The sequence below is a fragment of the Stenotrophomonas lacuserhaii genome (genome assembly GCF_039674585.1).
In the GTDB taxonomy this organism is placed as follows: domain Bacteria; phylum Pseudomonadota; class Gammaproteobacteria; order Xanthomonadales; family Xanthomonadaceae; genus Stenotrophomonas; species Stenotrophomonas pennii_A.
In genome coordinates this window covers 113,384-169,535 of record NZ_JBDJNU010000002.1, presented here as the reverse complement: position 1 = coordinate 169,535, position 56,152 = coordinate 113,384, and the positions used below count along the sequence as shown (strand labels likewise).

Genomic DNA, 56,152 nt, shown 5'->3' with positions numbered 1-56,152 from the left:
CGAGGCCAGCGCGGCCATCGGATGGTCGGCCAGCGGGTTGCGCAGCGCGAGCATGGCCTGGTGCACGGCCAGGTCGATCCTCAGCGGTTCGCCATGGGCCACCACCACCATCAACAGCGCGAACCAGCACCAGCCCAGCACCAGCAGCATCAGCGCCAGCATCGCCAGCGGCACCGACTCGCGCCGTTGCGGATCGAACACCGACACCGAATAGCGGCCCAGCGTGGGGTGGCGCTGCGACCAGTCCAGCAACCGGGCCAGCCAGGTATCCATGCGGGCGGCCGACCAGCGATAGCCGTACAGCACGATGGCCCACACCAGCCCCAGGATCACGCACAGCAGGCCGACCACCACCACCAGCCGTCCGGCGACCGCTGCGACGGCATCGTAGGCACCACCCAGCACCCAGCCGGGCAACAGGAACAACACCGCCCAGGACACGCTGGCGATGCCGCTGGCCTGCACGTAACGGCTGGCCTGCATCTTCATCATGCCGGCGATGGCCGGCACGAACGGACGGATGGCGCCTACGTAACGGGCGACCAGGATGCTCTTGAAGGCATTGCGACGGAACATCGTTTCGCCGCGGTCCAGCAGCTGCGGGTAACGGCTGAACGGGAACACGCCGCGCAGCCGATCGCCCCAGCGGCGGCCGATCCAGTAACTGATGCCATCGCCGGCGAACGCGCCCAGCGCCGCACAGACCACCGCATACGGGCCGGAGACCTGGCCCAGGCCGATGAACACGCCCACAGCGAACAGCAACGGCAGCGCGGGCACGATGGCGCCCAGGATGATGACCGCATCGCAGAAGGCGATGAGGAAGATGGCTGCACCGGCAAGCACCGGATTGGCGGCGATCCAGGCAAGGGTGGCGTCGATCCATGAAGAGTCCATCGCCTGATTATAAAGGCGCGCAGGTGACTGGTTGCCTGCTTGATGCCGGCTGATCGGGACAACGGGGATCGCCTGGAGGGATCGCCTAGAATGGGCCATGGCAGATAACCGCACGATCGCGCAGCACGCGCTCAAGTCCGACAGCTTCGGCCGCATCCTGCTGGTGCAGCAGGCCGAAGGCCGCTTCGTGCGTCGCGACCTCGGCGCCACGCCGTGGTGGCTGCGGATGCCGGCCTGGTGGTTGGCGCGACGCGAAGCGCGCGCGCTGCGGCACATCGATGGCATGCAGGCGGTGCCGAAGCTGTTGGCATGGGACGGCCGCTGGCTGGACCGCAGCTTCATGGCCGGCGATGCGATGTACCAGCGTCCACCACGCGGCGACGTGGCCTGGTTCCATGATGCGCGCCGGCTGCTGCAGGAACTGCACCGGCGCGGGGTGGCGCACAACGACCTGGCCAAGGAAGCCAACTGGCTGGTGACCGAAGCAGGGCATCCGGCGTTGATCGATTTCCAGCTGGCGGTGATCGGCAACCCGCGCTCGCGCTGGATGCGCCTGCTGGCGCGCGAAGACCTGCGCCACCTGCTCAAGCACAAACGGATGTACTGCCGCGGATCGCTGACGCCGGTGGAAAAGCGCGTGCTCAAGCGCACCTCGTGGGTGCGTGAGCTGTGGTTCGCCACCGGCAAGCCGGTCTATCGTTTCGTCACCCGGCGCATCCTGCACTGGGAAGACAACGAGGGACAGGGGCCCAAGCCCTGAGCCGGCACTGCGGCCGGGCGCCCTGGGCGCGCGCATAATGCAGCCTCGGCGTTGGCCGGTGACCAGGAGAAACGTGGTGTCCAACCTGCAGGGCAAGACTCTATTCATCACCGGCGCATCGCGCGGTATCGGGCTGGCGATCGCGCTGCGCGCGGCACGCGACGGTGCCAACGTGGCCATCGCGGCCAAGTCCTCGGTGGCCAATCCGAAGCTGCCCGGCACCATCCACAGTGCCGCCGAAGCGGTCACCGCCGCGGGCGGCCAAGCGCTGGCGCTGAAGTGCGACATCCGCGAGGAAGACCAGGTGCAGGCGGCGGTTGCCGCGGCCGTGGACACCTTCGGCGGCATCGACATCCTGGTCAACAATGCCAGCGCGATCTGGCTGCGCGGCACCCTGGAGACGCCGATGAAGCGCTTCGACCTGATGCAGCAGGTCAACGCGCGTGGCAGTTTCCTGTGCGCGCAGGCCTGCCTGCCGTACCTGCTGCAGGCGCCCAACCCGCACATCCTGAGCCTGGCGCCGCCGCCCAGCCTGGACCCGAAGTGGTGGGGGCCGCATACCGGCTATACGTTGGCCAAGATGGGCATGAGCCTGGTCACGCTGGGGCTGGCGGCGGAGTTCGGTCCACGCGGCGTGGCGGTCAATGCGCTGTGGCCGCGCACGGTGATCGCCACCGATGCGATCAACATGATCCCGGGCGTGGACGTGCAGGGCTGCCGCACGCCGCAGATCGTGGCCGATGCCGCGCACGCGGTGCTGGTGCGCGAAGCGGCCGGCTTCCACGGCCAGTTCCTGCTCGATGACGAAGTGCTCGCTGCGGCCGGGGTGACCGATCTTTCCGGTTACGCGGTGGATCCCGCGCATCCGTTGCTGCCGGATCTTTTCCTGGACTGATTCGACGGCGCGTTGACGGCGGCGTCTGCTAAGGTGCGCGGCTGTAATCGTTTCCAACAGGGAAGTACCCCATGCATCCGACCTTCCGCACGGCCATCCTGGCCGCGTCCGTTGCACTGTGCCTGGCCGCCTGCCAGAAGGGCGCGTCCACCGCCAGCGCCGTCGAGGGCGCGGACAAGATCAACGCCTACATCGCCTGCTTCAACGGTGTGCAGCAGCCGATCCAGGAGAGCTTCCAGCGCTACGTTTCGTGGATCGCCGATCCGGCGGCCGGCCCCACCGGCAAGGAAGAAACCGTGCGTGCGCCGGGCACGGTGCTGTCCCACCGCGTCGAATCCTGCGCTGCGCCGATGACCGCCGCCCTGGCGGAGCAGCCGGCCAACGCGGCGCTGGATCCGGCCGCGCGCCGTTACCAGGAAACCTTCACCGCGCTCAACGAGAAGATCGGCGATGCCGTGCGTTACTACGATCGCGAGGATTACAAGCGCGATGGCGGGGAGGGCATGCGCCAGCGGCACGCGCCGCTGATGCAGGCCTATTCGGCGTTCTTCGACGCCGGTGATGCGATGGATGCCGCGCTGGAAGCGAACGAAGACCAGCGCCGGAAAGAACAGATCGCGGCGATCGAGAAGGAAGAAGGGCGCAGTGCGGCGTTCTACCACCTGAGCATCATCGGCGAGGGCAAGCAGCTGGTGAAGGTGCTGGACGGCGACGCGCCGGACCTCGCCGCCGGCCGTGCACAACTGGCGCGCTACCAGGCCGTGCTGGAAGAGGCGGCCAAGGCGAAGATCGGCCAGGGCGATCCGATGTGGGGCCACATGGAGCGTTCGGCGGACAAGCTGGCCAGCGAGGGCGGGCGCCGCATCGAACGCCTGCAGGCCAACCAGCCGTTGAGCCGCAGCGACCAGATCCTGCTGGAAAGCGGTGGCATGCCGCCCTCCGGCACCGCGCCGGCGCTGCTGGCCAGCTACAACGACCTGGTCGACATGAGCAACCGCATGGCGCGTTGACGCCGGTCACACCTGGTTGAACAGTTCCGGCAGGGGCTCGGCGCACTGCCGGCAGTAGCGTGCGTCGGCCTCGTGGCCTTCCAGCCCGCAGCGCGGGCAGCCGCGCCCGTCGCGCTTTTCGTGCTCGGCTTCGCGCAGGGTGCTGGCCAGTTCGGCGGTGTAGATGCCGGTCGGCACCGCGATGATGCTGTAGCCGATCAGGATCAGGATGGAGGTGACGAAGCGGCCGAGCATGGTCTGCGGCACGATGTCGCCGAAGCCGACCGTGGCCATGGTCACCACCGCCCAGTACATGCTGCTGGGGATGCTGGTGAAGCCGTTGTGCGGCCCTTCGATCAGGTACATCAGCGCACCGGCGATGATGGTGATGGTGATGACCGTGAACAGGAACACCAGGACTTTGCGCCGGCTGCGCCACAGCGCCAGCATCAGCACGCCGCTTTCTTCGATGTAACGGGTCAGCTTGAGGATGCGGAACACCCGCAGGATGCGCAGCGCACGCACTACCAGCAGGCTCTGCGCGCCGGGGATGAACAGCGACAGGTAGGTCGGCAGGATCGACAGCAGGTCGATGATTCCCCAGATGCTGACCGCGTAGCGCAGCGGGCGCTTCACCACCGCCAGCCGCAGCAGGTACTCCAGCGTGAACATCGCGGTGAACGCCCATTCCAGCACGTACAGGCCCGCGGCCCAGCGCAGGTGCAGGTGCTGCACGCTGTCGACCATCACCACGATGACGCTGGCGGTGATCGCCAGCACCAGCAGCAGGTCGAAGTTGCGCGACGGCCGGGTGTCGTGGCGGTAGATGATGTCGAACCAGTACCGGCGCCATCCGGTGGCGCTGGCGGGATTGAGCTGTGGAGCGGAGAAAGGGCGCATGGGCGCATTGTGCCGCACCGGCTGCAGGGCGAGAATGGGCGCTTCCCGAAGCTCGCCGGACCGCCATGACCGCCGCCACCGATCCCCTGATCTCCCTGTCGCACTACTACCTGCCGGTGTACAAGCCGCGCCAGGTCGTGCTCGAACGCGGGCAGGGCGCGCGCGTCTGGGATTCGCAGGGCCGCGAGTACATCGACCTGGCCGCGGGGATCGCCGTGTGCGGCCTGGGCCACAACGATCCGGACCTGACCGCGGCGCTGCTGGAACAGGCCGGCAAGCTGTGGCACACCAGCAATGTGTTCTACAGCGCCCCGCCGCTGCGCCTGGCCGAGGAACTGGTCAAGGCCAGCCGTTTCGCAGAGCGCGTGTTCCTGTGCAACTCCGGTGCCGAAGCCAACGAAGTGGCGATCAAGATGGTGCGCAAGTGGGCTTCATCGCAGGGGCGCCCGGCGGATCGGCGGGTCATCGTCACCTTCCGCGGCAGCTTCCACGGTCGCACCCTGGCGGCAGTGACCGCCACGGCCCAGCCGAAGTACCAGGAAGGCTACGAGCCGCTGCCGCAGGGCTTCCGCTACGTGGATTTCAACGATGAAGTGCAACTGGAAACCGCGATGGCCGCCGGTGACGTGGCCGCGGTGATGCTGGAGCCGGTGCAGGGCGAGGGCGGGGTGATGCCGGCCAAACCGGGCTTCCTCAAGCGCGTGCGTGAACTGTGCGACCAGCACGGTGCGCTGCTGGTGCTGGATGAGATCCAGGCCGGCATGGGCCGCACCGGTACCCTGTTCGCGCACTGGCAGGATGGCGTGGTGCCGGACATGGTGACCCTGGCCAAGGCGCTCGGCGGCGGCTTCCCGATCGGTGCGATGCTGGCCGGCCCGAAGGTCGCCGAGACCATGCAGTTCGGGGCCCATGGCACCACTTTCGGCGGCAATCCGCTGGCCGCTGCGGTGGCACGGGTCGCGCTGCGCAAGCTGGCTTCCGATGAAATCGCCGCCAACGTCGACCGCCAGTCGCGCGCGCTGCGCGAGGGCTTCGAGCGCATCAACGCCGAGTTCGGCGTGTTCGGGCAGGTGCGTGGACGCGGGCTGATGCTCGGTGCGGTGCTGTCCCAGGACCACCTGGGCCAGGCTGGCGTGATCCTGGACCACGCCGCCGAACACGGCCTGCTGACCCTGCAGGCCGGTCCGGACGTGCTGCGTTTCGTGCCGTCGCTGAACATCACCGACGAGGAAATCGCCGAAGGCCTCAAGCGCCTGCGCGCGGCCGTGGCCAGCTACATCGCCGCGCGCTGAGCGCTGTGGGCGGAGTGACGACCGCCGGTCGTCACTGCAGCAGGCCGTGGCGCTTCAGCACGCGGCCCACGCTGCGCCCATCGCGCACGGTTTCGGCCTGCAGGCCCGCCTGCCGCGCACCGCGCACGTTGGTGAACAGGTCATCGATGAACAGCGTGCGCGATGGCGTGGCCTGCAGTCGCTGCAGCGCGCGTTGGTACAGCGCCGGATCAGGTTTGCGCCCACCGAGCGCGCCGCTGCACAGCAGGCCGTCACCCACGCGCTGGCACAGCGTCGGCAGCAGGGCGCGAAGCACCTCGGCCATCAGCGGGCCGTTGTTGGTCAGCACGCCGATGCGCACGGAAGCGGGGACGGCGACGATCCGCTGCAGCACGTCGGCGCGCGGCCGCGATGCCGCCAGCCGTGCCTGGATCCACAGCGTCTCGCTGACTTCGGCCTGCAGGCCCTCGCTCAACGCACGCAGGTAAGCCGCGGTATCGGCCACGCCGCTGTCGTAGCGCGTTTCCAGGCCAGTTTCGAACAGCACCTGCTGCACCCGTGCGCTGTCCACGCACAGGCCGTGGGCGAGATGCCGCACACGCACGCTGCGCTGGTAGTCCAGCAGCACGCCATCCACGTCCAGCAGCAACAGTTCGATTCCCGGCTTCATGACCGAAGCATGCCCGATATGCCGGCACGGCTGCGACAGCCGGTCGCAGCTGCGCGCTGCCCCGCTTTCCTACAATGGAGCACACCAACAATCGGGAGCAGCCAGTGATGAAGCAATGGGCATGGGGGGCAGGGCTGGGCGCGCTGCTGTTGGCACCGTCGGCGATGGCGCGCGTCTGCGCGGTGAACATCGACAGCACCGACCAGATGACCTTCAGTGCGCGCGAGATCAAGCTCGCCGCCGACTGCACCGAAGTGTCGCTGACATTGCGCCACACCGGCCGCATGGCGGCCACCGCGATGGGCCACAACTGGGTGCTGACGCGCACCGCCGATTACCAGCCGGTGGCGATGGCCGGCATGCGCGGCACGCTCGCCGACAGCTACCTGCCCAAGGGCGATGCACGCGTGCTGGCGCATACCAGGGTGATCGGTGGCGGGCAGAGCACCAGCGTGCGGTTCTCCACCCGCGCCCTGCAGAAGGGCGGGGACTACACCTTCTTCTGCTCGTTCCCCGGCCACTTCGCGATGATGAAAGGCAAGCTGGTGTTCGGCTAGGCCTTGAACGCGACGCGGGCGGCGGCGAGGGTGGCGTCGATCACGGCATCGTCGTGTGCGCTGGACAGGAAGCCGGCCTCATAGGCCGAAGGGGCCAGGAACACGCCCTGTTCCAGCATCGCGTGGAAGAATCGGTTGAAAGCCGGAATGTCACAGGCGGTGGCCTGGGCATAGGTCTCCACCTTCTGGTCGGTGAAGAACAGGCCGAACATGCCGCCGACCTGGGTCGTGGTGACGCTCACGCCAGCCTCGGCGGCGGCCTGTTCCAGGCCCTCGCACAGGCGCGCGGCGCGCGCCGACAACTGCGCGTGGAAGCCCGGCTGCTGCACCAGTTCCAGCATCGCCAGGCCGGCGGCCATCGCCACCGGATTGCCGCTCAGGGTGCCGGCCTGGTAGATCGGGCCGGCCGGTGAGATCTGCTGCATCAGCTCGCGCTTGCCGCCGTAGGCGCCCACCGGCATGCCGCCGCCGATGATCTTGCCGAAGGTGGTCAGGTCCGGGGTGACGCCGTAATGCGCCTGTGCCCCGCCCAGCGCAACCCGGAACCCGGTCATCACTTCATCGAAGATCAGCACGGTGCCGAAGCGCGTGCACAGCGCGCGCAGGTGCTGCAGGTAGCCCTCGCGCGGCGGGATGCAGTTGGCATTGCCGACCACCGGTTCGATGATCAGGCCGGCGATCTGCTCGCCCTGTGCTTCGAACAGCGCGGTGGCGGCATCGAAATCATTGTAGGGCAGGGTCAGGGTCAGTTCGCTCAGGCCGGCCGGCACGCCCGGTGAGGTCGGCACGCCGAGGGTCAGCATGCCGCTGCCCGCCTTCACCAGGAAGGAGTCGCCATGGCCGTGGTAGCAGCCTTCGAACTTGACGATGCGGCTGCGGCCGGTGGCACCGCGTGCCAGGCGGATCGCCGACAGCGTGGCTTCGGTACCGGAGTTGACCATCCGCACCATCTCGCAGGACGGCACCAGCCGGGTCAGCGTCTCGGCCATGGTGACTTCCGCCGCGCACGGCGCGCCGAAGGACAGGCCACTGTCAGCGGCCTTCTTGACGGCCTGGCGCACGGCCGGATGGTTGTGGCCGACGATCATCGGACCCCACGACCCAACGTAGTCGATGTAACGGTTGCCATCCACGTCGTGCAGGTAGGCACCATCGGCGCGTTCGACGAAGAACGGCTCGCCACCCACCGACTTGAACGCGCGCACCGGCGAATTGACGCCACCGGGCAGCAGCGCCTGGGCGCGGGTGAACAGGGCGTGGGACTGGTCGTGGTTCATGCGGGATCCTTGAAGCAGGCGAGATAGGCATGCAGGGCGGAGACCGGGTCGGCGGCCTCGAACACGCTGCTGATCACTGCCACCAGGTCTGCACCGGCGGCGATGACGGGACCGACATTGTCCGGCGTCAGCCCGCCGATCGCCACCCGCGGCACGCCCAGTGCGGCGCTTTGCCGCAGCAGCTCCGGCGTGGCGCGGCGGGTGGTCGCCTTGCTGCGGCTGGGGAAGAAGGCACCGAAGGCCACGTAGCTGGCGCCCGCGGCGACCGCCTGCTGCGCCAGCACCTGTTCGTCATAGCAGGACGCGCCGATCAGTGCCGAAGGCCCCAGCAGCGCACGGGCCGCCGCAACGCCGCCATCGTCTTCACCGATATGCACGCCGGCCGCGCCGACCGCGTGGGCCAGCGCTGCGTCGTCATTGATCAGCAGCGGCACGCCGTGACGTTCGCACAGCGCCTGCAGCGCGGTCGCCTGCTCGTGGCGCAGGGCCGCGGTGGCGGTCTTGTTGCGGTACTGCAGCCACGTGGTGCCGGCGGCGAGCAGGGGCGCGACGCCGGCCAGCAGGCGCGCGGTGTCGGCTTCGTCGGGCGTGATCAGGTACACGCCGCGAGGCGTGGCAGGTGCTGGGGACATGGATGGCTACCGGTTGTGTGGCCACGATGGGACAATGGCCGGGAAGTGCATAGAAGGACGTCATTTTGAAGGGGAACATCCGATGAGCGACACCCCCCGGGCCCGGTTCCGCACCTGGATGTGCGTGGTCTGCGGATTCCTGTACCACGAAGCGGACGGGCTGCCAGAGGAGGGCATCGCACCGGGCACGTCCTGGGAAGATGTCCCCGCAACCTGGACCTGCCCGGATTGCGGTGTGACCAAGGATGACTTCGAGATGGTCGAGCTGGACTGAGGCGCGCGCCGCCGCGGCGCGGCTCAATGCAGCCGCGTGCGCGGCCCGCCCAGGTCCACCAGTTTCTCGCGCAGGGCCTGCGCGTCGCCCGCATCGGGATTGCGCTGCACGTAGCGCCCCAGGTCGCGACGCGCACCGGCCAGGTACTCCAGCTTCAGGTAGGCCAGGCCGCGATCGCGCAGCGCATCGTCGTTTTCCGGCGCCAGTTTCAGCAGGCGGTCGGCACTGCGCGCCGCACGGTCCCACTGGTGGTTTTCCGCATAGACGCCCTGCAGGTTGCGCAGCATGCGCATCAGGATCGCGCGGCTGGGCGCCGCGTCGAGGATCTGCGCCAGCACCTGGTCGTCCGGTCGCTGGCCACCCAGGTGCGAGCTTGCGCGCTCGCGCAGTTCTTCCACGCCCAGCGGCCGGCCGCCGTTGAACGGGTCCATCACCAGCATTCCTTCTTCCATCGGCAGGCGCACCAGGAAGTGGCCGGGGAAGGACACCCCGTCCAGCGCGATGCCCAACCGCCGCGCGACCTCCATCTGCACCAGGGCCAACGAGATCGGATTGCCCAGGCGGCGTTCGAAGACTTCGTTGAGGTAGCTGTTGCGCGGATCGTAGTATTCGTCGTGGTCGCCGCTGTAACCCAGCTCATCGAACAGATGGCGGTTGATCGCGGCCATCTTCAGCGGCGGCGACGGGATGATCTCGACTTCCGCGCGCAGGTGGTCGACATGGGCCTGCACCGTCGCGTCATACACCGTCGGGTCCAATGCGGGATATTCGTCGCGCGCGATCAGCAACGCAGTGGGCAGCAGTGGCAGCGACTCGTCGTCGAGTTCGGCCAGGGTGTCCCAGTCGGGCAATGTGATGCGCTCCTGCATGCCTACAGACTGGCGGCAATGCCGCAAGGTTTCAAGCTGCAGCAGGTGAAAGAATGCCGGCCGACGACCGGCATCCTGGTCCTTGCGGTCAGAGCGGCGGGATGCCCGGGCCGAGCTTCAGTTCGGTGCCGTCCTTCAACTTGATCTTCTCCGCCTGGCCGGCGTTGAGCTCCAGCACGTAGCGTGCCGGCCCACTGCTGGGATACGGCGGGCAACGGTCGCCTGCCGAGCACGGCGGCACATCGCGCTGCTGGCTGACCAGCCTGCGTGCACTGTCGAAGTAGAGGATGTCCAGGCCGATCCGGGTGTTCTTCATCCAATAGGCGAGGGGTTCCTCGCGGTCGTGGATGAAGAGCATGCCGTGGTCTTCGGGCAGGCTGTCGCGGAACATCAGTCCGCGCGCGCGGGTTTCATCGTTCTGCGCAAGTTCCACCTTGTAGCGGGCGCCATCGAGCTCCACCCAGTGCTGGGACGCACCGGTGGCGCAGCCGGCCAGCGCGAGCAGCGGCAGCAGGAGCAGGGAACGGATCGACATGGGGTTTTCCTTGATAGGGCAAACGGTCAGGCGGGCGTATGCTGCATGGCAGGGATCAGAGCACCACCGGCGGTTCGCCGCCGACGATCACCACGTCGGCGCGGCGGCGCGCGAACAGCCCCACGCAGACCACGCCGGGCAGCTGGTTGAGCTCGCGCTCGAGCTTTTCCGGATCGGTGATCTGCAGGTGGTGGATGTCCAGGATCTGGTTGCCGTTGTCGGTCACCACGCCTTCGCGCCAGGTCGGCTGGCCGCCGGTCATGTCGCGGATCTGGCGGGCGACCAGGCTGCGTGCCATCGGGATCACTTCCACCGGCAGCGGGAACCGCCCCAGCACCGGCACCTGCTTGGACGGGTCCACGATGCAGATGAAGCGCCCGCTGGCCTCGGCGATGATCTTCTCGCGGGTCAGCGCAGCGCCGCCGCCCTTGATCAGGCACTTGCCGGGATCACACTCGTCGGCGCCATCGACATACAGCGACAGCGTGCCGGTGTGGTTGAGCTCCAGCACGTCGATGCCGAGCTGCTTCAGGCGCGCGGTGCTCTGTTCGGAACTGGACACCGCGCCCTTGATGCGGTGCTGGATGCGGCCCAGCGCATCGATGAAGTAGGCGACCGTGGAGCCGGTGCCGACCCCGACGATCATGCCGTCTTCGACGTATTCGATGGCTTTTTCAGCGGCCAGGCGCTTGGCTTCGGACATGCGGGCGGTCTCGATGGAGGATCAGGATTTGCGTTCCAGTGACAGCAGCAGCTTCCACTGCGCCGCAGTCACCGGGAACACGGAAAGACGGTTGCCCTTGGCGGTGAGCGGGAAACCCTCGCCCAGCGCATCGGCGTGCAGCTTGATTTCATCCAGCGCGATGACGCGCTCCAGCTTGCGCTCGAAGCCCACGTCCACCAGCATCCAGCGCGGCTCTTCGCGGGTGGCCCTGGGGTCGTGGTAGTCCGATTGCGGATCGAACTGGGTGTCATCGGGATAGGCGGGACTGGCCACCGTGGCGATGCCGACGATGCCAGGCACCTTGGTGTTGGAGTGGTAGAACAGGATGCCGTCGCCGACGTGCATCCCGTCGCGCATGAAGTTGCGCGCCTGGTAATTGCGGACGCCGTTCCAGGGTTCGGTGCCGACGCGTTGCAGGTCGTCGATGGAAAAGGCGTCCGGTTCGGACTTCATCAGCCAGTAGCGCTTGCGGGCGGTCATGCGGTCACGTGCGAGGCGAAAAGGGTGTCTGCTTCGGTGCAGATGGCGTCCACCGCCACGTCCCAGGACGCGACCGGCAACGCATCGACCTGCTGCACGGCAAATGCCGCGCCGACCAGCCACGGCGGAGCAGGGCGGTCGTGCCGGAAGGCGAAGCTGCGATCATACCAGCCCCCTCCCATGCCCAGCCGGCCGCCCTGTGCGTCGAAGCCGACCAGCGGGGTGACCACCAGGTCCATCGCGCCGGCATCCAGCGTATCGGCAGGGTCCAGGTCGGGTTCGGGAATGCCGAAACGGTTCTGCCGCAGTGCCTGTCCCGGACGCCAGGGCGCGAAGCGAAGCACGTCCTGGTGCAGGACCGGCAGGCAGTAGCTGACCGCGTCGGGCAAGCTCAGCTGCCAGCGATGCAGGGCGATTTCGCCATCCATCGCCCAGTAACCGGCCACATGCCCGCGTTGCGGGGCGAACGGCAGCGCCAGCAGGCGTGCAGCGAGGCGGTCGGCGGCGTCGATCCGGGTCGCAGCGGGCAGGTCGCGGCGACGCTGCCTGAGTTCGGCGCGCAGCGCGTTGCGGGGGTCGGGTATCGAGGGGGGCGAGGAAGGCATGGCGCTATTGTGCCGCGCCGCCGACCGGAAAAAACAAAGGCGACATCCGAAGACGCCGCCCTTGTCGAATATTGCATTCTCCGCGATGACGATGCATGCGAAACGACCTTGAACCCAGGGGCTCAAGTGGGAACGCTGGGGAACCATCGGGCTTCCCGCTGCAAGGCGGACATGCACTCCCGGCGCCGTCGCGCTCCCGGTGTCGTTCTTAAGGGACAAGGCGAATGTTTGCACATGCCGTCGTGTACCGCAGAGAACGCAGGAACAGTATAACCAGCTCGCCGCGCAGGGGGAGTCCGTTCGTCGGCAACAGTGCGTGCCAATTCAGACTCCACGGTGTCAGACGTCGATCGCGCGGTCCAGGCGACGGTTCATGTCGGCCAACGTCTGCTGCAGGGCGACGGCCTGGCGGGCGTTTTCATCACGCAGCTGCTGCAGCTCGTGGGCCAGGTTCAATGCCGCCAGCACGGCGACGCGGTCGACGGCGGCCATGCGGTTGCTGCCGCGGATTTCGCGCATCTTCGCGTCCAGAAGGCGCGAGGCGGCCACCAGGCTGTCGCGTTCCTCGGCGGTGACCCCGACCGTGTAATCGCGATCAAGCAGGCGGACGTTTACCGGTTCGGCACCGCTCATGTGTGCTGCTCCAGGGATTTGAGCCGGGTGATCATCGCTTCCACGCGCGAGCGGGCCTGTTCGTTCTTGGCCAGCAGGGTGGAGCGTTCGCTGACCAGCTGTTCCTGCTGGTGGCGCAGGCTGCGGTTCTCCTCGGCCAGCCGCTGGTTGCGCTCAAGCAGCGCCTCCACCCGGGCGGCGAAGGCCTGCAACTGGTCGAGCGGGCTGGGATGGTCCATGGCGCAAGAGTCTCAGGGCCGTTGATGACGGTCAAGCGTCAGCGGCGCGGGCTGCGGGGCGGCGCGCCACGTTCTAAACTAGCCCATCGGCGACACCGGCAGCAATGCGTGGGTCGCCCCCATTACAAACGAGCCTGCAGATGACCGAACTTCCTTCCATCGACGACGTTTCCCGTGCCAGCGAGGCGCTCGGGCTGGGCGCCACCCCGGCCGAGCTGCACGGTGGCCTGTGCGGCTGGCTGGCGGCCGGCGGCGCGCCGGGCAATGACTGGCCGGCCCGGGTGCTGGCCGACGATGCGCTGCAGCCGGTGGCCGAGGGCAGCACGCTGGCGCAGTTGCTGGAAGTGACCATCAAGCAGCTGGAAGACCGTGATTTCGGCTTCGAGCTGCTGCTCAGCGACAGCACCCAGACCGAGCCGCAGGTGGATGCCCTGTTCACCTGGGCACGGGCGTTCCTGGGCGGCTTCGGGCTGGGCTCCGGGCACAAGCGCCCGGCGCTGTCCGAGGAGGGCGAGGAGGCCCTGAACGACCTGGCCAAGCTGGCCCAGGCCTCCAGCGAAGACTTCGACAGCGATGGCGAGGATGACGACGAAGCGCTGGCCGAGATCGAGGAATTCATCCGCATTGCCGTGCTGCTGCTGCACGGTGACTGCGTGATGGCCGCGCGCCACCGCCAGCGCCTCAACTGATGGCGGGCGATCGCATGGACCTGCGCCAGCGCACCGGGATCGGCGCGGCCGAGTACAAGCGGCGCCGACGCCAGTTGATGGAGATGGCCGGCGATGAGGCGATCCTGGTGCTGCCGGCCGCCTCGGAGAAAGTGCGCAGCCTGGATACGCATTACCCGTACCGCCAGGATTCGGATTTCCAGTACCTCTGCGGGTTCCCGGAACCGGAAGCGGTGCTGGTGCTGATTCCCGGGCGCCGGCACGGCGAGGTCATCCTGTTCTGCCGCGAGCGCGATGCCGAGCGTGAAGCCTGGGATGGCAGCCGTGCCGGCCAGGAGGGCGCGGTGGCGGATTTCGGCATGGACGATGCGTATCCCATCGAGGACCTGGACGACATCCTGCCGGGGATGCTGGAAGGGCGCTCGCGGGTGTATTACCACTTCGGGCGCGATGCCGACTTCGACCTGAAGCTGATCGGCTGGGTCAACCGCGTCCGTTCGCAGGTGCGCCATGGCGCGCAGCCCCCGCATGAATTCCTGGAGCTGGGCCACCTGCTGCACGAGCAGCGCCTGTTCAAGTCCGGCGCGGAAATCGCGCTGATGGAACAGGCCGCGCAGATCAGCGTGCAGGCACACCGCGCGGCGATGCGGGCCGCGCGCGCGGGCATCCAGGAGTATGAGCTGCAGGCCGAGCTGGAGCGGGTGTTCCGCGCCCACGATGCGTGCCCGGCGTATTCGAGCATCGTCGGCGCCGGGCGCAATGGCTGCATCCTGCATTACCGTGACAACAACGCGCGCACGCGCGATGGTGAGCTGGTGCTGATCGATGCCGGCGCGGAGTACCGTGGCTATGCCAGTGACATCACCCGCACCTTCCCGGTCAACGGTCGCTTCACTGCCGAACAACGCGCGCTGCACGATCTGGTCGGCGCCGCACAGGCGGCCGCACTGGCGCAGGCACGGCCCGGGGTGGCGTATGAAGCGGGCCACCTGGCCGCAGTGCAGGTGCTGACCGAGGGGCTGCTGCGGCTGGGGCTGCTCAAGGGCAGCGTGGAGGACAACATCGCCCAGGAGCAGTACAAGCGCTTCTACCGGCACAAGACCGGGCACTGGATCGGAATGGACGTGCACGACGTGGGCGATTACCGCCTGGCGGGCGAGTCACGGCTGCTGGAGCCGGGCATGGTGTTCACCATCGAGCCGGGGCTGTATGTCGGTGCCGACGACACCAGCGTGGAGGCGCGCTGGCGCGGCATCGGCATCCGCACCGAGGATGACGTGTTGATCACCGCCGATGGGCATCGGGTGCTGACCGAGGGCCTGGCGCGCAGCGCCGACGAAATCGAAGCGTTCATGCAGGGGTGAGTGGGTTTGCCGGGCCTGCGCCCGGCACCTGCTCTTCAAGCGACGGCAACAGCAACGTCAAGAGCTGCAGGGCTGGGTGTTGGCGGGGCGGGGCGGCTGTGCAGGACACGCCGTGAACCCATCCATGGGGGCTCGCTTTTCGCATCCATGCGAAAAGACGGTCCTGCACAGCCACCTCGCCCCACCTTCGACAGGTCCACGGCAGCCATGGAACCTTCGGTAGCGCCGACCCATGGTCGGCGGACTGTTTCCGCCAACGGCCCGCTGCGCTCGCCGAGCATGGCTCGGCGCTACCGCTTTTCTTCTTCTTTCTTACGCGGCTGGCGGCCCGGAACCTGTCATGGGTCGGGTGGGGAGGCTATGCGGGGCCTTGAGCGGCAGGAGCCGCGAAGAGCTACATGGACGTACTTGCGCGTGCCCCGCATAGCCTCCCCGCCCGGCCCACTCAGCGCTGTGGCTTCAAACAACAGCCACCCGCGAGGGGGTCTCACCCGTTCGACCCGCTCATTTACAATGAGCGCCATGAACACCCCCCAGGATTCCAGCCTCGGTCGCGAGGTCAGTTACCCGTCGCAGTACGACCCCGGCCTGCTGTTTCCCATTCCTCGCGCCGCCGCGCGGGCCGAAATCGGGCTGGACGACAGCGCCCTGCCGTTCGTCGGGCATGACCGCTGGCATGCTTTCGAACTGGGCTGGCTGGACAACCGGGGCAAGCCCTGCGTCGCCGTGGCGACCGTGCAAGTGCCCTGCACCTCCCCGAACCTGGTGGAATCGAAGTCCTTCAAGCTGTACCTCAATTCGCTCAACAGTGCCCGCTTCGTCGATGCCGAGGCCCTGCGCGGCACGATCGCCAGCGATCTCTCCGCCTGTGCCGGTGCAGCGGTGCAGGTGACATTCGGACTGCCTGCCCTGCGCGATACCCCGCGTGGCGAATCGATCGACGGGCTGGACGTCGACATCGACTGCTATGGCCCGCCGCAGGCGGACTTTCTTTCGGCCGACCCGGCGGAGAAGGTCGAAGAGACCTTGGTGTCGGCGCTGCTGAAATCCAACTGTCCGGTCACCGGCCAGCCCGACTGGGCCACGGTCAGCGTGCGCTACCGCGGCGCACGCATCGATCGCGTCGGCTTGCTGCGCTACCTGGTCAGCTACCGCGAACATGCCGAATTCCACGAACAGTGCGTCGAACGCATCTTCAACGAGGTCAGCCAGCGCTGTGCACCGGACGTGCTGGAAGTGGAGGCGCGGTATACCCGCCGCGGTGGGCTGGACATCAATCCGTGGCGCGCCAGCCCGGGAATCGTTGCACCCGCAAGCATGGACCGTGAACTGCGACAGTAAATCCGGCTTCGGCTTCACATGAAAACCATCCCCATTTAACAACCTGTGTGAGAACGTGCCTGCCACGTAGTCACGCAGATGGGAGTGTGTGGATGAGTACCGAGAAGAAAGCCGATTTCTCCGGTGTCACCGGGAGCGTCGACAGCACCGCCCAACAGGTTCCCAAAGCCGATTTTTCCGGCGTGTCCGCTTCGGTGGACAGCACGGCGGAAGTGGTCGATGCGACCTACACGGTGGAGAAGGGTGACACGCTGTCGAAGATCGCCAAGCAGCACCTGGGCGATGCAAATGCCTGGCAGAAGATATTCGATGCCAACCGTGACCAGCTTGATGATCCCGACCGCATCCAGCCCGGCCAGGTGCTGAAGCTCCCCAACAAGTAATCCCCGCGGCACCACCCGCACACGCGTTCCGTTGTTGTAACCCTTGGAGGAAACCCGATGATCCATACCAATACGCTTCGCAATGGGCTGCTCGTTGCACTGCTCGGCAGCGTGGCGCTGGTCGGCTGCAAGAAGGACGAACCCGCCGTCGATACCACTGCCACCCCGACTGCGGATACCGCGCCGGCTGCTGCCCCCGCCCCGATGACGGGCGCACCGCCGCCGATGGCCGAAGCCGCCTCGGTCAACGTCGCATCGGTGACCGTCGGCAAGAGTGCAGCGGCAGACAAATCAGTCGCCACCACAGCGATGTTCGCTCCCAAGGACGACATCATCGTTTCGGTTCGTACCGATGGCGCGGCGAGCAATGCAAACGTGGGCGCCAAGCTGACCTTCCAGGATGGCCAGGTTGCCGGTGAGCAGAGCGCGACGCTCAACACGTCCGGTGCCGAGACCACCAACATCACGTTCAAGAATGCCAATGGTTGGCCGGCGGGCAAGTACCGCGCGGAAGTCATGGTAGATGGCAAGGCGGCCGGAACGCCGCAGGAGTTCGAGGTCAAGTAAGTCCACGCGCTACCGACTCTCTCCCGGTAGTGGACTCACGATGGACGCAGCCGCGAGGCTGCGTCTTTTTTTTGTTGATATGCCGCTGATGTCCACGGCAGGGCCAAGCGCGCCGCGAAGTTGCGCGATGGCTGGAAGTCGTTGGCCAGGCATTCCAATACCATCGCCGTCCGCTCCCGCCACACGGATCGTGATGCCATACGAAATCGGAAAAGTTGCAAGCCTGGCCCCGCCCTTTTCTGGCGTGAGGCACCGGGGCTCCGACGGCCCTGCCGCGCCGTGGCGTTCTTCTTTCGTTGCGCCCACACAGATAACCAATAGCGCCTATGCCCCGACTCGCGCCAGGGACGCTTTGCAGCTTCGCCTGAGGCTGGGCAACGCAATATCCGGATGGAAACGCAGCCAGCGCGACGAGAAGGCGCGGGATCTCCCCGCCGTGGCGGGGGTCACCCCACGACTGCTCGATGCGTGCTGCCGCGCAGCGCTCGCGGAAGAGCGGCTGGGCGTCCTCGAACCCGGCGCGCCCGCGGGACGCGCGCTGACCCGGCTTGCTGCCGGAACGTGGGCGAAAGGACTCATCGCACAGGGCACCTTTCCGCCGCATGCGCTTGAGCAGGCCGGCGTGGCATCCATCCCTGGCGTGTTGCACTGCGTGGCGGCAGTGACCTGGCGGTGCCTGAACGAAAAAACAGGCCCCGGATCGACACCTATATGGAAAGCCACCCGGGACACCCTCGAAGACACAAAGATCGGGGTGGCCATGCGGGCCATCGAGGAAGGGGGCTCCTTCCGTGAGGTCGTGGCGCTGCTGGCCCCGCGGGCCATCGGAGAACAGAGCCTGCTGCGCCGGACGCTGGAAGGAAAGGCCGCTGCTGCCGTGTGCGACGGCGTGGAATGGAGCGAGGTATGCACGAACCTGGGCCTTCCTGATCTAGCCCCGTACCACCGTGGCGTGGTCACCAAAGCCGTCGTGGTACGCCTGCTCCAGCGCGGCGTCCCTTGGCAGGATGTCGTTGGACAGCTGGCGCTGCGCGGCCTGCCATCGTCGTGGTCCTACTACCTCCAGGAAGCTGCCGCACGCGGGCCGTGCGTTGCACGCGTGCTGGAAGGAGAAGGGTGGGAGCAGGTGGCCGACGCGTTCGGGCTGGAGCGGCAGGCGCGCTATGAACTGCAGAAAGCGGTAGTGGATGCCGTGCTTCCGCTGCGCCCACGCCATGCCTGGTGGGACCTCTCAGATGAGCTGCGCCTGGATTCGGTGGGTCGGCAGCATCTTGAATCCTGCGTGGCCACCACGGTGGGCCTGCAACGTGTCACCGCAGGCGAGGACTACCGCACGGTAACCACCGATCTGCGACTGTCAGCGTGGGCTGCGCGGAGACTGGAGATTCTGGTGGTGGACACGCTGGCGACGTCCCGTCTGGCCACCGGACAAGCGCTGGACGAGGTCGTGGACGTGTTGCACCTGGCGCCATACGCCCAGCGCTATCTGATGCAGTCCCTCGAACTGTCGCGCGTCGCACGGTGGCTGTGCGAGGGCAGCACCCCCGCTGAGATCGCCGCCACGATGGTGGATGATGGCACCGATCTGCTGCGCGCCCATCTGCTGGAGGAAAACGCATTGCAGCTCCATGTGCCCCGATCCCGGTGGCAACGTCCTGTACTCCGCGAGCCCGCGCCCCGCTGAGCATGCATACCTTTGCGTATGGCGGCGCTTTGCCCCGCACGCTGGAAATGGGGACAATGCAGGGGTTTCCCCGCCAGGGCACCGCGCCCTGCGTGCGACACGGTTGAACGTGGTCCGGCGCTGGCGCCGGCCTTCCCCTGAGATCCGCAAAGAGTCCTGATCCCCCATGTCGAATACGCCCAAGATCCTCTACACGCTGACCGATGAAGCGCCGTTCCTGGCCACCCAGTCGCTGCTGCCGGTCGTCAGTGCGTTCACCGCAACCGCCGGTATCGCCGTGGAAACCCGCGATATTTCGCTGTCCGGCCGCATCCTGTCGCTGTTCCCGGAGCGCCTGAAGGACGAACAGAAGGTCAACGATGACCTGGCCGAGCTGGGCCAGCTGGCGACCACGCCGGAAGCCAACATCATCAAGCTGCCGAACATCTCGGCGTCGGTGCCGCAGCTGAAGGCGGCGATCACCGAACTGCAGCAGCAGGGCTACGCGCTGCCGGATTACCCGGAAAACCCGGCCGACGACGAACAGCGCGACATCAAGGCGCGCTACGACAAGGTCAAGGGCAGCGCGGTGAATCCGGTGCTGCGCGAAGGCAATTCCGACCGTCGCGCGCCGCTGTCGGTGAAGAACTACGCACGCAAGCACCCGCACCGCATGGGGGCCTGGGCCAACGACTCCACCTCGCACGTCGCGCACATGGCGTCGGGCGATTTCTATGGCAGCGAGAAGTCGGCGACGATCGCCAGCGCCGGCAGCCTGAAGATCACCCTGCACGGTGCCGATGGCACGGACGTGGTGCTGAAGGAAAAGACCGCGGTCAAGGCTGGTGAGATCGTCGATGCCGCGGTGATGAGCCGCAAGGCCCTGGCGGCGTTCATTGCCGAGCAGATCGAAGATGCCAAGGCGAAGAACGTGCTGTTCTCGCTGCACCTGAAGGCGACCATGATGAAGGTCTCCGACCCGATCATGTTCGGCGTGGCCGTCAATGAGTTCTACAAGGACGTGCTGGCAAAGCATGCGGACGTGCTGAAGCAGGCCGGCTTCGACGCCAACAATGGCATCGGCGATCTCGCCGCGCGCCTGCCGTCGCTGCCTGAGGCCACCCGTGCGGCCATCGAAGCCGACCTGAAGGCCGAGTACGCACATCGCCCGGGCGTGGCCATGGTGAACTCGGACAAGGGCATCACCAACCTGCACGTGCCGAGCGATGTGATCGTCGACGCCTCGATGCCAGCGATGATCCGCGACTCCGGCAAGATGTGGAATGCCGAAGGCAAGCTGCAGGACACCAAGGCGGTGATCCCGGACCGCTGCTACGCCGGCGTGTACCAGGCGGTGATCGACGATTGCCGCACGCACGGTGCCTTCGATCCGGCCAGGATGGGCTCGGTGCCGAACGTCGGCCTGATGGCGCAGAAGGCCGAAGAATACGGCTCGCACGACAAGACCTTCCAGATCGCCGCCGATGGCGTGGTCAAGGTCACCGACGAAGCCGGCGCGGTCGTGTTCGAGCACGCCGTGGAAGCCGGTGACATCTGGCGCATGTGCCAGACCAAGGATGCCCCGATCCAGGACTGGGTGAAGCTGGCGGTGGAGCGTTCGCGCCTGAGCGGCACCCCGGCCGTGTTCTGGCTGGACGGCGGGCGTGCCCACGACGCGCAGGTCATCGGCAAGGTCGAGACCTACCTGAAGGACCACGACACCAATGGACTGGATATCCGCATCCTGCCGCCGGTGGAAGCCACCGCGTTCTCGCTGGACCGCATCCGCAAGGGCGAAGACACCATCTCGGTGACCGGCAACGTGCTGCGCGATTACCTGACCGATCTTTTCCCGATCATGGAGCTGGGCACCAGCGCCAAGATGCTCTCCATCGTGCCGCTGATGGCCGGTGGTGGCCTGTTCGAGACCGGTGCCGGTGGTTCGGCCCCCAAGCATGTGCAGCAGTTCGTCGAAGAGGACTACCTGCGCTGGGATTCGCTCGGTGAGTTCCTGGCCTTGGCGGCGTCGCTGGAACACCTGGGCAACCGCTACGACAACGCCGCTGCGCGCGTGCTGGCCAAGGCGCTGGACGTGGCCAACGGTGAGTTCCTGGACAACGACAAGTCGCCCTCGCGCAAGCTGGGTGGCATCGACAACCGTGGCAGCCATTTCTACCTGACCCTGTACTGGGCGCAGGCGCTGGCCGCCCAGGACGATGATGCCGCACTGAAGGCCCGCTTCGCCCCGCTGGCCAAGGCACTTGCTGACAACGAAGCGAAGATCGTCGAAGAGCTGGTGGCGGTGCAGGGCAAGCCCGTGGACATCGGCGGCTACTACCGTCCGGACCTGGCCAAGGTGGCCGCGGCGATGCGTCCCAGCGCCACGCTGAACACCGCGCTGGAACTGATCGCCGGCTGATCATCGCCGCACGGTGCAGACCGGAGGGCCCGCGCACTGCGTGGGCCTTTCGCGTTCATGGCCCGTAGCCGGTGGCCGCCGGCGCTGCCCACCATCGGCCCAGGCTGGGCAACGCGCGCGCCGGCATCGTATGGTGGGCGCGACTCCGGCCATGGGCCCCACATGTCCCCCACCGACATCGATCCGCAGCTGGCCGAACAGATGGCGCTGGCCATCCGCGATGGCTTCGAGGACTACCACGCGCGCTTCGCGGCGATCACCGCCCGTGCCCGGGGGCGCTTCGAACAGCGCCAATGGGAGGCCGCCCAGCGCGACGCGGTCGAGCGCATCGGCCTGTATGACCAGTGCATCGCAGCGTGCGTGCATCGCCTGCGTCGGCTGGCCGGCGAGGCCATCGGCGAGCGTGCGTCGTGGCTGCAGGTGCACGCCCGTTACAGCCTGCTGCTGCACGGACTGATCGACGCCGAGCTGTACAAGACGTTCTACAACACGTTGGCGCGCCGCCTGTTCGGTACCCGCGGCGTGGATGCGCAGGTTGAATTCCTCGCCTTCGACGTGGAGCCCTCCGATGCGATCACCCATCCGGTGGCCCGGCATGCGTATGCGGTGTCGGCCACGCGCCCGGCCGATGCGCTGACGCGGGTGCTGGGCGACTACCGTTTCGACATTCCCTACGCGCACCAGCTGCGCTGCGCGGCGGCCATCGCGGTGCGCCTGCAGGACGATCTCGCGCATTGGGGCACGCACCCGGTGCGCGGCATCGAGCTGCTGGACACGGTGTTCTACCGGGAGCGGCGCGCCTACCTGGTCGGTCGCGTGTTCGGTGAACACCGCTTCTCTCCCTGCGTGATCGCACTGGTGAACGACGGCCAGGGACTGCGTGCCGATGCGGTGCTGACCCGGCGGCGCGACGTGGCGCATCTGTTCGGCGTATCGCGCAGTTATTTCCAGGCCAACCTGGCTACGGTCGGTGATGCGGTGGTGTTCCTGCGCAGCCTGCTGCCGGGTAAGCCGATCGATGAGATCTACACGGTGCTCGGCCGCGCCAAGCAGGGCAAGACCGAGCGCTACCGGGCCTTCTTCGGGCACTTCCTGGAACACCCGCAGGAGCAGCTGGTGCATGCCGAGGGCACGCCCGGGATGGTCATGGCGGTGTTCACCCTGCCCAGCTATCCGCTGGTGTTCAAGCTGATACGCGATCGTTTCGCCTGGCCGAAGGCGATGTCGCGCCAGCAGGTGGAAGACAAGTACGCGCTGGTGTTCACCCTGGACCGGGTGGGGCGCCTGCTGGATGCGCAGCCCTATCGGCACCTGCGCTTCCCCGCCGCGCGCTTCGCCCCGGCGCTGCTGCAGGAGCTGTTGCAGCAGTGCGCGCAGGGCGTGCGGCTGGACGGCGAAGAGGTGGAGATCGCGCTGTGCTACGTGCAGCGGCGCTTCCGCCCCTTGAACCTGTACCTGCGCGAGCAGGGACCCGAGGGGGTGCGCGCGGCGGTGCTGGACTACGCCCAGGCGATCACCGACATGGCCCGCAACAACATCTTTCCCGGCGACATGCTGCCGAAGAATTTCGGCGTCTCACGGCATGGCCGCGCCGTGTTCTACGACTATGACGAACTGTGCCTGGTCACCGAGTGCGTGTTCCGCGACTGGCCGGTGCCACGCAGCGCGGAAGAAGCGCTGGCCGACGAGCCGTGGTTCCACGTCGGGCCACGTGACGTCTTCCCCGAGCGCTTCGGCCCGTTCATGGGCCTGCCCGCTGCGGAACTGGCGGCGGTGCGAGAGCACTTCGGGCACCTGTTCCAACCGGCGTGGTGGCGCGCTCTGCAGGACCGTTTCGCCGCGGGCGAGCATCCCGACACGCCACCTTATGCGCGTGGGAACCGCTTGGCCTGAGTTGGACGTGGCACCGGCCTTTGCTACCCTCGGAGCACACATCGACACGGAGCAGTCAGCATGCGTACCTCGCTTTTCCTTGGAGTGGTCCTGGCACTGGGCGCCGGTGGCGCGCTGGTTCCCGTGGACGCCAGCGCGCAGAACGCGCGCGCGGCCCGTGCGCAGACCGAAGGCAGCATGGTCCTGAGCGGCAGCATCGACATCGCGCCGGACGGCTCGGTCGAAGGCTTCACGCTCAAGAACGAAGACAGGATCGAGCCCTACATCCAGGATTTCCTGAAGCAGAATGTCGCCAGGTGGCGGTTCGAGCCGGTGCTGCGCGAGGGCAGGGCGGTTGCAGCGAAGACCCCGGTGAACCTGCGCCTGGTGGCCCGGCGAGCGTCCGGTGAGGGAATGGACGTCGTGCTGAGCAGCGCCAATTTCCGTAATTTCGATCCCAAAGCGAGCGACGCGGTGGCCATCGACCGCATGCCGCCGCCCTCGTTCCCGCGCGAACTGATGGAGATGGGCGGTGCGGGCGAAGTCCAGCTGCTGCTGCGGGTGGCGCGCGACGGCACGGTCGACGATGTGATCGCCGAACAGGTCAACGCCTACGTGGCCGGATCGGCGCGGGCGATGCAGCGGATGCGTGACGTGATGGCGCGCAGTGCGGTCACTGCTGCGCGGAAGTGGGCCTTCATCGCGCCGACTACCGGCGCCAGCGTCGACGATCCGTTCTGGACGGTCCGCGTGCCGGTGCGTTTCTTCTACGGTGGCAACGGGGACCGCTACGGCAAATGGCAGGTCTACATTCCGGGACCGAAGCACAGCGCGCCCTGGAAGGTGAACGATGTTGCCGCCGATGATGCCCCCGATATGCTGCCCGACGGCGGGGTCTACATGGTCGGGGTCGACAACGGTCCGAAGCTGCTGACGCCGCTGCAGGGCTGATGGCGGCGGTAGCGCCGAGCCATGCTCGGTGGCTCTCCGTTTCCGGCAAACGCGCGGTCTCGTGCAGGCCGCGCGCTGCGCTCGCCGAGCATGGCTCGGCGTTACCGGGGTCAGCGGTAGGGGTAGGTGACGCTGCGGTTGCGGCCCTGTTCCTTGGCCATGTACAGCGCTTTGTCGGCCATGCGCAGGGCCTGTTCGGCATCGGCATCGAAGGTCGGGTAATGCGCCACGCCAACCGAGACACTGACATGGCCGACCGGGTCCAGCACCTGGTCCGCGATCCGCTGCCGCAGCCGCTCGGCGATCAGCAGGGCATCGTCGGCGTCGGTGGTCGGCAGCAGCATCAGGAACTCTTCGCCGCCGTTGCGGCACAGCACGTCCCCATCGCGTGAGTAGCGGCGCATCTGCTCGGCGATGTGGCTGATGACCTGATCGCCGACCGCATGCCCATGCTGGTCGTTGATGACCTTGAAACGGTCGATGTCCAACGCCAGGATCGCGAAGGACTGCCCCTGCGCCTTCCAGGTTTCCAGCGCCTGCTGCAGCCCACGGCGGTTGAGCAGGCCGGTCAGCGGATCAGTGCGGCTGGCCCGGTTGAGGGTGCCGATGCGGTCCTGCAGCGCCGTGAAGCTGTACAGCACGGCCTGCTTCAGCTGGGCTACTTCGAAGTACCACGCGCGTATGCCCCCCACGTCGGAGATCGCGCGGCCGGTGTCACCTTCCTGTACGTTGCGCGCCAACTGCCACAGCGGCAGCGAGATACGCCGCGCGAACCACCAGGTCACCAGCAGCGACAGTACCCCGAGCGGGATCGCGCGCCAGATGATCGATGACATCACCTGCGACAATGGCTGCAGGGTGGCCGCCGTCGGGCGCTGGGCTACCACGCCCCAGCCGGTGGCGGGTACCGGCGCGTACCCGGCAAGCATGGAAACCCCACGGCTGTTGTTGACCTGCGCTGAACCCCGTTGTCCCCGTGACACCGCATCGATCACCCGGTTGCCGGGCGCGTACCCGCCGACCCGTTCGGGATCGACGTGGTACAGCAGCCGGCCATTGCGATCGACCACGTACAGATAGGACCCGTCACGGTAGTAGTGCGTGCCCAGCAGACTCTGCAGGATGCTGCGCTGGCGCAGGTAGATGGTCCCGCTGACGTAACCGCGGTAGCGGCCCTGCACGTCGAACACCGGATGCGACATGGCGACCAGCAGCTTGCCGGTGGCCGAGTCGTAGGGATCGCTGACCATGGGCTGGCGGCGCTCCAGCGCGATGCGGTTGCCTTCGCTGCGCAGGGTATCGCCCTTCAGGTACAGCGTCTGTGGCGAGGTGGCCAGGACCAGGCCGGTGTGGTCGACGATCAGTATCGAGTTGAAGCTGTTGGTCTGCAGTTGCAGGCGCGTGGCTTCGTCCTGTCCGCGGCGGTCCTGCATGCCGTCCCGGCCCAGCAGCATCGCGGTATAGGCGAGCTGCTGCTGCGAGGACAGCACGAAGTTCTGGGTGGTTTCGGCCAGCTTGTTGGCGTACACCCGGTTCGCTTCCAGGGTACTGCTGACCAGCTGCTCACGTTGCACGCGATAGCTGGCCAGCAGGGTGTTGGCCAGCGCCACCACGGTGCTGAGCAGGGCCAGGGCAAGGATCAGCGAACCCAGGTTGAGGCGTTTGGAAAGCGAGCGCATGCGGGCAGGTCAGCCAGTTCTGATGCTGGCCCGACCGGTCTGTCCGGAGGGTTCGCCAGCGCGGGACGGCGCCCGCACGCAGCAGCCTGCGCACGGTTCGGTGGGGACTGCAGGGGCATTATCGCTGAAAGCGACAGGTCACGTGCGGACGCGGAGCAACGTCAACGTCAACGTCAACGTCAAGGGCTGCAGGGCTATGGGATGGCGGGGCGGGGCGGGTTTGCGGGGGACGCGGTCACGTCATCGCATTCGCGCTGCCGCTCCCACGCCTTGCTGCGCAAACCGTGGGCCCCCCTCACCAGCACCCACACCCCGCCGCTTCGCGGCCGCCCCTGACTCAGGGGCTCCCCACCAGACAGGTCCATGGAGGCCCTGGTAGCACCGACTCGAGGCCGGCGGATGGTGGGCGAATGGGATCTGATGGGTTCCGCCGACCATGGGTCGGCGCTACCGCTTTTCTCTTTTTTCATACGCGGGTGGCGGCCACCGGAACCTGTCATGGGCGGGGGGGGGTGGCTGTGGGGGGCCTTGAGCGGCAGGAGCCGCGAAGCGCTACATGGACGTACTTGCGCGTGCCCCGCATAGCCTCCCCACCCGGCCCACCCCCAGCTGCGGCTTCAAACAACAGCCACCCGCGAGGGGGTTCACCCGTTCGACCCACGCAGCAGCCGCGTGCGCAGCACCTCGCGCAGCCGTGCGGCGGATGCCTCGTCCAGTTCGCCCAGCACGCCGCGCGCATGCGCTGGCACATGCGCGGCAACCTGCTCATCGGCATCGAACACGTAATGCTGGAACATCGCCTGCCACGCCGCGCGCTGCGCCGGCGGCAGGTCGCGCACCGCCAGCAGGGCAAGCATCAAGGCGTTCATCGGCGCATCGCGCCATGCCTCGACCGGCCGCCACCAGTAATTGACCAGGATGTTGAACGCCTCGAGCCCTTCCATGTGGTGCCACCACAGGGCCGGAATGAAGACCGCGTCGCCCGGTTCCAGCACGGCGCTCTGCGCCTCCTGCATGGCCAGCGCGAAGCGCGGGAACCGCTGCAGGTCCGGTGCGGCGAAGTCGACCAGGCTGATCGCTTGCCCGGCGGGGGTGAAGTCCAGCGGGCCGACATACAGATTGCCGACCTGGCCGGGAGGAAACAGCATGACCCGTCGCCGTCCTGCCGCCACGCAGGCCAGATTGTCCGGCGCATCGTAGTGCGCGGCGATCCGCGAGCGGTTGCCGATCCAGATGCTGGCCAGTGGATCGGCCTGGCCCAGCGCCAGCGGATTCTCTTCGCGCAGTCCCGGCAGGTAGGTATCCAGCGTGGTGGATGCCACGTAGATGGTCGGTGCGTCCGGTTCGCTGCGGTATTTGAGCAGGGTGTCCAGCACCACGCGCAGCGGCACCTGTTCGCGACGGAAATTGAAGCCGGTGAGGTCGTCGTTGTAGAACACCCGGCCCTGTGTGTCGGGCGCCGCCGTGGTGGCGGTCACCGGCATGCCGCCGTGGTCGAACCGCTTCAGGTAGTCCACCGCGGCGGTGTCGGCCTGCCGGGCGGCCTGTACCAGCGGCCACCCGGCGGCCAACCCCCGCACCACCTTCGGCGTGGTCCAGCCACGCAGCGCGGCAGGCAGCGCCGCAGGATCCGCGAGCTGGACCTCGTCGATGGGGCGGGGCGGGGGCAGGGTCATCGCCACTCAGAACTTGTAGCGCACACCGAACATGTAGCGCGGGCCGGTCTGGGTGGCATACCGCAGCATGTTGCTGTGGCGTGCGTAGGTGCGCATCGTCTCGTCGGTCAGGTTGATCGCTTCCACGCTCAGCGTCAGCTGTTCGCTCACCGCGTAGCTGATGTTCAGATCAAGCTGCCCATAGGCTTCGGTGTAGTTCGGGTTCGGCCCCTGGCCGCCAATGCCGTTGAGGAATTTGTCGCGCCAGTTGTAGGCCGCCCGCACCTGCCATGCGTTCTTGTCATAGAACAGTACCGCGTTGGCCGAATCGCTCAGGCCGACCATCGGGTACTGGTCGCCCAGGCTCAGGTTGTCGAAGGTCAGCCCGGACTTCACCTTGGTGTAGTTCGCCGCCACACCGAAACCGGACTCGCCGAACAGGTGCTGCACCGCCACCTCCCAGCCTTCCAGATGGTCCGAACGCTGGTTCGCGGGGAGCGTGATGTCGAACCCGGCGATCGGATCACCCGGCTGGCCGACGATGCTGCCGGTCTGCTGGCCGGCCGAGTTGACCCCGGTGGAAACCACGCCCGGGTCGCCGGCATGGTTGGTGAAGATGTAATTGCGGATGCACACCGTGTCGGTGGTGACGCAGCCCGACGCCAGCGCTTCGTTCCAGTACGCACCGCCGACCGGCGTGTGCAGGCTGCCGGCATCTTCGCGGGCGATGGTGTTGCTGATGAAGTTCTTGATGTTCTTGCGGAAGAAGCCGACCGATGCGTAACTGGCCTCACCGTAGTACCACTCCAGGGACAGGTCGAAGTTGTCCGACAGCAACGGCTCCAGCGCCGGGTTGCCGCGTGAACCGGTGCCGCCCTGGGTGCGCACGATGTTGTCCAGGCGTTGCCCGCTTTCGATCTGGGTCCAGCCCGGACGGCCCAGGCTGCGGCTGTAGCTGCCGCGCAGTGCCAGTGACTCGTTGATGTCCAGCTTGAGGTCGACATTGGGCAGCACGTAATCGTACTTGCCTTCGCCGCCGATGAACGCACCGTCGTCGGCGTAGGTGATGTTGAACTCGTTGAGGGAGTTCCAGCTGATCGAAGTCGGCACGCGCACCAGCGCCAACGACTCCACTTCGGTCTGCTCATAGCGCACGCCGGCGGCGACATGCAGCGGCATGTTCCAGTCGAAGGTGGTGCGGTACTGCAGGTAGGCGCTCTTGGATTTTTCGGTGGTGCGGATGTCCTCGGAGTACTCGGTCGGGGCCAGATAGCACGTCGGGCAGGCCGGCTCGGCGCCGTTGGGCACCTGCGCCGCACGGTCACGCAGGCGGTCGAAATCGAACACCAGGAACTGCCCGGTCAGGCGCGGATCGTCGTGGCCGGAGAACGCCTTGAAGTACTTGCCCATGTCATCGGCATACCAGATGCTGTCGTCGTAGTCCGCCGGCGTGCCCACACCGCCCCAGCTGTCGCGCTGCTCGATCGCCGCCGCCGAGCGGTTGTCCACCTGGGTGTGGCCCACGCCGAAATCGAGCGCGGAATAGTCGGCGAAACGGAACACGCCCTTGGCCTGCAGCTGCTCCACTTCCGACTTGTTGTAGCTGTTCTGGAATACCGAACCGGTGACCAGTGCATCGGCGGCCTGCACCCCACCCGGGGGCAGGGCGATGTTGATGATCGGCAGGTCGCCGCTGTAATCCACCGTGGTCGTGCCGCGCACGTAGGCGGCCACGCCGAGCACGCCAGCCGAGCCATAGGGCCCATCGGGCTGCGATTCGGCGCTGGCGCGGTGGTAGTCGAAGGACATGTCCAGTGCGTCGTTGACTTCCCAGTCGACGTTGAAGCCCACCGATTCCATGCTGTTCTTCGTGGCCAGCTTCATGCCGCCCATCGCCACGTCGCCGTTGACCACGTCTTCGCTGTACACGATGGGAGCGGCCACCGGGCCATCGGTCCAGGTACTGTCCCCGGGACCGTAGTTGAACCACACCGACAGTTCGCTGCGCTGCTGCTGCACCTTGTTTTCGACATAGGTGTAATCCAGCGTGGTGGTGACGTTGTCCAGCGGCTTCCACTGCAGCGTGGCCTGGCCGTTGGTGCGCTGGCGCTGCACCGCGTTGACGTTGTACGCGGTGTTCTGCGGGCGGCCGTAGATATCATCGGCACCCGGCCGGTTGGTGATGCGGTCCGAATAGCCGGTACCCGGCTGCGGCAGTGCGCGCCAGTCACTGGCGTCGTCACCGCGCAGCGTCGCCCAGCCTTCGGCCACGGTGGCCTGGTTGAATCCGGAATCGCGTTCCTGGTGGCTGGCGCTGAGCGCCACGCCGAAGCGTCCGTCTGCATAGGTCTGGCTGAACACACCGGACAGCTCGCCGGTGACATTGGAGCCCTGCAGCGTGCGTGGCAGGTTGTCGTTGGAGGTGTCATGCACCGCCTTCATGCCAAGGCTGACCACCGGCGCCGCTTCCAGCGGCCGCAGGGTCTTGATGTTGATCGTCGCGCCGATGCCGCCGGTCGGGTTGTCGGCGCGGGTGGTCTTGTAGACCTCCACTGCGGAGATCGATTCGGAGGCGATGTTGGCGAAATCGAACGAGCGTGAACCGGACAGTCCGCCGCCGCCGTTGCCCAGGTTGGAAGCGGGCATCTGGCGGCCGTTGAGCAGCACCAGGTTGTAGTCCGGGCCGATGCCGCGCACGGTGACCTTGGACCCTTCACCGCTGGAGGTGCGATCGATCGAGACGCCGCTGATGCGCTGCAGCGATTCGGCCAGGTTGGTGTCCGGGAACTTGCCGATATCCTCGGCCACGATGCCATCCACCACGCCCTGGCTGTCGCGCTTGAGGTTCATCGACGAGGTCAGGCTGCCGCGGATGCCGGTCACCTGCACGGCGTCCAGGGTGGCCGGGTCGGCGGGTGCGGTGGTGGCAGTGTCCTGCGCCCAGGCAGGGCCGGCGATGGCCACCAGCAGCGCGGAAGTGAGCAGTGTCTTGCGGGGTACGGCCTTGTACATCCTCATTGCGGATCCCTCCCCAGGGAGTGCGGAAACAGCGGGTTTGACTTCGGCTGGAACGCGGCAACTACATGACGGGAGCGATTTGGGGATGCGTTGACAGCGTTGTCAACAAAGCGCCCCTGCCGGTGGCCGGGTGGATCCCGCTAAGGCGGCGCCGCAGATGCCGGAAGCCTTGTCATTGCAGTGTCATCCGCCCGCACGCTGCCGCCTGGCTAGCGCGGCGCGACGCGCATGATCGTGTTGCGATGCGGAAGGGTTCTGCGCAGGGCCGTTAGCGCCAACGCTGACAGCGCTCGACAAAAGTACGCCGTCACCGGGCGCTCAGCGCCTGCGTTGGCGAGGCGCGCCGGTGGATTCGCGGACCAGCACCGCATGGTCCAGGGTCATCATCCTGCCGCCGCCCGGCGAGCGGATCCGCTCCAGCAGCTGCAGCGTCGCCAGCCGGCCCATCTCCGCGGTGGGCTGCCGCACGGTGGTCAGCGCGGGGAAGATATGGCTGGCGATCGGGGTGTCATCGAAACCGCAGACGGACAGGTCGCGGGGTACCTGCAGGCCGCGGCCACCGGCGACCCGGTACACGGCCGCCGCCATGTCATCGTTGGCCGCGAAGATCGCCGTGGGCGGATTGGCCAGGTCCAGCAGGCGGTGTGCCGCCGGGATGCCGGATTCGAAAGAGAACTGGCCGCCGACCACCAGCGCGGCGTCGTAGGCGATGCCGGCTTCGCGCAGCGCCGCGCGATACCCGGCGTGGCGCCACTGGCAGGCGCCGTGCGCCCGTGGTCCCTTGATGTGGCCGATGCGCCGGTGGCCCAGCGCGATCAGGTGGCGCATCAACTCCACCACGGCCGTGGTCTCGTCCATGCGCACGCCGATGGCCCCGGTGGGGTCACGCGGGGCGATGCTGGCGAAGGGAATGTCATGTTCCTGCAGGTAGGACAGCACCACCGGATCATCGCTGAGCGGCGGGATCAGCACGACGCCGTCGGGCCGCGAGTTGTCGAACAACGCGCTGAGGTCGGGCAGGGCATGCCGCCCGATCCCCACCGGGCCGAGCAGCAGGTTGTAGTGGTTGCCATGGCAGGCATCCAGCATGCCGCTCTGGATCTCCATCAGGTAATTGCGCGAGGGATTGTTGTAGGCCAGGGCCAGCGAATAGGAGCGCTGGCCGGCCAGGCTGCGCGCGGAAGGGTTGGGCTTGTAGCCCAGCCGCGCGACCGCCTCGCGTACCTGCGACCGCGTCTGTTCGCGCACGTTGGGCTCGTTGTTGAGCACCCGCGACACGGTCTTGATGGAGACCCCGGCCGCCGCAGCGACGTCTTCGATTCGACTACGCATGGTGCAGGTGATCCTCCATGTGCCAGCGGCGGGCAATGCGCGCCGAGCGATGGTGCAGCGTCGGGCTGATATTGCCACGGCGCAGCGCAGCAGGGCGCGGCGCAGAGCGGCACGCCAAAGGCCCGCTGCGCTCGCCGACCACGTGGCGCCGCTACCGGGAGGCCGGCTTCGGGCGGCGTACGGATACTGTCGTAGACACGCAGCCTGCTTTTGCCCGCCGCGCCCCCGGAACAACAAAGCCCCGCAATGCGGGGCTTCGTCGTGGATCGTCCGGCGCCGGTGGCTCAGCGCTTCATCGAACCGAAGAACTCGTCGTTGGACTTGGTGTTCTTCATCTTGTCGAGCAGGAACTCCATCGCGGCCATTTCATCCATCGGATGCAGCAGCTTGCGCAGGATCCAGATCTTCTGCAGCAGCTCCGGCTCGATCAGCAGGTCTTCGCGGCGGGTACCCGAACGGTTGATGTCGATCGCCGGGAACACACGCTTTTCAGAGATGCGACGGCTCAGGTGCACTTCGCTGTTGCCGGTGCCCTTGAACTCTTCGTAGATCACCTCGTCCATCTTGCTGCCGGTATCGACCAGCGCGGTGGCGATGATGGTCAGGCTGCCGCCTTCCTCCACGTTGCGCGCGGCACCGAAGAAGCGCTTCGGACGGTGCAGGGCGTTGGCATCCACGCCACCGGTCAGCACCTTGCCCGAGCTCGGCACCACGTTGTTGTAGGCACGTGCCAGGCGGGTGATCGAGTCCAGCAGGATCACCACGTCCTTCTTGTGCTCGACCAGGCGCTTGGCCCGCTCGATCACCATTTCGGCAACCTGCACGTGGCGCGCGGCCGGCTCGTCGAACGTCGAGCTGATGACCTCGCCGCGCACGGTGCGCTGCATTTCGGTCACTTCTTCGGGACGCTCATCGATCAGCAGCACGATCAGGTGCACGTCCGGATGGTTGGTGGTGATGGCCGTGGCCACCTGCTGCATCATCATCGTCTTGCCGGCCTTCGGCTGGGAAACGATCAGCGAACGCTGGCCCTTGCCCTGCGGTGCCATCAGATCGAGGATGCGGCCGGTGATGTCTTCGGACGAGCCGTTGCCACGTTCCAGGGTGAAACGCTTGCGCGGGAACAGGGCGGTCAGGTTCTCGAACAGCACCTTGTTCTTGGACGCTTCGAGCGGCTCACCGTTGATGGTGTCCACGATGGACAGCGCGAAGTAGCGCTCGCCGTCCTTGGGGAAGCGGATGCGGCCGGACAGGTGGTCGCCGGTGCGCAGGTTGAAGCGGCGGATCTGGCTGGGCGAGATGTAGGTGTCGTCCGGGCCGGCCAGGTAGCTGGCTTCGGCCGCGCGCAGGAAGCCGAAGCCATCAGGCAGGATTTCCAGCACGCCGTCGGCGGCGACGCCGTCACCGTGACGGGTCAGCACCTTCAGCAGCGCGAAGATCACGTCCTGCTTGCGGGCACGGGCGACGCCTTCGGAGATCTGCAGCTGTTCGGCGATTTCCAGCAGCTTCTGCGCCGGCATGCGCTTGAGGTCGCTCAGCGAATACACCGGGAAGCCTTCCGGCACGTTCGGCTGGGTGGTACGCACGAACGGCTGCTGTTCGTTGTTGTCCTGCGGCATGCCATCGTCGCGTCCACCACCACGTGCCGGGCGGTCACGGTCGCGTCGGTTGCGGAAGCGGTCACGGCGGTTGCCCTGGCCCTGCGCGTTGTTCTGCTGGTTGCCCTGGTAGGGGCCCTGGTTCTGGCCGCCTGCGGTGTTCTGCTGGCCGCCGCCGGGGGTGTTGTTGTTCTGCTGCGGGCGACCCTGGCCGGATTCGCGGCCTTCGTTGCCGTCACCGCCGTTGGCGGCGGGTGCATCGGCAGCGGGCGCGCTCGGCGCCGCCGCAGCGGGCGCGGGGGGCGGAGTGGGACGGGGTGCTTCGGGCGCATTGGCCAGCGGCAGGCCGGCCTGTGCGGGAGCACTGGTTTCGGCGGACGCCGGTGCGGCAGCCTTGGTCACGCGCGGCTTGCGCACACGCTTTTCGGCGGGCGCATCAGCGCTGCCGGTTTCAGAAGTGGTATCGGACAAGAGCGTTATTCCTCGCTTGAAGGTGCGAGCGCCCGGCTGGGGCGGCGAACGAAGGGATGGGGTCTGGAGTGAACTGCATCCAGCGGGTGCGGCACGCGAACGCGGACCGGATGTGCCGACACTATCACCGGCGCGCGGCGCCTTGCAAGCACCGCGATGCAACGACATCCAGGCAGCGCAGGGGCTGCAGGCAGCCGGCGTCACCGGCTGCCGGGAAACGCAGGCCTCAGGCCAGCGCCTTGTCGAGCAGGCCGGCCAGCTGGGTCTTGCCCACCGCACCCACCTGTTCACCGACCTTCTCGCCGTCCTTGAAGACGACCAGGTAGGGGATGGAACGGACGTGGTACTTCACGGCCAGGTCGCGCTCATGGTCGACGTTGACCTTGACGATCTTCGCGCGGCCACCGTAGGCCACGGCGAGTTCGTCCAGGGCCGGGGCGATCATCTTGCACGGGCCACACCATTCGGCCCAGAAATCAACCAGGACCGGCTCTTTGGAGTTCAGTACGGTGCTTTCGAAGTCAGCGGTGCTGACATGTACAACGTTGTCGCTCATCTTGGTTTCTCGTCTTGTGGGGCACCCGGCCGGGGGCCGGAGGTGGGTGAACTGGGCTGGGCCAGACTGGCGCAACCCTCGTCGTTGCCTGGTGGAGCAGGCTCCACGGTGCGCTCGGCGGGATGCCTGGACGCTCACGGCCGGCAGTTTACCCCTATCGGCGCGGGCGGACAGTGGGCGGCTGGAACCCAGCGTATCGTGATCGACATGGCCGACGAAATGTGCCGGATTTCACTGTCCACCGCTCTGAAATGGGGGGTGGGCGCGGGAGGCTCAAGGCAGAAACGGTGCAGGATTCAGCGCGCAGTGGCGGGGATGAAGGTAGGCGCCCGAAGTCGTCTCTGCGGAGGATGAGACGCTCGAGCCCGGTTGACCGCCCGATTACGCTAAACTGCTCCATTGAGCGGCAAGGGACCCGAAGGTCCAAGGCCCGCCGACCCGCCGCAGGGGCCGCAGTTTGCGACGGAGCCCCCAGATGACGCCGAGCCGCCCGATTGACAGGTGGCGGCCACACCAAGACGGACACATGAGCGACAAACCGCTGACCGATTTGACCTTTTCCTCCTTCGATCTGCATCCGGCATTGCACGCCGGTCTCGAAGGAGCCGGATTCACCCGCTGCACCCCGATCCAGGCGCTGACACTGCCGGTCGCACTCGCCGGTGGCGATGTCGCAGGCCAGGCACAGACCGGTACCGGCAAGACGCTGGCCTTCCTGGTCGCGGTGGTGAACCGCCTGCTGACCCGCCCGGCACTGGCCGACCGCAAGCCGGAAGACCCGCGCGCCCTGATCCTGGCACCCACCCGCGAACTGGCCATCCAGATCCACAAGGACGCGGTGAAGCTGGGTTCGGACCTGGGCCTGCGCTTCGCGCTGGTGTACGGCGGCGTGGACTACGACAAGCAGCGCGAACTGCTGCAGCAGGGCGTGGACGTGATCATCGCCACCCCCGGCCGCCTGATCGACTACGTCAAGCAGCACAAGGTGGTTTCGCTGCATGCCTGCGAAATCTGCGTGCTCGACGAAGCCGACCGCATGTTCGACCTGGGCTTCATCAAGGACATCCGCTTCCTGCTGCGCCGCATGCCCGAGCGCACCACCCGGCAGACCCTGCTGTTCAGCGCCACGCTCAGCCATCGCGTGCTGGAACTGGCGTACGACCACATGAACGAGCCGCAGAAGATGGTGGTGGAGAGCGAATCCATCACCGCCGCCCGCGTGCGCCAGCGCATGTACTTCCCGGCCGACGAAGAAAAGATCCCGCTGCTGCTCGGCCTGCTGTCGCGCAGCGAAGGCGCGCGCACGATGGTGTTCGTCAATACGAAGGTGTTCGTGGAGCGCGTCGCGCGCGCGCTGGAACGTTCCGGCTACCGTGTCGGCGTGCTGTCCGGCGATGTTCCGCAGAAGAAGCGCGAAAGCCTGTTGAACCGCTTCCAGAAGGGCCAGCTGGAAATCCTGGTGGTCACCGACGTGGCCGCCCGCGGCCTGCACATCGACGGCATCAAGTACGTCTACAACTACGACCTGCCGTTCGACGCCGAAGACTACGTGCACCGCATCGGCCGCACCGCGCGCCTGGGCGAGGAAGGCGATGCGATCAGCTTCGCCTGCGAACGCTATGCGATGGGCCTGCCGGACATCGAAGCCTATATCGACCAGAAGATCCCGGTCGAAGCGGTGACCGCCGAACTGCTGACCTCGCTGCCGCGTCCGGAACGTGCGCCGCCTGCGCCGGGCGAGGAAGGCGACGAGAACGAAAGCGTCAGCCAGATCTTCCGCGAAGCGCGCGAAGCGCGTGCCGCCGAAGAAGAGCGTCGCGGTGGCGGTCGTGGTGGCAAGCCGTCGGCCGGCCGCGGCGAACGCAGTGGTGAGCGCAGCGGCGAACGCCGCCCGCGTCCGCCGCGCAAGCCGCGCGTGGAAGGCGAAGTGGTCGCCGCAGCGGAAGCCGTGGTTGTCGCCGGCGCTGGCGAGGCGGCCACCGCCGCCGAGGCCGCGCAGGCGCCACGTGCACCGCGTCCGCCGCGTGCCGAAGGCGATGCCGTGCAGGATCCCGCGCTGCAGGACGGCGAGCGCAAGCCGCGCAAGCGCCGTCGCCGCCGCAACGGCCGCCCGCTGGAAGGTGCCGAAGGGGCGAACCCCCAGGGCGCGACCGCCGCACAGGGTGCGCCGGTGCAGGTGGTAGCCAGGCCGGTCCGCAGTGCGGACCCGGGCGACTCCTTCCTGACCCGCATCGGCCGCAAGATCCGCCGGATGCTGGCGGGCGGGTAAGCGGCAAGCGGCTAAGCGGCATCGCATTCGCGCTGTCGCTCCCCGGTTCGCTGTGCGGACCGCAGGCCCCGCGTCACCAGCACCCACACCCCCGCGCCTGCGGCGCTGCCCCCGGGACTCCGGGGGCGGCGGTCTCTCCGTTCTGGCTCGCTGCGGGGCCTGACCCGGCCGCGATGCCGGCAGGTTTTCGCCGGGCATGGCCCGGCGCTACCGATCCGCCGCGCCGCTCCTGCATAATCAGGGGATGAGCGTCCTGCGGTTCGACAACGTAAGCAAACAGTACGCCGGTGGACACGAGGCGCTGACCGATGTCAGCTTCGACGTGGCACCGGGCGAGATGGTGTTCGTCACCGGCCATTCCGGCGCGGGCAAGAGCACCCTGCTGAAACTGATCCACCTTGATGAGCGGCCCAGCCGCGGTGCGGTGGTGTTCAACGAGCGCAACCTGCTGAAGGTGCGCGGCGGCGACGTGCCACGGCATCGGCGCGAGGTGGGCGCGGTGTACCAGGACCACCGCCTGCTGATGGATCGCAGCATTTCCGAGAACGTGGCGCTGCCGCTGATCCTGCGCGGCACCCGCCGCGCCGACATCGGCAAGCGCGCGCGTTCGGTGCTGGAGCGCATGGGCCTGGGCCACCGCGAAAAGGCCCTGCCTTCGCAACTTTCCGCAGGCGAACAGCAGCGCGTGGGCATCGCCCGCGCCATCGTCGGCGAACCGCGCCTGCTGGTGGCCGACGAACCGACCGGCAACCTCGATCCGACCCTGGCCGCGGAGATCATGGCGTTGTTCGCCGAGCTGCCGGCGCGTGGCACCAGCGTGCTGGTGGTCAGCCATGACCTCGCCCTGCTGCGGCGCATGCGCAAGCGCGTGCTGATCCTCGACCACGGCCGCCTGGTGGACGACATCTCGCCGCAGGACCTGGCCGAATGAGCACCGAATCCCCTCCTGCGCCCGAGCGCAATGCCAACGCCCCGGCGGCGGCGCCTTCCAAGCTGGGCATCTGGTGGCAGCACCACCTGCACAGCGTGGTGTTCAGCCTGGGCCGCGCTTTCCGCAAGCCATGGGCCACGCTGCTCACGGTGATGGTCATGGCCCTCGCGCTGGCACTGCCACTGGGCCTGTCGATCGCCTTGGACAACCTCAAGCACTTCACCGGCAGCGTGCAGCAGTCGCGTGACATCAACCTGTTCCTGAAGGCCGAGCTGGATGCCGCCAGCGCGGAGGCCCTGGCCACCGGGCTGAGGGCGCGGGACGACGTGGCCGCCGTGACCCTGCGCACCCCCGAACAGGGCCTGGAAGAACTGCGCGAAAATGCCGGCCTGGGCGAGGCGATCGATGCGCTGCAGTCCAATCCACTGCCCAGCCTGCTGGTGGTGACGCCGGCGGAGAAAGCCGACGACGCGCGCCTGGCGCGTGCGCTGGGCACCCTGCCGCAGGCCGACCTGGTGCAGCACGATGCGCTGTGGCGCACGCGGCTGGACGGCTGGCTGGCCTTCGGCGCGCGCCTGGTGCAGGTGCTGTCGCTGCTGCTGGGGCTGGGTGCGGTGCTGGTGGTCGGCAATACCGTCCGGCTGGACATCCAGGCGCGCCGCGAAGAGATCGGCGTGCTGCAGCTGCTGGGTGCCAGCGATGGCTTCATCCGGCGCCCGTTCCTGTACCTTGGCGCGTGGTACGGCCTCGGCGCGGGACTGGTGGCGCTGGGGCTGATCGCCGCCGCCGGCGCCGCACTCGCCGGACCGCTTGCGCAGTTGTCGCAAAGCTACGCCAGTCCTTTCGCATTGAAGGGGCTGGACCTGCTGCATTCGTCGGTCGTGCTGCTGGCCATCGTGCTGGTGGGCTGGCTGGGTGCATGGCTGGTCACCGGACATTTCCTGCGCCAGACGCGCCCCACCGAGACCTGAGCCCTTCCGCATGCAGCCGCAAGCACTCAAGCATCTGCACGATGATGCCACCCGGGTCATGGTGGTCGACGGCTCGCGGCTGGTGCGCAAGCTGATCGCCGACGTGCTGCAACGTGACCTGCCGGGCGTGCAGGTGGTGGGCTGCGCCAGCATCGAAGAGGCGCGGCAGGCGTTGGCCGACGGGCCGGTCAACCTGGTCACCACCTCGCTGTCGCTGCCCGACGGCGACGGCCTGGCACTGGCCAGGACCGTGCGCGAATCGGCGGGGCAGGCCTACGTGCCGGTGATCGTGGTGTCCGGCGATGCACAGTCGCACCTGGAACAACGCCGCTTCACCGACTACGTCACCGACTACTTCGACAAATCGCTGGGCCATGAAGCGCTGGCCGCTTTCATCCGCGGCTACGTGCAGCCGGCGATCATTCCCGGCGCCACGCTGCTGTACGTGGAAGACAGCCGGGTAGTGGCCGAAGCCACCAAGCGGATGCTCGAGCGGCAGCAGCTCAACGTGCTGCACGTGATGACCGCCGAAGAGGCGGTGACCCTGCTGACCGCCGAGTCGCTGGGCCGCAACCAGCACCGGATCGACCTGGTGCTCACCGACGTGACGCTCAAAGGTGAGCTCAGCGGACGTGACCTGGTGGAACGGGTGCGGGTGGACTTCGGCTACGGCAAACGCCGCCTGCCGGTGCTGGTGATGACCGGTGACGGCAATCCGCTCAACCAGACCGCGCTGTTGCAGGCCGGTGCCAACGACCTGGTGCTGAAGCCGATCGAAGAACGGCTGCTGGTCACCAAGGTGCTGTTCCAGCTGCGCCTGTCCCGACTGAATCCAAGATCCGTGGTGTGATGAACGAAGCAGTACCTCCTTCGATCCAGCTCGAGCCGAGCTGGAAAGCACACGTCGGCGAATGGCTGCTGCAACCGCAGATGCGCGAGCTGTCCCGCTTCCTTCGCGAACGCAAGGCGGGGGGGGCGAACGTGTTCCCGCCCGGCCCGCAGATCTTCGCGGCCTTCGATGCCACGCCGTTCGATGCCACCAAGGTGGTGATCCTGGGCCAGGACCCCTACCACGGTCGTGGCCAGGCGCACGGGCTGAGCTTTTCGGTGCCGCCCGGGGTGCCGGTACCGCCGTCGTTGCTGAACATCTACAAGGAAATCGAGCGCGACCTCGGCATCCCACGGCCGGACCATGGCTGCCTGCTGCCCTGGGCACGGCAGGGCGTGCTGCTGCTCAATGCGGTGCTGACGGTGGAAGAGGCAAGCGCCGGGGCGCACCAGAAGCGCGGCTGGGAAGGCTTCACCGACCACGTGGTGGAAGCGCTCAACCGCGAACGCGAAGGGCTGGTGTTCCTGCTGTGGGGCAGCTACGCGCAGCAGAAGGGCAAGGTCATCGACACCGCGCGTCATCGGGTATTGAAGGCGCCGCATCCCTCGCCGTTGTCCGCCCACCGGGGCTTCCTCGGCTGTGGCCATTTCTCGGCCACCAACGAGTACCTGCAGCGCCGCGGACAGGCACCGATCGACTGGTCGCTGCCACCGGCAAGGTAATGGTGCCTGACGGCACGAGAGAGTGGGTGATGGCACGAGAGGGTGGGTGATGGCACGAGAGGGTGGGTGACGACCGTTGGCCGTCACGTCTTTGCCTCTGCCGCTGCGCTCGCCGAGCATGGCTCGGCGCTACCGGACTCCAGGCGCTGAACGACTGACAACTCTTTCCCGGCTGAATGCGTCGTTTGCGCCGTCCGTTCAGCCAATCTGCACGGTTTTTTTCGCTGGTTCATGGCCCAAGCGATTGATCTTGAACGATTTTATGCCGACCCGACTCGCTATCGCCACTGTCACCAAATCGCGGTAGGGTAGACGGGTACCCAGCGCCATTGTTCTGCCATCGGAACACTGGAACTTTTTTGACCTTTAGCAGTCGAAGTATCGGACTGCTAAGATGAGACCCATGAGCCAGAACACCTCTACTGCCCTTGTGGCAAACAATCTCCCGATTCCCAGTGCGCTCGGTTCGCTGGACGCCTACATCGGTGCCGTGCACCAGATCCCGGTGCTGTCGGTCGATGATGAGCAGGACCTGGCGCGTCGTTTCCGTGATCAGACCGATCTGGACGCGGCCCGCGAACTGGTGCATTCGCACCTGCGCTTCGTGGTGCACGTGGCCCGCGGCTATAACGGGTACGGCCTCGCCCTGGGCGACCTCATCCAGGAAGGCAACATCGGCCTGATGAAGGCGGTCAAGCGCTTCGACCCGGACATGGGCGTGCGCCTGGTGTCCTTCGCAGTGCATTGGATCCGTGCCGAAATGCACGAGTTCATCCTGAAGAACTGGCGCATCGTGAAGGTCGCCACGACCAAGGCGCAGCGCAAGCTGTTCTTCAACCTGCGCCGTTCCAAGAAGCGCCTGGGCTGGATGAACGCGGCCGAAGTCACCGCAGTGGCCAAGGACCTCAACGTGTCCGAGCGCGAAGTGCTTGAGATGGAGTCGCGCCTGTCCGGTCGTGATATCGGCTTCGACGCCCCGAGCGATGAAGACGATGACCACGCACCGCCGTCGCCGGCGGCGTACCTGATGGCCAATGAAGAAGATCCTTCGATGGCCTACGAGCGCGCCGACAGCGAAGACAACCAGCTGCAGCTGCTGCGCGAAGGCATGGCCGAACTGGATGCGCGTTCGCGCGACATCATCGCCCGCCGCTGGCTGGACGCCGACAGCAAGGTCACGCTGCAGGAGCTGGCCGATGAGTACGGCGTCTCCGCCGAGCGCATCCGCCAGGTCGAAGCGAACGCGCTGAAGAAGATGAAGGCGCTGTTTACCGCGTAAGCGGACACAGCCGCTGCATGCGAAAACGCCGGGCACTGCCCGGCGTTTCTGTATCTGCGGTGCCGGCGGACATTCCGCCGAGCATGGCTCGGCGCTACCGGGGGGGCGGTGACGATCAGGGGGCGTGGTGGGTGCCGACCGCTGGTCGTCACGCCGTTGCCGCCTCAGCTTTCGCGGGCGATCGCGCGCCAGCCGATGTCGTTGCGGTGGAACTCGTTTGCCCAGGTCACCTTCGCAACACCTGCATACGCGTTGGCCTGCGCATCGCGCACGCTGTCGCCGAGTGCGGCCACGCACAGTACCCGTCCACCGGCACTGACCACGTTGCCTTGGGCATCCAGCGCGGTGCCTGCGTGGAATACCTTGGCGGTGTCCGGCACGCGGTCCAGGCCGGAAATCACATCGCCGGTGACCGGCGCTTCCGGATACGGCGCAGCGGCCAGCACCACGCCCAGCGAAGGACGCGGATCCCACTGGGCCTGCACCTGGTCCAGCCTGCCGTCGATCGCCGCCTGCACCAGGTCCAGCAGGTCCGACTGCAGGCGCAGCATCACCGGCTGGGTTTCCGGGTCGCCGAAGCGAACGTTGAATTCGATCACTTTCGGCGCGCCACTGGCATCGATCATCAGCCCGGCATACAGGAAACCGGTGAACGGCACGCCGTCTGCGATCATGCCCTGCACGGTCGGCTGCACCACCTCACGCATCACCCGTGCATGTACTTCCGGCGTCACCACCGGGGCCGGCGAATACGCGCCCATGCCGCCGGTGTTGGGGCCGGTGTCGCCGTCGCCGACGCGCTTGTGGTCCTGCGAGGTAGCCATCGGCAGCGCATGCACGCCATCGACCATCGAGATGAAGCTGGCCTCTTCGCCGTCGAGGAATTCTTCGATCACCACGCGCGCGCCGGCGTCGCCAAAGGCATTGCCGGACAGCATGTCACGCACGGCCGACTCGGCTTCGGGCAGCGACATCGCCACGATCACGCCCTTTCCGGCGGCCAGGCCATCGGCCTTGACCACGATCGGTGCGCCCTTTTCGCGGAGGTAGGCCAACGCCGCGTCGACGTCGGTGTGCACGGCGTAATACGCGGTCGGGATGCCATGCCGGGCCAGGAAGTCCTTGGCGTAGGCCTTGCTGCCTTCCAGCTGCGCAGCGGCGGCGGTCGGACCGAAGATGCGCAGCCCGGCTTCGCGGAACGCATCGACCACGCCGGCCACCAACGGCACTTCCGGGCCGACCACGGTGACGGCGACGCCTTCGGACCTGGCCAGCGCCAGCAGGCCATCCAGATCAGTGACCTTGACGGCCACGTTGCGGCACTTCGCTTCGGTGGCGGTGCCGGCATTGCCAGGCGCGACCAGCACCTCGCTGACCTGCGCGGACTGCGCCAGCTTCCAGGCCAGGGCGTGTTCGCGGCCGCCGGAGCCGATGACGAGGATCTTCATGCTGAGGATTCCGATACGCGGGGAAAGGAGAGGACGCGCGGGGGCGGCGAACGGGCCGGCGCCCCCAGGGATACGCTGCCCGTCAGTGACGGAAGTGGCGCACGCCGGTGAACACCATCGCCAGGCCAGCTTCGTCGGCGGCCGCGATGACTTCAGCGTCGCGCATCGAACCACCCGGCTGGATCACCGCCTTGATGCCGGCCGCAGCGGCGGCATCGATGCCGTCGCGGAACGGGAAGAACGCATCGGAGGCCATCACCGAGCCTTCCACCACCAGGTTCGCATCGGCGGCCTTGATGCCGGCGATGCGTGCCGAGTAGACGCGGCTCATCTGGCCGGCGCCGACGCCGATGGTGCGGTTGTCCCTGGCGTACACGATGGCATTGGACTTCACGAACTTGGCGACCTTCCAGGCGAACAGCAGATCGGTGAACTGCTTGTCGGTCGGCGCCAGCTTGCTGACCACCTTCAGTTCGTCACGGGTCATGCCGCGGTTGTCGGAGGACTGCAGCAGCAGGCCCGAACCGATCCGCTTGCTGTCGTAGTTGTTCAGGCCTTCACCGTGCGGGATGCGCAGCACGCGCACGTTGGCCTTCTTCGTGGCGTATTCCAGCGCGGCCGGCTCGTACTCCGGGGCGATCAGCACTTCCACGAACTGACGGTCCAGGATCACCTGCGTGGTGGCCAAGTCCAGCGGCTTGTTGAAGGCGATGATGCCGCCGAAGGCGCTGGTCGGGTCGGTGGCATAGGCCAACTCATAGGCATCGCCGTTGCCGGCACCCACGGCTACGCCGCACGGATTGGCATGCTTGACGATCACGCAGGCCGGCGCGTCGAACTGCCGCACGCATTCCCACGCGGCATCGGCATCGGCCAGGTTGTTGTAGCTCAGTTCCTTGCCCTGCAACTGCTGGAAGGTGGCCAGCGTGCCCGGTACCGGGTACAGGTCACGGTAGAAGGCGCCGCTCTGGTGCGGGTTCTCGCCGTAGCGCAGGTCCATCACCTTCACGAAGGAGGAATTCATCTGCGCCGGGAACTCGCTGCGCACCGGTACCGCGGTCTCACGCGAGGCAACCGCCGACAGGTAATTGCTGATCGCCGCGTCGTACTGGGCAACGCGGTTGAACGCGGCCACCGAGAAGGCGAAGCGCTTGGCGGCAGACAGCCGGCCATCGTGGGCGGCCAGTTCGGCGAGCAGTTCGTCGTACTGCGACGGGTCGGTCGCGACCGCGACGCGGGCGAAATTCTTCGCCGCCGAACGCAGCATGGCCGGGCCGCCGATGTCGATGTTTTCCACGGCATCGTCGAGCGCGCAGTCGGCCTTGGCGGTGACTGATTCGAACGGATACAGATTCAGCACCAGCAGGTCGATTGCGCCAATGCCATGTTCGGCCATCACCGCATCGTCGGTGCCCGCGCGGCCCAGCAGGCCGCCATGCACCATCGGGTGCAGGGTCTTGACCCGGCCATCCATCATTTCCGGGAAGCCGGTGACGTCGGCGACATCCTTGACCGCCAGGCCCGCCTCGCGGATCGCCTTGGCGGTGCCGCCGGTGGACAGCAGTTCCACGCCGCGTGCGGACAGGGCAGTGGCCAGCGCGATCAGGCCGGTCTTGTCGGAAACGGAAAGCAGGGCCCGACGGACGGGCAGCAGGTCAGCACTCATGGGGGCAGGGCAACGGCAGCAGGCGGGGCCGATATTGTAGGCCACCCGGCGCTGGACCGAATCGGCGGCTGACGGATTGAACGCAGCGGGTAAAGGGGCAGGCGACCGGGAGGGCGCCGTAGCCACAGGGTGCACGATGTTTGGAAGCGTACCTTGGCAGGGGCTTTCATGATGGTGAGGCCTCTATCGGACTGGAACGCATGCCCCCTATCGCCCCCGGCTACGCCCCGTCCCCGCCCGCTGGCCGGGCCCAGGCAACGGCGGCTCCCCGCGCAGCCGACACCGGCTGCCGGATGGTTCCCGGCCGCGTAGACAATGCGGAGCTGAATGTCCTGACAGCTCCGGGCACCTGTGTGTCAGGTCGCCAGACCGCGATCGGTGACGACTCGTCCGCGCCGGGTGACGCTGGCGGGGGCCTGGTGGGCCCGGCATTGGATTGGAACGAACCCGGCGACCGAGCGCGGATCGGCACCTACCACCCGCAGCGCTGGCAAGGGCAGACACAATTCCATCCGCTTGCTCCTGCCGGCTTCGAACTGGCTGTCAGCTCCATCGTCGAGGGTACATCAACGCTCGAGGGGTGTTGCCTGGGCGGTGCGTTCGCCCGCCAGCTCGTTGAGGAGCCGGCATCGCGCGGTCGATGTTGGGGTTACTACGTTCCCAAACCAGGGTTCTTCCTCACTTTGGAAGACACTGCGCACTTGCAGGAACGACTGGTGGCCGAACACGGGCGTGCGTGGATCGCGGCAGATCGCAGCTGCAAAGCGCTGTTCAAAGCCGCCAGCACAGAGGCTGATCCGGCCCTCGCCCGCTTTTTTGGCTTCGCCGTCGCCCATCATCTGGCTGCCCACCCGATAAATGATGCCAACGAGGTGACGCGTTTCTGCGCTTATCACGGCATTGATCGAACTCACCACCGGCAACTGCCTGAGCTTGCAGGATTGTGGCGGTCGCTGGCGCGCGCTGAAGGCCTCCGCCGGCTGCGGGAGGGGGCCACGTGCCCGCAGATCGCAGCCGAGCTGGGCCTGCAGATCCCCGCGTTTGAAGAGGCCCTGCGCGATGTTGCCGTGGCAGGGTCTTTGATCGCGCTGGTACGCGGTGGCGCGCCGGTGATACCGCTGTGCGACGTGCATGCCATTGCGATTGACAGCCTGGCATACCGGGATCTGGCCGCCATGCGTCTGGCCTTCGAGAGCACCCCGACCGGCCGCACCACGCTGAACGAATTCGACGTGTACCGCGATCTCGACGGCATGGCGATGGCCAGGGAATTCTGGGAGGCTGCCGTGTCCGCGGACTCGCGTGAGACGTTGGATCGGGTGTTGACTGATTTCACCCCCGTCGGCGGCAGGTTGTACGATGAACTGGCCGCTCTTTTCCGCGAGTATCGCGACACCTTGGTTGCCGAGTACCCTGCGCTCGGCAGATTGCAGGCGGGGCAGCGCTGTCCCGATGTTGCAGCGGCTTCAGGCCTGTTGCCGGAGTCGCGTGAGATGGACGTGCTTCGTCTGTATGCCGTGCACCTGTGCCTTCAGAAAACCGGGGGCGGATCGGTGGATGCCGCGGCAGCATTGGACGGGGTTGTAACCACCCATCAACTGCCGCCGCAGTCCGCTGCTTGGCAGGTGATGTCGACACAAGCGCCGGTTGAAGCGTTCAGGGCCGTAAGGGCCGGTGAGCTGGATCCGGAGGCCGCGCAGAAGGCTTACGGTATCGCCGCCTCGGGCGTGGCCGCTGACAGGCTCCGCGAACTGTCGAAACTGGCGGAACAGGGAAGTAGCGAGCGTCGCTCGAGCGACTGAGAAGGCTGGACCCGGCTGTTCGTCCGTCCTGCGATCCAACAGCCTTGTCGCTGCATGCGCGGGCATTGCGAGAAGCCGCGTTACGCCGTGATGCCGTATTCCTTGAGCTTCTTGCGCAGGGTGGCCCGGTGGATGCCCAGCATCGCCGCAGCGCGGCTCTGGTTGCCCTCGCAATGGTTCAGCACTTCCACGAACAGGGGAATTTCCATCTCGCGCAGCACGATCTCGTACACGTCATCGGCATCGCAGCCATTCAGGTCGCGCAGGTAGCGGCGCACGGACTGGGCAACATGTTCGCGGAGCGGAGGACGCGCAGCGCCACGACTGGTGTCAGGACGAGAGAGTACAGCGTTCAATGGGAATCCCGATCTGGTGGCCGCGCCGGAGCAAAGGCTGGCGCTGGCGAAGAAGGTGGTGGCGGCCAGTCTAGCGCGAGCAGGCGCCCCCTGCACGGGGCAGGTGCCCGGCCGGCCTCACAGGAATTCGAAATTGAAGGCCACCGTGGACGCCGACGGCTCCTTGACCTGGAAGGCGATCTGCGCGCTCTGGCCGGGTTCCAGCAGCCCCGCCGTGCGTGCGCCGGCACCGAGATAGTCCGATGCCGCGAACACACCGCTGCCGACCACCCGGCCGTCGGCGTCGGACAGGGACAGCCGCAGCACGGGCCAATCCTGTGCCCACCGTGCGTCATTGCGGATGCTCGCCTGTACCTGCAGTGCGCCGGCCTGTTGCGGGATCGGCCGCACGTCGCGGCTGATCATGGTGAAGGCCGCCGGTTCGCGCCAGGCGGGCAGATCGCAGCGCAGCACACGGCACAGGCCTGCAACCCAGGGACGGGTGCCGGCATCCGCCGCCAGCCGGGCGCGGTCGGCCAGCGCGATCTGCAGCAGCAACAGCAGCGACAGCGCGGCCACCATGGCCCATTGCCAGCGGGGCGTGCGCAATCGATGCCCGCCACCACGCAGGAACACCGGCTCTGCCTGGGACAGCATGGGCTCCGCAGCCGCTGCAGGGACCTGCGCGGCGATCGTCGCGGTGGCGTGTACCGGTGCTTCCGCGGCCATCGCGGCAGGCTCCACGACGGGGTCCACGGGCGCTTCGGCGGTGCCGCCTCCGGTGAGCGGAGCGGCGTCGGCCGAAGGCACCGACGGCTCCGCCAACGGGGTCGCATCCGCGTCGGTGTGCGATCCGGCGTGTGGACGCAGGAAGGTGGCCAATGGTCGACGGGGCGGGTTCGGTTCGGACATGAATGTACCGGCTCGGATCCAGTGGCCTATTCAATCACGTCTGCGCGCGATCAGGCGCGTCGTACGCCGGTGATGCGCATCCAGTCGCCGTCTCGGGTCGCCTGCAGGTCATCGAACCAGGCAGCGTAACGCTGCAGCAGTTCGTGTTCCTGGCCATGCAGGATGCCCGACAGCGCGATGCGGCCTCCGGCGGCCACGCGGGCAGCCAGCAGGTCGGCCAGTGCGTCCAGCGCGGAGGCCAGGATGTTGGCGACCACGACCGGGTAGGTGGCCACCGGTTCGTCCTGTGGCAGGTAGACATGCATGCGCGGCAGTTCGCCATTGCGCTCGGCATTGTCGGCGGTGGCGATCAGCGCCTGCGGATCGTTGTCCACGCCGACCGACTCGGCCGCGCCCAGCTTCAACGCGGCCAACGCCAGGATCCCCGAGCCGCAACCGAAGTCGAGCACGCGTTGTCCCTGCAGCAGGCCCTCACCGGCCAGCCCATCGAGCCAGCGCAGGCACAGGGCGGTGGTCGGGTGGGTGCCGGAGCCGAATGCCAGGCCCGGGTCCAGCCGCACCACGGCCGCATCGGCGGCCTGCGCGGCGTCGGGAAGTTCATGGTTCCACGGCACGATCCAGGTGCGCTCACCGAAGGACAAGGGCTCGAACTGGTCCAGCCAGACACGCTCCCAGTCCTGGTCTTCCACCGCACGGAAACTCACCGTCGACCAGTCCAGGCCATCGTCGAAGGCGTCCAGCGCGGCCAGCAGCAGCAGTCCATCGGCGTCATGCGGGAACAAGGCGCTCAGGACCAGCGTGTCCCACATCGGTGTCTCGCCGACGCCGGGCTCCAGGATGGCCTGCTCGTTGCTGGTATCGGCCTCGGCATCGAGCAGGGTCACCGCCAACGCGCCGACGTCCTCCAGTGCGTTCTCGTAGCGGGGCTGGGTGGCTTCGGTGCAGCGCAGGGTCAGTTCCAGGAACGGCATGGTGGCAGGCGAGGTCCGGCAAAGAAGGGAATGCTAGTCGATCCGGGGCGGTGGCAGACATCTCAAAGCATGCAGAGACTGAATAGGCTGGGCCAGACATAAGGCAATCCCCTTGGTAGACTCGCGTTCCTGCCTTGCCTGTCAATGGCTTGTCCCCTGATGGCGTTTGCCCCGGCCCTTAAAACCTGGTTGCTCGTGGTGCCGGCCGTGGCCTTGCTCGGCGCAGCGGGCATGCGCATGGGCGGTCACCTGCTGCATGCGCAGGAATCCGGTCCTGCTGCGATGGACGCAGGAATGTCGCAACCAGTGGACACGCAGGCCACGCCCACGGCATTGCCTGCGGCCCTGGCACGCCGGCTTGGGGCCAGCGAACTTCCGCTCAACGCCGTGCCTTCCGGGCTGCCGCTGGACATCCGCGCCGACATGGAAGGCAACACCGATCTGTTCGCGTTCGCCCAGCGCCTGCGCGGCCAGGCCGACAGTGGCAACGTCGAGGCGCGCTGGATGTTGAGCCGGGTCTACGACTACTGCAGCCAGTACGCCAGCGATCCCGGCGGCTACCAGCTGGACAACAGTGTGTTGACCGGGATGGGCGAGCGTGCAGCGACCGCGATGGCCGCCGCACGCCAGCGTGTCGCCGCGCGCTGCGGCGGCTTCGTGGCCAGTGATGGGCTGGGCTATCCGCTGGTGTTCGCGCAGCGCCGCCAGGCCGCGCAGGGCGGCAACCTGGCCGCCGAAGCCTCGTTGCTGGCCGACGGCCAGCCGCTGCAGAGCGACGAAGACTACCGGCGCGGCCTGGTCGAGCGCGTGCGCGATTCGCATGATCCGGAAGCCTACATGGCGTTGGCCCCGGCAATGGGGCTGCGCGCGTCCGGCGACCGGGCCATGACCGGCATGGTGGCCGGGGAGGCACTGAGTGAACTGGCCTGGCGCGTGGCGGCCTGCGAGCTGGGCATGCCGTGCGGCAGCGACAGCGTGCTGATGAACAGCTTCTGCGCCAACGGTGGCATCTGCAGCCAGGATGAGGGGCAGGACTTCACAGATTTTGTATACGACGCTGCGGTATCGCGGCAGGGTGCCGAAAAAATGACCGAATGGGTCGAAGAACTGATTGGAAAGAGGAAAAGGCGATGAAGTACCGTCGAATCCTGCACGGGGCGAAATTCTGGTTCTGGGTGGCGTTGTTCGTCGCCTATTCGGCGGGTGCGGTCGGCCTGCTGATGATCGATACCCAGGAAGACCGTTACCGACGACTGTCCACGGTGGAGTTGACCAAGGTGCAGTCCACGCCGGAAGCGCGCCGCGTCGGCGCCAGCCAGGTGGCGGCGGTGTTCCGTGCGCAGAGTGCCATGCCATTCACCTCGCTGCCGGCGGGCAGCACCTTCCAGGTGGTGTGGCCGGATGGCTCTACTGAAACCATGGTGATCGTCGACCCGTCCTCGCCCAACGGCGTGCGTCCGTTGGCGGGTAGCCAGGTTCCGGCCGAAGCGGCGGATCGCCGCTGATCCGGCGTCGCGGCGGACCAGGCCCTGGCCGGCATGGATTGGGTCCGGTCCTATTCCAAGGGATGGCGTGAAACAGCGTTAATGGATCCATCCTGACGGTGTCGACCGCGCTTGCGCGGCGACACTGCCCTGTCGGAGAAGGCCATGGTTACTGCTGTCATGCGGATACTGCCTGCGCTGGTGTTCCTTGCCACATTGCTGCCCGTTACACCGGCGCACGCTGGCGTGGTCATCGCAGGCACGCGGGTGGTCTATCCCGCCCAGGAAAAAGAGGTCACCGTCTCACTGCAGAATGCGGGACAACGCCCCGCGCTGGTGCAGCTGTGGATCGATGACGGCGACCAGGATACGCCGCCGGAACTGGCCAAGGCGCCCTTCGTGGTGACGCCGCCGCTGCTGCGCATGGAAGGCGGCGACAAGCAGGCCATGCGCATCCGCTTCGCCGGCCCTGCCCAGCCGACCGACCGCGAGTCGGTGTTCTGGCTGAACATGCTGGAGATTCCGCCTTCCTCCGACAGCAGCGAGGAACGGCTGGAGCTGGCCTTCCGCAGCCGGATAAAGTTGTTCTACCGGCCGGCTGGATTGCCCGGCGATGCGGAAACGGCGCACCGCCAGCTGCGCTGGTCGCTGCAGCGCGGCGCGCAGGGTGTTTCCCTGCAGGTCGACAATCCCACCCCGTGGCACGTCAGCTTCGCCGACGTCGGCCTGCGGGTGGGCGGCGTCGAAGCGGGACAGGCAGGCAGTGGCATGGTCGCTCCGCGGTCGTCGCGGACGTTTGTCCTTGAAGGCCTGTCCGCGGTGCCGTCCGGCAAGCGAAGCATCGCGTACAGCACCATCACCGACCTTGGCGCGGTGCAGGAAGCGGTCGTCCCGCTACCGGAATAGCCACTCCGCGCTGGCAGGCCCGGCACTGGCGCAGTGTTGCTGCCAGCCTCCGGAATGCCCCATTCCTGTCAGGTGACTTTTCGCTTGCGGGCCACGGTCACGCTGGGCGCAGACCTGCGTTACGAATGAGGCCGGAGTAGGCGCCCGGGCGCGACGATTTCAGTCCGGTCCCATGCCATCCGGGGACACGGCGGCGGAGAATTCGATGCAATCGAGCGTTTCTCGACGCCTTGTTCTTGCCCTGTCAGGTGGTGACCATGAAACGTTGTTCAGTACTCCGCCTGCTGTTGACATTGGCCCTGTGCTGGGTGGGGTCGGCGTTGGCGCAGACCTGCGGCTACGGCGGCGGAATCACCGGTCCGCAGCGGGTCACGATGCCCTTGCAGGGCACCATCACGGTGGGCGCCGACGTGCCCGTCGGCAGCGTCATCTACTACAGCGGCCACAGCGCCACCATTCCCGGGACAGTGGTCTGTGGCGGCGGCACGGGCCGCAGTGAATGGCAACTGGAATACATCGGGGACCCGGGTGCACCGGTGCCGGGGCGGCCAGGGTTCTACCAGACCCGCATTCCCGGCGTTGCGATCCGCTGGTGGCGAGCGGCCAACACGGTGCCGGCAGTCATCAGCCGCAATGAGTTGGGCGCAGGTTACATTGCCCGCAACATCCTGCAGGCGCTGACCTTCGAACTGATCAAGACCGGCCCCATTTCACCGGGTACGCTGCTGGCCAGCAGTCTACCTACGCCACGACTGGTGGTGCGCTGGGGCCCGGGAACGGAGCTTGAGGCGTATCACGCGTTCGTCCAGGGCCAGCTCAACCTCGTGATCGGCACCTGCAGCGTCCGCGACGCCATCGTGCCATTGGGCAGCCATCCCGCGCGCCTGCTTACCGGACCTGGCAGCGCAACGCCGTGGGTTGATTTCTCCGTGGCACTGGAGCAGTGCCCGGTGTTTCCCGGCTGGCGTCGTTCCTTCCATACCAATAACGACGGCACGGCAGAGCGGTTGTACGAGGGTCGCGCCAATGCGATTGGTTTCCGCGTTGATCCCCAGACCGCGATCGTGGACGCCGCGCAGTCGGTCATGGCACTGCAGCGTGCACCCGGCACTTTTCCGGCGCAGGGCGTCGGGATACAGGTCGCCCTGCCGAACGACACTCCGGTGGGCTATGGCGTGTTCCGGGCGAGCGGTCTGGTGCTGAGCGATACGCCCAACGGCCGCTACAGCATCCCCTTGCGCGCCCGCTACTACCAGGTGGAGGAACGCGTTGCGGGAGGGCCGGCCAATGGCGCGATGGTGGTGACGCTCCGTTACGAATGAGCGTCAGCGAGGCGGGGTGGACGTAGCCCACCTACGCGCGTTGCTATCCGGGGCTGCAACGTGGGCTGAGTGGAGCACGTCTGGCGGGAGGTTTGGGACCGGTCCCATGTCACGCCCACGCCAAGCAGGGGAAGATATGACGCAATTGAGCCGTCCTTATCGCTGCATTCCTTCCTTCCGGTGGTGACCATGAAACCTTGCATCGCATTACGCCTGCTGTTGGTATCGGCCCTGTGCTGGGTGGCGCCGGCCATGGCACAGAGTTGCGAGTACGCAAACGGCATGACAGCGCCCTACCAGCTATCCCTGCCGCTGCAGGGGAACATCACGGTGGGTGCCGACGTGCCGAATGGCACGGTGGTCTATTACGGCGGGCACACTGCCGCTGTCAGCGGACAGACCCTCTGCCGCAGCGACGTCGAAAGCGAAGCGCGCTGGGACTACATGTGGCTGCGTGCGCCGACTGCCCCGGTGCCGGGTCGACCGGGCGTGTACGAGACCGGAATCCCCGGGATCGGCATCCGTTACATTGCGCGGAACGGAAGCACGATTCCCGCCCATTTCGGCAGCCTGCCGTTTGGGCCACGCGGCATCATCTCCAACATCATGACCCAGTTCACCTTCAACCTGATCAAGATCGGGCCGGTGTCGGCTGGCACGCTGCAGGGTTCGACCCTTCCCACGATCCGCTGGACCTTGAACTGGGGCCCCGGTACGGAGCTGGACCTGTGGCACGCCAACGTGCAGGGCCAGCTGAACATCGTCACCGGAACCTGCAGCGTGCGCGATATCGACGTGCCATTGGGTACCTATGCGCAGCGCAGTTTCACCGGCGTCGGTCGTGTGTCGGGATGGGTCGACCATGCCATTGAACTGAGTGGATGCCCGGCGTTCTTCGGCAAGGCGCGTTCCTACGTCCGCGAAGACGGTGGGGTCGTCGAAGTCATCGCCGACAGGCGCGACAATGCGCTCGGCGTCCGGCTCGATCCCACGACCGCCATCATCGATCGAGCCCGCTCGATCATGGCCCTGCAGGACTACCCGGACAACCCGGCCGCGCGCGGCCTCGGCATCCAGGTGGCGCTGCCCGACGGCACGCCGGTGGGCTTCGGCGTATTCCGGGACAGTGGATTGACCCTGACCGAGGTGGCCAGGGGAAACTACCGCATCCCGCTGCGCGCGCGCTACATCCAGATGGAAGATCACGTGCGGCCAGGTCCGGCCAATGGCGCGATGGTGGTGACGCTGCGCTACGAATGACGGGCAGCGCCGGCCCTCGGGCCGGCGCTTGCGGGTGCGATCAGGTGAGCGCGATCGACTTGGTCTTGCGCTCGGCCAGGCGTTTTTCCAGGTAATGGATGTTCTGTCCACCGGCCTGGAAGCCCTTGTCGCGCATGATCCGCTGCTGCAGGGCAACGTTGGTCTTGATGCCATCCACGACCATCTCGCTCAGCGCCACCCGCATGCGGGCAATGGCGGTTTCGCGGTCCGGTCCGTGCACGATCAATTTGCCGATCATCGAATCGTAGTTCGACGGCACGCGGTAGCCGGCGTAGATGTGCGTATCCACGCGCACGCCGGGACCGCCGGGTGCGTGGAAGGCGGTGATCTGGCCCGGGCTCGGCACGAAGGTTTCCGAATCTTCCGCATTGATGCGGCATTCGATGGCATGCCCGGTCAGCACGATGTCGCTCTGCTTGATCGACAGCTTCTGGCCGGCGGCGATCTTCAGCTGTTCCACCACCAGGTCGATGCCGGTAACCATTTCGGTGACCGGATGCTCCACCTGGATGCGGGTGTTCATTTCGATGAAGTAGAAGCGGCCGTCTTCGTACAGGAATTCGAAGGTGCCCGCGCCGCGGTAGCCGATGCGGATGCAGGCTTCCACGCAGACCTTGCCGATCTGCTCGCGGGCCTCGTCGCTGATGCCCGGCGCCGGTGCTTCTTCCACCACTTTCTGGTGGCGGCGCTGCATCGAGCAGTCGCGCTCACCGAGGTGGATGGCGTTGCCCTGGCCGTCGGCCAGCACCTGGATTTCCACGTGGCGCGGATTCTCCAGGTACTTCTCCATGTACACCTCACCGTTGCCGAACGCCGCCTTGGCTTCGCTCTTGGTGGTTTCGATGGAGGTCTTCAGCGAGGCTTCGGCATGCACCACGCGCATGCCGCGACCGCCGCCGCCGCCGGAGGCCTTGATGATGACCGGGTAGCCGATCTCACGGGCGATCTTGGTGTTGGCGACGATGTCATCGCCCAGTGGGCCGCCCGAGCCCGGCACGCACGGCACGCCGGCGGCCTTCATGGCGCGGATCGCTTCCACCTTGTCGCCCATCAGGCGGATGGTGTCGGCCTTCGGGCCGATGAAGATGAAGCCGGATTCCTCCACGCGTTCGGCGAAGTTCGCGTTTTCCGACAGGAAACCGTAGCCGGGATGGATGGCCTGGGCGTCGGTCACCTCAGCGGCGGCGATCAACGCCGGGATGTTGAGGTAGCTGTCGCTGGAGGCCGCCGGGCCGATGCAGACGGATTCGTCGGCCATGGCCACGTGCTTCAGGTTGCGGTCGACGGTGGAGTGCACGGCCACCGTGCGGATGCCCAGGGTGTGGCACGCGCGCAGGATGCGCAGCGCGATCTCCCCGCGGTTGGCAATGACGATTTTATCGAGCATGGCCGGCCCCTCAGCCGATCACGAACAGCGGCTGGTCGAACTCAACCGGCTGGCCGTTCTCGCCGAGGATGGCGACGATGGTGCCCGACGCATCGGCTTCGATCGGGTTGAACATCTTCATTGCTTCGATGATCGCCAGGGTCTCGCCTTCCTTGACCTGCTGGCCGATGCTGACGAAGGCCGGCTTGTCCGGCGAGGCCGACGCATAGAAGGTACCGACCATCGGCGAGCGCAGCACGTGGCCTTCCGGCAGCGCGTTGCCTGGCTTGGCGCTGCCACCGGTGGAGGCTTCGGTCGGCGACTGCATCGGCATGGCCGGGGCGGCAGCGGCGGCCGGCGCGGCGATCATCTGCGGCTGCACGGCCATCTGCGCGAAGGTGCCGACCGGGGCGCGCGACAGGCGTACCGACTCTTCGCCTTCCTTGATCTCGATCTCGGCCAGGTTGGATTCTTCCAGCAGGTCGATCAGCTTCTTGATTTTACGCAGATCCATGAGGGCCTCTTCTTCTGTTTTGATTATCTGGATGGGAAGGGCGCAGGCGCCCGTTCGAAGCTCAGGCGTTGGACAGCCGCTGCAGGGCGGCATCCATCGCATAACGGTAACTGTCGGCACCGAAACCGCAGATGACACCGACCGCCTTGTCGCTGAAATAGCTGTGCTGGCGGAAGGGTTCGCGCGAATGTGGATTGGACAGGTGGATTTCGATGAACGGCACGGCCACCGCCGCCAGCGCATCGCGCAGGGCCACGGAGGTGTGTGTGAATGCGGCGGGGTTGATCAGGATGAAGGCGGTGCCGTCACTTCCCGCGGCCTGGATGCGGTCCACCAGCACGTGTTCGGCATTGGACTGCAGGCTTTCCACCGCGTGCCCGGCCGCCGCGCCCTGCGCGTGCAGCGCCTGGTCGATCTGCGC

Annotated in this window: 53 protein-coding genes and 1 other RNA gene (2 of these 54 cut by a window edge); 27 read left to right on the top strand and 27 right to left on the bottom strand. The window is 67.0% G+C overall.

Annotation, left to right across the window (positions count from 1 at the left end; genetic code table 11):
* Window positions 1–897, bottom strand: partial view of a bifunctional DedA family/phosphatase PAP2 family protein gene (locus tag ABE522_RS01530; protein WP_346590077.1) — the beginning only. It extends 1,095 nt beyond the left edge of the window; 897 of the gene's 1,992 nt are visible here — the first part of the coding sequence; the start codon lies at window positions 895–897; the stop codon falls past the left edge of the window.
* A 97-nt stretch (window positions 898–994) separates the two neighbouring features.
* Between ABE522_RS01530 and ABE522_RS01525 the strand changes: the two genes are divergently transcribed.
* From ABE522_RS01525 to ABE522_RS01515, 3 genes are all read left to right on the top strand, one after another.
* Window positions 995–1,657 carry a serine/threonine-protein kinase gene (locus ABE522_RS01525; RefSeq protein WP_346590075.1) on the top strand — a complete coding sequence of 221 codons (663 nt, stop codon included), beginning with the start codon at window positions 995–997 and terminating at the stop codon, window positions 1,655–1,657.
* A 76-nt stretch (window positions 1,658–1,733) separates the two neighbouring features.
* Entirely contained in the window at window positions 1,734–2,552 is an 819-nt protein-coding gene (locus tag ABE522_RS01520) for an SDR family oxidoreductase (protein WP_245625345.1), read from the top strand.
* 71 nt (window positions 2,553–2,623) lie between these two features.
* Window positions 2,624–3,562, top strand: coding sequence for a YiiG family protein (locus tag ABE522_RS01515; protein ID WP_346590074.1), 939 nt, complete (start codon window positions 2,624–2,626; stop codon window positions 3,560–3,562).
* Between the two features lie 6 nt (window positions 3,563–3,568).
* On the opposite strand, the gene ABE522_RS01510 is transcribed toward ABE522_RS01515, so the two are convergent.
* Window positions 3,569–4,441, bottom strand: a complete 873-nt coding sequence (locus tag ABE522_RS01510) for an ion transporter (protein ID WP_346590073.1) — start codon at window positions 4,439–4,441, stop codon at window positions 3,569–3,571.
* A gap of 65 nt (window positions 4,442–4,506) precedes the next feature.
* Here ABE522_RS01510 and ABE522_RS01505 point away from each other — a divergent pair, with 65 nt between their 5' ends.
* Window positions 4,507–5,733, top strand: coding sequence for an acetylornithine transaminase (locus ABE522_RS01505; protein WP_346590071.1), 1,227 nt, complete (start codon window positions 4,507–4,509; stop codon window positions 5,731–5,733).
* A gap of 31 nt (window positions 5,734–5,764) precedes the next feature.
* On the opposite strand, the gene ABE522_RS01500 is transcribed toward ABE522_RS01505, so the two are convergent.
* Window positions 5,765–6,382, bottom strand: coding sequence for an HAD-IA family hydrolase (locus tag ABE522_RS01500; RefSeq protein ID WP_346590070.1), 618 nt, complete (start codon window positions 6,380–6,382; stop codon window positions 5,765–5,767).
* Window positions 6,383–6,489: 107 nt separating this feature from the next.
* Here ABE522_RS01500 and azu point away from each other — a divergent pair, with 107 nt between their 5' ends.
* Window positions 6,490–6,939, top strand: a complete 450-nt coding sequence (gene azu / locus ABE522_RS01495; RefSeq protein ID WP_346590069.1) for an azurin — start codon at window positions 6,490–6,492, stop codon at window positions 6,937–6,939.
* Here the strand turns inward: azu and hemL are convergent.
* Window positions 6,936–8,216 (bottom strand): glutamate-1-semialdehyde 2,1-aminomutase, encoded by a 1,281-nt coding sequence (hemL, locus tag ABE522_RS01490; protein WP_346590068.1) that lies wholly within the window; start codon window positions 8,214–8,216, stop codon window positions 6,936–6,938. The two genes, azu and hemL, sit on opposite strands and share 4 nt — an antisense overlap.
* Window positions 8,213–8,848: a thiamine phosphate synthase gene (gene thiE, locus ABE522_RS01485; RefSeq protein WP_346590067.1), complete on the bottom strand. Its 636-nt coding sequence runs from the start codon at window positions 8,846–8,848 to the stop codon at window positions 8,213–8,215. The genes hemL and thiE overlap by 4 nt, the downstream gene beginning before the upstream one ends.
* A 34-nt stretch (window positions 8,849–8,882) precedes the next feature.
* Between thiE and ABE522_RS01480 the strand changes: the two genes are divergently transcribed.
* Window positions 8,883–9,122 (top strand): rubredoxin, encoded by a 240-nt coding sequence (locus ABE522_RS01480; protein ID WP_346590111.1) that lies wholly within the window; start codon window positions 8,883–8,885, stop codon window positions 9,120–9,122.
* Window positions 9,123–9,145: 23 nt separating this feature from the next.
* Here the strand turns inward: ABE522_RS01480 and ABE522_RS01475 are convergent, their stop codons facing one another.
* The 8 genes from ABE522_RS01475 to ABE522_RS01440 form a co-directional block, all read right to left on the bottom strand.
* Complete coding sequence (locus ABE522_RS01475; RefSeq protein ID WP_346590066.1) at window positions 9,146–9,991, bottom strand: SirB1 family protein; 846 nt, start codon at window positions 9,989–9,991, stop codon at window positions 9,146–9,148.
* Between the two features lie 88 nt (window positions 9,992–10,079).
* The gene (locus ABE522_RS01470; protein ID WP_042612971.1) at window positions 10,080–10,526 is read right to left on the bottom strand and encodes a DUF192 domain-containing protein; all 447 of its coding nucleotides are present in this window, start codon (window positions 10,524–10,526) and stop codon (window positions 10,080–10,082) included.
* Window positions 10,527–10,581: 55 nt separating this feature from the next.
* Entirely contained in the window at window positions 10,582–11,229 is a 648-nt protein-coding gene (gene rpiA / locus ABE522_RS01465) for a ribose-5-phosphate isomerase RpiA (protein WP_346590064.1), read from the bottom strand.
* Window positions 11,230–11,250: 21 nt separating this feature from the next.
* A complete protein-coding gene (locus tag ABE522_RS01460) occupies window positions 11,251–11,730 on the bottom strand; it encodes an EVE domain-containing protein (RefSeq protein ID WP_346590063.1) in 480 nt (159 codons plus the stop codon).
* A complete protein-coding gene (locus ABE522_RS01455) occupies window positions 11,727–12,314 on the bottom strand; it encodes a 5-formyltetrahydrofolate cyclo-ligase (protein WP_346590109.1) in 588 nt (195 codons plus the stop codon). Before ABE522_RS01455 ends, ABE522_RS01460 begins: the two co-directional genes overlap by 4 nt.
* A gap of 94 nt (window positions 12,315–12,408) precedes the next feature.
* Window positions 12,409–12,594, bottom strand: a non-coding RNA gene (gene ssrS, locus ABE522_RS01450) — 6S RNA.
* 80 nt (window positions 12,595–12,674) lie between these two features.
* The gene (locus tag ABE522_RS01445) at window positions 12,675–12,968 is read right to left on the bottom strand and encodes a cell division protein ZapA (RefSeq protein WP_042612974.1); all 294 of its coding nucleotides are present in this window, start codon (window positions 12,966–12,968) and stop codon (window positions 12,675–12,677) included.
* Window positions 12,965–13,186, bottom strand: a complete 222-nt coding sequence (locus tag ABE522_RS01440) for a TIGR02449 family protein (protein WP_346590062.1) — start codon at window positions 13,184–13,186, stop codon at window positions 12,965–12,967. Before ABE522_RS01440 ends, ABE522_RS01445 begins: the two co-directional genes overlap by 4 nt.
* A gap of 140 nt (window positions 13,187–13,326) precedes the next feature.
* Between ABE522_RS01440 and ABE522_RS01435 the strand changes: the two genes are divergently transcribed.
* The 9 genes from ABE522_RS01435 to ABE522_RS01395 all read left to right on the top strand — a co-directional run bounded on the left by ABE522_RS01435 (window position 13,327) and on the right by ABE522_RS01395 (window position 24,414).
* Window positions 13,327–13,875: a UPF0149 family protein gene (locus ABE522_RS01435; protein ID WP_346590061.1), complete on the top strand. Its 549-nt coding sequence runs from the start codon at window positions 13,327–13,329 to the stop codon at window positions 13,873–13,875.
* A 20-nt stretch (window positions 13,876–13,895) separates the two neighbouring features.
* The gene (locus tag ABE522_RS01430) at window positions 13,896–15,218 is read left to right on the top strand and encodes an aminopeptidase P N-terminal domain-containing protein (protein ID WP_346590108.1); all 1,323 of its coding nucleotides are present in this window, start codon (window positions 13,896–13,898) and stop codon (window positions 15,216–15,218) included.
* A gap of 522 nt (window positions 15,219–15,740) precedes the next feature.
* A complete protein-coding gene (queF, locus tag ABE522_RS01425) occupies window positions 15,741–16,559 on the top strand; it encodes an NADPH-dependent 7-cyano-7-deazaguanine reductase QueF (protein ID WP_346590059.1) in 819 nt (272 codons plus the stop codon).
* 92 nt (window positions 16,560–16,651) lie between these two features.
* On the top strand, window positions 16,652–16,942 hold the full coding sequence (locus tag ABE522_RS01420; RefSeq protein WP_346590058.1) for a LysM peptidoglycan-binding domain-containing protein: 291 nt from the start codon (window positions 16,652–16,654) through the stop codon (window positions 16,940–16,942).
* A 57-nt stretch (window positions 16,943–16,999) separates the two neighbouring features.
* Window positions 17,000–17,509, top strand: coding sequence for a hypothetical protein (locus ABE522_RS01415; protein WP_346590056.1), 510 nt, complete (start codon window positions 17,000–17,002; stop codon window positions 17,507–17,509).
* Window positions 17,510–17,702: 193 nt separating this feature from the next.
* Window positions 17,703–19,193, top strand: a complete 1,491-nt coding sequence (locus ABE522_RS01410; protein WP_346590055.1) for a hypothetical protein — start codon at window positions 17,703–17,705, stop codon at window positions 19,191–19,193.
* Between the two features lie 166 nt (window positions 19,194–19,359).
* A complete protein-coding gene (locus ABE522_RS01405) occupies window positions 19,360–21,591 on the top strand; it encodes an NADP-dependent isocitrate dehydrogenase (protein WP_346590054.1) in 2,232 nt (743 codons plus the stop codon).
* 162 nt (window positions 21,592–21,753) lie between these two features.
* Window positions 21,754–23,484 (top strand): bifunctional isocitrate dehydrogenase kinase/phosphatase, encoded by a 1,731-nt coding sequence (gene aceK / locus ABE522_RS01400; protein ID WP_346590053.1) that lies wholly within the window; start codon window positions 21,754–21,756, stop codon window positions 23,482–23,484.
* A gap of 60 nt (window positions 23,485–23,544) precedes the next feature.
* Window positions 23,545–24,414, top strand: a complete 870-nt coding sequence (locus tag ABE522_RS01395; RefSeq protein ID WP_346590052.1) for an energy transducer TonB — start codon at window positions 23,545–23,547, stop codon at window positions 24,412–24,414.
* A 110-nt stretch (window positions 24,415–24,524) separates the two neighbouring features.
* On the opposite strand, the gene ABE522_RS01390 is transcribed toward ABE522_RS01395, so the two are convergent.
* From ABE522_RS01390 to trxA, 6 genes are all read right to left on the bottom strand, one after another.
* The gene (locus ABE522_RS01390) at window positions 24,525–26,093 is read right to left on the bottom strand and encodes a sensor domain-containing diguanylate cyclase (protein WP_346590050.1); all 1,569 of its coding nucleotides are present in this window, start codon (window positions 26,091–26,093) and stop codon (window positions 24,525–24,527) included.
* A gap of 644 nt (window positions 26,094–26,737) precedes the next feature.
* Complete coding sequence (locus ABE522_RS01385; protein ID WP_346590049.1) at window positions 26,738–27,769, bottom strand: cupin-like domain-containing protein; 1,032 nt, start codon at window positions 27,767–27,769, stop codon at window positions 26,738–26,740.
* Window positions 27,770–27,775: 6 nt separating this feature from the next.
* Window positions 27,776–30,766, bottom strand: coding sequence for a TonB-dependent receptor (locus tag ABE522_RS01380; protein WP_346590047.1), 2,991 nt, complete (start codon window positions 30,764–30,766; stop codon window positions 27,776–27,778).
* Window positions 30,767–31,084: 318 nt separating this feature from the next.
* Window positions 31,085–32,098 carry a LacI family DNA-binding transcriptional regulator gene (locus ABE522_RS01375; RefSeq protein ID WP_346590046.1) on the bottom strand — a complete coding sequence of 338 codons (1,014 nt, stop codon included), beginning with the start codon at window positions 32,096–32,098 and terminating at the stop codon, window positions 31,085–31,087.
* Between the two features lie 284 nt (window positions 32,099–32,382).
* On the bottom strand, window positions 32,383–34,167 hold the full coding sequence (gene rho / locus ABE522_RS01370) for a transcription termination factor Rho (RefSeq protein ID WP_346590045.1): 1,785 nt from the start codon (window positions 34,165–34,167) through the stop codon (window positions 32,383–32,385).
* Window positions 34,168–34,393: 226 nt separating this feature from the next.
* Entirely contained in the window at window positions 34,394–34,723 is a 330-nt protein-coding gene (trxA, locus tag ABE522_RS01365; protein ID WP_346590043.1) for a thioredoxin, read from the bottom strand.
* Between the two features lie 526 nt (window positions 34,724–35,249).
* Between trxA and rhlB the strand changes: the two genes are divergently transcribed.
* The 6 genes from rhlB (at window position 35,250) to rpoH (ending at window position 41,724) form a co-directional block, all read left to right on the top strand.
* The gene (rhlB, locus tag ABE522_RS01360; RefSeq protein ID WP_346590042.1) at window positions 35,250–36,992 is read left to right on the top strand and encodes an ATP-dependent RNA helicase RhlB; all 1,743 of its coding nucleotides are present in this window, start codon (window positions 35,250–35,252) and stop codon (window positions 36,990–36,992) included.
* A 244-nt stretch (window positions 36,993–37,236) separates the two neighbouring features.
* On the top strand, window positions 37,237–37,923 hold the full coding sequence (ftsE, locus tag ABE522_RS01355; protein ID WP_346590040.1) for a cell division ATP-binding protein FtsE: 687 nt from the start codon (window positions 37,237–37,239) through the stop codon (window positions 37,921–37,923).
* Complete coding sequence (gene ftsX / locus ABE522_RS01350; RefSeq protein WP_346590039.1) at window positions 37,920–38,894, top strand: permease-like cell division protein FtsX; 975 nt, start codon at window positions 37,920–37,922, stop codon at window positions 38,892–38,894. Before ftsE ends, ftsX begins: the two co-directional genes overlap by 4 nt.
* A 10-nt stretch (window positions 38,895–38,904) precedes the next feature.
* On the top strand, window positions 38,905–39,744 hold the full coding sequence (locus ABE522_RS01345; protein ID WP_346590037.1) for a response regulator: 840 nt from the start codon (window positions 38,905–38,907) through the stop codon (window positions 39,742–39,744).
* Window positions 39,744–40,445, top strand: coding sequence for a uracil-DNA glycosylase (gene ung / locus ABE522_RS01340; protein ID WP_406846278.1), 702 nt, complete (start codon window positions 39,744–39,746; stop codon window positions 40,443–40,445). Before ABE522_RS01345 ends, ung begins: the two co-directional genes overlap by 1 nt.
* 403 nt (window positions 40,446–40,848) lie before the next feature.
* A complete protein-coding gene (gene rpoH, locus ABE522_RS01335; protein ID WP_057507413.1) occupies window positions 40,849–41,724 on the top strand; it encodes an RNA polymerase sigma factor RpoH in 876 nt (291 codons plus the stop codon).
* Between the two features lie 164 nt (window positions 41,725–41,888).
* Here the strand turns inward: rpoH and purD are convergent, their stop codons facing one another.
* Window positions 41,889–43,172, bottom strand: coding sequence for a phosphoribosylamine--glycine ligase (gene purD, locus ABE522_RS01330; protein WP_346590034.1), 1,284 nt, complete (start codon window positions 43,170–43,172; stop codon window positions 41,889–41,891).
* 82 nt (window positions 43,173–43,254) lie between these two features.
* Entirely contained in the window at window positions 43,255–44,838 is a 1,584-nt protein-coding gene (gene purH / locus ABE522_RS01325; RefSeq protein WP_346590033.1) for a bifunctional phosphoribosylaminoimidazolecarboxamide formyltransferase/IMP cyclohydrolase, read from the bottom strand.
* Between the two features lie 431 nt (window positions 44,839–45,269).
* Here purH and ABE522_RS01320 point away from each other — a divergent pair, with 431 nt between their 5' ends.
* Window positions 45,270–46,640, top strand: coding sequence for a hypothetical protein (locus ABE522_RS01320; RefSeq protein ID WP_346590032.1), 1,371 nt, complete (start codon window positions 45,270–45,272; stop codon window positions 46,638–46,640).
* Window positions 46,641–46,720: 80 nt separating this feature from the next.
* Here ABE522_RS01320 and fis read toward each other — a convergent pair whose 3' ends face one another.
* The 3 genes from fis to prmA form a co-directional block, all read right to left on the bottom strand.
* Complete coding sequence (fis, locus tag ABE522_RS01315) at window positions 46,721–46,996, bottom strand: DNA-binding transcriptional regulator Fis (RefSeq protein ID WP_346590030.1); 276 nt, start codon at window positions 46,994–46,996, stop codon at window positions 46,721–46,723.
* A 117-nt stretch (window positions 46,997–47,113) separates the two neighbouring features.
* Window positions 47,114–47,887 (bottom strand): DUF3426 domain-containing protein, encoded by a 774-nt coding sequence (locus ABE522_RS01310; RefSeq protein ID WP_346590029.1) that lies wholly within the window; start codon window positions 47,885–47,887, stop codon window positions 47,114–47,116.
* 50 nt (window positions 47,888–47,937) lie between these two features.
* A complete protein-coding gene (gene prmA, locus ABE522_RS01305) occupies window positions 47,938–48,858 on the bottom strand; it encodes a 50S ribosomal protein L11 methyltransferase (protein ID WP_346590027.1) in 921 nt (306 codons plus the stop codon).
* 159 nt (window positions 48,859–49,017) lie between these two features.
* On the opposite strand from prmA, the gene ABE522_RS01300 reads away from it, so the two are divergent.
* The 5 genes from ABE522_RS01300 (at window position 49,018) to ABE522_RS01280 (ending at window position 53,830) form a co-directional block, all read left to right on the top strand.
* The gene (locus tag ABE522_RS01300; RefSeq protein WP_346590026.1) at window positions 49,018–49,992 is read left to right on the top strand and encodes a hypothetical protein; all 975 of its coding nucleotides are present in this window, start codon (window positions 49,018–49,020) and stop codon (window positions 49,990–49,992) included.
* On the top strand, window positions 49,989–50,363 hold the full coding sequence (locus ABE522_RS01295) for a hypothetical protein (RefSeq protein ID WP_346590024.1): 375 nt from the start codon (window positions 49,989–49,991) through the stop codon (window positions 50,361–50,363). Before ABE522_RS01300 ends, ABE522_RS01295 begins: the two co-directional genes overlap by 4 nt.
* Window positions 50,364–50,507: 144 nt before the next feature.
* Window positions 50,508–51,248, top strand: coding sequence for a fimbrial biogenesis chaperone (locus tag ABE522_RS01290; protein WP_346590022.1), 741 nt, complete (start codon window positions 50,508–50,510; stop codon window positions 51,246–51,248).
* A gap of 257 nt (window positions 51,249–51,505) precedes the next feature.
* Window positions 51,506–52,570 (top strand): fimbrial protein, encoded by a 1,065-nt coding sequence (locus tag ABE522_RS01285; RefSeq protein WP_346590021.1) that lies wholly within the window; start codon window positions 51,506–51,508, stop codon window positions 52,568–52,570.
* A gap of 189 nt (window positions 52,571–52,759) precedes the next feature.
* Entirely contained in the window at window positions 52,760–53,830 is a 1,071-nt protein-coding gene (locus tag ABE522_RS01280; protein ID WP_346590019.1) for a fimbrial protein, read from the top strand.
* Between the two features lie 40 nt (window positions 53,831–53,870).
* On the opposite strand, the gene accC is transcribed toward ABE522_RS01280, so the two are convergent.
* From accC to aroQ, 3 genes are all read right to left on the bottom strand, one after another.
* Window positions 53,871–55,238, bottom strand: coding sequence for an acetyl-CoA carboxylase biotin carboxylase subunit (accC, locus tag ABE522_RS01275; protein ID WP_101101430.1), 1,368 nt, complete (start codon window positions 55,236–55,238; stop codon window positions 53,871–53,873).
* Window positions 55,239–55,248: 10 nt separating this feature from the next.
* On the bottom strand, window positions 55,249–55,731 hold the full coding sequence (gene accB, locus ABE522_RS01270) for an acetyl-CoA carboxylase biotin carboxyl carrier protein (RefSeq protein ID WP_346590018.1): 483 nt from the start codon (window positions 55,729–55,731) through the stop codon (window positions 55,249–55,251).
* Window positions 55,732–55,792: 61 nt separating this feature from the next.
* Window positions 55,793–56,152 carry the 3' portion of a type II 3-dehydroquinate dehydratase gene (gene aroQ, locus ABE522_RS01265; RefSeq protein ID WP_346590016.1) on the bottom strand. The gene runs 84 nt beyond the window's last position, so the window shows 360 of its 444 coding nt (coding positions 85–444); the start codon falls outside the window, past its right edge; the stop codon is at window positions 55,793–55,795.

Excerpts from the sequence above, each read along its gene's own strand:
- ABE522_RS01525 (WP_346590075.1), top strand. The coding sequence starts at position 995 with ATGGCAGATAACCGCACGATCGCGCAGCACGCGCTCAAGTCCGACAGC.
- ABE522_RS01515 (WP_346590074.1), top strand. The coding sequence starts at position 2,624 with ATGCATCCGACCTTCCGCACGGCCATCCTGGCCGCGTCCGTTGCACTG.
- ABE522_RS01510 (WP_346590073.1), bottom strand. The coding sequence starts at position 4,441 with ATGCGCCCTTTCTCCGCTCCACAGCTCAATCCCGCCAGCGCCACCGGA.
- ABE522_RS01505 (WP_346590071.1), top strand. The coding sequence starts at position 4,507 with ATGACCGCCGCCACCGATCCCCTGATCTCCCTGTCGCACTACTACCTG.
- ABE522_RS01500 (WP_346590070.1), bottom strand. The coding sequence starts at position 6,382 with ATGAAGCCGGGAATCGAACTGTTGCTGCTGGACGTGGATGGCGTGCTG.
- azu (WP_346590069.1), top strand. The coding sequence starts at position 6,490 with ATGAAGCAATGGGCATGGGGGGCAGGGCTGGGCGCGCTGCTGTTGGCA.
- hemL (WP_346590068.1), bottom strand. The coding sequence starts at position 8,216 with ATGAACCACGACCAGTCCCACGCCCTGTTCACCCGCGCCCAGGCGCTG.
- thiE (WP_346590067.1), bottom strand. The coding sequence starts at position 8,848 with ATGTCCCCAGCACCTGCCACGCCTCGCGGCGTGTACCTGATCACGCCC.
- ABE522_RS01480 (WP_346590111.1), top strand. The coding sequence starts at position 8,883 with ATGGCCGGGAAGTGCATAGAAGGACGTCATTTTGAAGGGGAACATCCG.
- ABE522_RS01475 (WP_346590066.1), bottom strand. The coding sequence starts at position 9,991 with ATGCAGGAGCGCATCACATTGCCCGACTGGGACACCCTGGCCGAACTC.
- ABE522_RS01470 (WP_042612971.1), bottom strand. The coding sequence starts at position 10,526 with ATGTCGATCCGTTCCCTGCTCCTGCTGCCGCTGCTCGCGCTGGCCGGC.
- rpiA (WP_346590064.1), bottom strand. The coding sequence starts at position 11,229 with ATGTCCGAAGCCAAGCGCCTGGCCGCTGAAAAAGCCATCGAATACGTC.
- ABE522_RS01460 (WP_346590063.1), bottom strand. The coding sequence starts at position 11,730 with ATGACCGCCCGCAAGCGCTACTGGCTGATGAAGTCCGAACCGGACGCC.
- ABE522_RS01445 (WP_042612974.1), bottom strand. The coding sequence starts at position 12,968 with ATGAGCGGTGCCGAACCGGTAAACGTCCGCCTGCTTGATCGCGATTAC.
- ABE522_RS01440 (WP_346590062.1), bottom strand. The coding sequence starts at position 13,186 with ATGGACCATCCCAGCCCGCTCGACCAGTTGCAGGCCTTCGCCGCCCGG.
- ABE522_RS01435 (WP_346590061.1), top strand. The coding sequence starts at position 13,327 with ATGACCGAACTTCCTTCCATCGACGACGTTTCCCGTGCCAGCGAGGCG.
- queF (WP_346590059.1), top strand. The coding sequence starts at position 15,741 with ATGAACACCCCCCAGGATTCCAGCCTCGGTCGCGAGGTCAGTTACCCG.
- ABE522_RS01420 (WP_346590058.1), top strand. The coding sequence starts at position 16,652 with ATGAGTACCGAGAAGAAAGCCGATTTCTCCGGTGTCACCGGGAGCGTC.
- ABE522_RS01415 (WP_346590056.1), top strand. The coding sequence starts at position 17,000 with ATGATCCATACCAATACGCTTCGCAATGGGCTGCTCGTTGCACTGCTC.
- ABE522_RS01410 (WP_346590055.1), top strand. The coding sequence starts at position 17,703 with ATGCCATACGAAATCGGAAAAGTTGCAAGCCTGGCCCCGCCCTTTTCT.
- ABE522_RS01405 (WP_346590054.1), top strand. The coding sequence starts at position 19,360 with ATGTCGAATACGCCCAAGATCCTCTACACGCTGACCGATGAAGCGCCG.
- aceK (WP_346590053.1), top strand. The coding sequence starts at position 21,754 with ATGTCCCCCACCGACATCGATCCGCAGCTGGCCGAACAGATGGCGCTG.
- ABE522_RS01395 (WP_346590052.1), top strand. The coding sequence starts at position 23,545 with ATGCGTACCTCGCTTTTCCTTGGAGTGGTCCTGGCACTGGGCGCCGGT.
- ABE522_RS01390 (WP_346590050.1), bottom strand. The coding sequence starts at position 26,093 with ATGCGCTCGCTTTCCAAACGCCTCAACCTGGGTTCGCTGATCCTTGCC.
- ABE522_RS01385 (WP_346590049.1), bottom strand. The coding sequence starts at position 27,769 with ATGACCCTGCCCCCGCCCCGCCCCATCGACGAGGTCCAGCTCGCGGAT.
- ABE522_RS01380 (WP_346590047.1), bottom strand. The coding sequence starts at position 30,766 with ATGAGGATGTACAAGGCCGTACCCCGCAAGACACTGCTCACTTCCGCG.
- ABE522_RS01375 (WP_346590046.1), bottom strand. The coding sequence starts at position 32,098 with ATGCGTAGTCGAATCGAAGACGTCGCTGCGGCGGCCGGGGTCTCCATC.
- trxA (WP_346590043.1), bottom strand. The coding sequence starts at position 34,723 with ATGAGCGACAACGTTGTACATGTCAGCACCGCTGACTTCGAAAGCACC.
- rhlB (WP_346590042.1), top strand. The coding sequence starts at position 35,250 with ATGAGCGACAAACCGCTGACCGATTTGACCTTTTCCTCCTTCGATCTG.
- ftsE (WP_346590040.1), top strand. The coding sequence starts at position 37,237 with ATGAGCGTCCTGCGGTTCGACAACGTAAGCAAACAGTACGCCGGTGGA.
- ftsX (WP_346590039.1), top strand. The coding sequence starts at position 37,920 with ATGAGCACCGAATCCCCTCCTGCGCCCGAGCGCAATGCCAACGCCCCG.
- ABE522_RS01345 (WP_346590037.1), top strand. The coding sequence starts at position 38,905 with ATGCAGCCGCAAGCACTCAAGCATCTGCACGATGATGCCACCCGGGTC.
- ung (WP_406846278.1), top strand. The coding sequence starts at position 39,744 with ATGAACGAAGCAGTACCTCCTTCGATCCAGCTCGAGCCGAGCTGGAAA.
- rpoH (WP_057507413.1), top strand. The coding sequence starts at position 40,849 with ATGAGCCAGAACACCTCTACTGCCCTTGTGGCAAACAATCTCCCGATT.
- purD (WP_346590034.1), bottom strand. The coding sequence starts at position 43,172 with ATGAAGATCCTCGTCATCGGCTCCGGCGGCCGCGAACACGCCCTGGCC.
- purH (WP_346590033.1), bottom strand. The coding sequence starts at position 44,838 with ATGAGTGCTGACCTGCTGCCCGTCCGTCGGGCCCTGCTTTCCGTTTCC.
- ABE522_RS01310 (WP_346590029.1), bottom strand. The coding sequence starts at position 47,887 with ATGTCCGAACCGAACCCGCCCCGTCGACCATTGGCCACCTTCCTGCGT.
- prmA (WP_346590027.1), bottom strand. The coding sequence starts at position 48,858 with ATGCCGTTCCTGGAACTGACCCTGCGCTGCACCGAAGCCACCCAGCCC.
- ABE522_RS01300 (WP_346590026.1), top strand. The coding sequence starts at position 49,018 with ATGGCGTTTGCCCCGGCCCTTAAAACCTGGTTGCTCGTGGTGCCGGCC.
- ABE522_RS01295 (WP_346590024.1), top strand. The coding sequence starts at position 49,989 with ATGAAGTACCGTCGAATCCTGCACGGGGCGAAATTCTGGTTCTGGGTG.
- ABE522_RS01290 (WP_346590022.1), top strand. The coding sequence starts at position 50,508 with ATGGTTACTGCTGTCATGCGGATACTGCCTGCGCTGGTGTTCCTTGCC.
- ABE522_RS01285 (WP_346590021.1), top strand. The coding sequence starts at position 51,506 with ATGAAACGTTGTTCAGTACTCCGCCTGCTGTTGACATTGGCCCTGTGC.
- ABE522_RS01280 (WP_346590019.1), top strand. The coding sequence starts at position 52,760 with ATGAAACCTTGCATCGCATTACGCCTGCTGTTGGTATCGGCCCTGTGC.
- accC (WP_101101430.1), bottom strand. The coding sequence starts at position 55,238 with ATGCTCGATAAAATCGTCATTGCCAACCGCGGGGAGATCGCGCTGCGC.
- accB (WP_346590018.1), bottom strand. The coding sequence starts at position 55,731 with ATGGATCTGCGTAAAATCAAGAAGCTGATCGACCTGCTGGAAGAATCC.